The sequence below is a fragment of the Microbacterium sp. genome (assembly GCF_031179285.1).
Classification (GTDB): domain Bacteria; phylum Actinomycetota; class Actinomycetes; order Actinomycetales; family Microbacteriaceae; genus Microbacterium.
Genome location: NZ_JAPSHY010000001.1, coordinates 167,956 through 224,429 on the forward strand (window position 1 = coordinate 167,956; position 56,474 = coordinate 224,429).

Sequence of the window (56,474 nt, forward strand, 5' to 3'; positions counted from 1 at the left end):
CTTCGACCTCGCCGAGCGGCGAAGGAGACGGCTCACGCTCGTCCACAAGACCAACGTTCTCGTCAACGCCGGTGCCATCTGGCAGCGCATCGTCGACGAGGTGTCCCGTGAGCACCCCGAAGTCGAGGTCGACTACCTGCATGTGGACGCGGCGACCATCTTCCTCGTGACCGATCCCTCTCGATTCGACGTGATCGTCACCGACAACCTGTTCGGTGACATCCTCACCGATCTCGCCGGTGCGGTCACGGGAGGCATCGGCCTGGCGGCATCCGGCAACATCAACCCCGACGGCGCGTTCCCGTCGATGTTCGAACCGGTCCACGGATCCGCTCCCGACATCGCAGGCATGCAGAAGGCCGACCCCACCGCGGCGATCCTCTCGGTCGCACTGCTGCTCGATCACCTGGGACTCTCCGCCGAAGCCGTCCGGGTCACCGCGGCCGTGGAGGCCGACATCGCGGAGCGGAACGGTGTATCGCGCACCACGGGCGAGGTCGGCGCGGCGATCACCGCACGGCTCTGAGCCGCTGAAGCCGCGCGATGACAGGCGTAGGCTGGAACAGCGCGACGGAGCGCAGAACCACGAGGAACGGATGACGACATGACGACCATCGATGCGACTGCGGTCGTTGCCCCGCTCGACTTCGCTGTGACGAAGAATTTGCAGGCGGCGACTCCGGCACGCCTGGCCGAGGTGCTGGAGGATCCCGGCTTCGGCGTGACCTTCACCGATCACATGGTCGACATCTGCTGGTCGGTCAAGGGCGGTTGGCACCGGCCGCGCGTGCAGCCGTACGGACCCATCGCGCTCGACCCGGCGGCGTCCGTCCTGCACTACGCGCAGGAGATCTTCGAGGGCATCAAGGCGTACCGCCACGCCGACGGCTCCATTCACACGTTCCGCCCTGACCGCAACGCCGCGCGGCTGCAGGCGAGCGCACGGCGCCTGGCACTGCCCGAGCTGCCGGAGGAGTACTTCATCCAGTCTCTGCGCGAGCTCATCGCCGTCGACGGTCGCTGGGTGCCCTCCGGTGCCGATCAGAGCCTGTACCTGCGGCCCTTCATGTTCGCCAAGGAGGCGTTCCTGGGCGTCCGTGCCGCTCAGAAGGTGGCCTACTACGTCATCGCGAGCCCTGCGGGCGCGTACTTCGCCGGGGGTGTCAAACCCGTGCGGATCTGGCTCTCCGACGACTACGCCCGCGCCGGGCGGGGCGGTACCGGCAAAGCGAAGACCGGTGGCAACTACGCATCGAGTCTTCTTCCGCAGGCCGAGGCGAGTGCCAAGGGCTGCGACCAGGTCGTGTTCCTCGACGAGCACCGCAACGTCGAGGAGCTCGGCGGCATGAACATCGTCTTCGTCTTCAAAGACGGCCGGGTCGTCACCCCTCAGTCCGACAGCATCCTCGAGGGGATCACCCGTGACTCGCTGCTCCAGCTCGCCGAGGATCGGGGATACACCGTCGAGCGCCGGGCGATCTCGATCGACGAATGGCGTGACGGTGTGGCATCGGGCGACATCGTCGAGGTGTTCGCGTGCGGTACCGCCGCCGTGGTGACCCCGATCGGTGCTCTGGTCGGTGATGCTTTCGACGAAGCCCAGCCGCTCGGCGAGCTGGCCCTGTCGCTGCGCGAAGAGCTCACCGACATCCAGTACGGGCGTCGCGAAGACCGCCACGGCTGGCTGCTGCGCCTGGACGCATGATCCGGCGGCCCGCGGGTCACACCGATAGATAGGCTGGTCGGGTGAAGATCGCCCGATTCAGCCACAACGACGCCATCACCTACGGAATCGTCGACGAGCAGGACCTCGTCGTCCTCGCCGGGGACCCGCTGTTCGCCGGCTACGAGCCCACCGGAGCCCGGGTGCCGCTCGCGGACGCCGCGCTGCTCGCGCCGGTGATACCTCGGTCGAAGGTCGTCTGCGTCGGCAAGAACTATCACGATCATGCGGCCGAGATGGGCGGGGTGGCTCCGGAGGAACCGCTCCTGTTCCTCAAGCCCAACACCTCCGTGATCGGTCCTGGTGACACGATCGTGCGCCCCACCCTGTCGGCGCAGACGGAGTACGAGGGCGAACTCGCCGTCGTGATCGGCCGGATTGCGAAGAACGTCAAGGCCGAGGATGCGCTGGACTATGTGCTGGGCTACACGATCGCCAACGACGTCACCGCGCGCGACCTGCAGCGCAAGGACGGGCAGTGGTCGAGAGCGAAGGGGTTCGACACGTTCTGTCCCCTCGGGCCGGTGATCGAGACCGACTTCGACCCGGCATCCGCGACCATCGAGACCCGGGTGAACGGCGAGGTGCGCCAGCAGGCGCCGCTCACCGACATGATCCACTCCGTCCCGGCGATCATCGAGTACGCCTCGGCGGTGTTCACGCTGCTTCCCGGGGACGTCATCCTCACCGGCACACCGGCGGGCGTCGGCACGTTCGTCGCCGGTGACACGGTCGAGGTCGAGATCTCAGGTCTGGGGATCCTGCGCAACAGCGTGCGCGACGCACTTCCGGTGTCATGACGGTGGTGGCGCTCACAGCGCAGCAACAGGCGGTGGTGCAGCGGCGCACCGTCCTCGTGCTGTCGCTGGGGCAGGTGCTGGGCGGCATCGCCTTCGGCGCCACCGTCTCGCTCGGAGCTCTCCTCGCCGCCGACATCTCGGGCAACGATGCGCTGTCGGGGCTCGCGACGGCCTCGGTCACTCTCGGCGCCGCACTCTGCGCGATCCCGCTCGCGCGTCTCGCGGCTCGGGTCGGGCGCCGCCGCGCTCTCTCGCTCGGCAACCTCTTCGCCCTGATCGGCATCGCCGTCGTCATCGTCGCCGCGGGCCTGCGCACCTTCCCGCTGCTGCTGGTCGGCATCTTGTTGATCGGGGCGGGAAACGCCGGCAACCTGCAGTCGCGCTTCGCAGCGACAGATCTCGCGGCTCCCGCGCATCGAGGAAGGGATCTGTCGATCGTCGTGTGGGCGACGACCATCGGCGGTGTCGCCGGCCCGTTGCTGCTGGGTCCCGGCGAAGTGGTGGGACAGGCGATCGGGATGCCGCCGCAGACGGGCTCCTACGTCTTCTCCTTCGTCGCCCAGTGCGCCGCTCTCGTCCTCTACCTCGTCGCCCTGCGTCCGGATCCCCTCCTTGCGGCGCAGCGGATCGCGAAGGCCTCGGCGGCGACCGTCGGAGGGGCGGTCGCCGATCGTCCTCTCGTGGCGCGCTACGCCATCTTCGCGATCGCCGGCTCCCATGTCGTGATGGCGTCCGTCATGGCGATGACCCCGGTGCACCTGTCGCACATGGCGCACGGCGCACATGGGATGGACCCGACACCGGCCGACATCTCGGCGCTCGTCGGGGTCACCATCGCGCTGCACGTCGCGGGCATGTACGCGCTGTCGCCGATCTTCGGCATCCTCGCAGACCGCTGGGGGAGGCTCCAGGTCGTCCTTCTCGGGCAGGCGCTGTTGGGCGGCTCGCTCGCGTTCGCCATCTTCACCAATGATCAGGCGTGGGGCGTCATGATCGCGCTGGTCCTGCTCGGTCTCGGCTGGAGCGCGGCGACCGTCGCCGGTGCGGCGCTGCTGACGGAGGCCTCGGCGCCGGAGTTGCGCACGCGTCGGCAGGGGCGAAGCGACTCGTTGATGAGCCTGTCAGCGGCCGCCGGCGCGGTCCTCGCCGGTGTGGTGCTGTCGAGCTTCCAGTACTCCGGACTCGGCGTCGCTGCAGCCGTTCTCGTCGTCGTGATCGTCGCGCTTTCGCCGCTGGGCCGCACCGGCAGCCGCTGAGAGCGACCCAGTTGAAGGCGTGGAGCGGGGTCGGCGAGGCGTACGAGTCGTCGTACGCGTCGCTCTGCGAGGGCACGGCCGATGCGCTCGTGGGCGCCATCGGGCGCGGCCAGGGGCGTTCACTCCTGGACGTCGGAGCGGGGACCGGCCGTCTCGCCGCCCGGTTCGCAGCCGCCGGCTGGTCGGTGACGGCGGGCGAGCCGGAGGCGACGATGCGTCTGGTCGCCGAGCGGTTGTATCCCGGCCTCGAAGTCGTGGACATGGAATTGCCCGAACTGCCTGTCGCGGATCGTGCCTACGACTGCGTGGTCGCGAACTTCGTCCTCAACCACGTCGCCGACCCGCGAGCCGCGGCGACGGAGCTCTTGAGGGTGTCGGCGCAGGTGTCGGCGGCGACGATCTGGTCGTCATCGCCGTCGTGGTTCTGGGTCGATGTCTGCCAGCGCGCGGGTCTTCCATCCGTTGCGGGGGAGCGTCTCGCGCCGCACCTGGATTTCGATCGCACGCGGGACGGATTCGCGCAGATGCTGACCGAGGCGGGCTGGCCGAGCGTGACCACGATCCCGCTGGAGTGGACGTGGCGCGCCGACCCCGCGGCGCTCTGGACCTCCGCTGAAGGTGGCGTCGCGGCTGCCGGGCTGTTCTATCGGCAACAGGGACCGGTTGACAGGGAGCGCTTCCGACGCGCTTTCGACGATCTCTGTGCTGCGACCGCGGTCGACGCTCTCGTGGCCCTGCCGCACACCGCCGTCCTCGCCGTCAGTCGCCGGAGATGATCAGCGGTCGCGCACGGGCGAGCGCTGCCCGCGCCGTAGGATTGGAGGGCTATGGCTACTCCTCACCCCCAGACCACGACCGCCAGCGGCGCCGACGTCCGCGTCCGGTTCTGCCCTTCGCCGACCGGGCTTCCACACGTCGGCATGGTGCGCACCGCCCTGTACAACTGGGCCTACGCCCGGCACACCGGTGGCAAGCTCGTGTTCCGCATCGAGGACACCGACGCCGCGCGCGACAGCGAGGAGAGCTTTCGCCAGCTGGTCGATGCGCTGACCTGGCTCAAGATCGACTGGGATGAGGGCGTCGAGGTCGGCGGTCCGCACGCGCCGTACCGACAGTCGCAGCGCCACGACATCTACCGCGACGTGATCGACAAGCTCATCGCCTCGGGTGCGCTGTACGAGAGCTATTCGACGGCCGAGGAGATCGATGCCCGCAACGAAGCGAACGGGCGCGCCAAGCAGCTCGGCTACGACAACTTCGACCGCGCTCTGACCGACGAGCAGAGGTCAGCATTCCGTGAGGAAGGTCGCCAGCCCGCGCTGCGGCTTCGCGTCCCCGACGAGGACCTGACTTATGTCGACCTCATCCGCGGCGAGGTGACCTTCCCCGCCGGGTCCTTCCCCGACTTCGTCGTCGTGCGCCCGAACGGCATTCCGCTCTACACGTTCGTCAATCCGGTCGACGATGCCCTCATGGGCATCACCCACGTACTGCGCGGCGAGGATCTCATGCCGTCGACCGCGCGCCAGCTGGCGCTCTACGCCGCCCTCATCGACGCGGGCGTCACGACCTTCGTGCCGCGTTTCGCGCACATGCCGTTGGTGCTGGGGGAGACGGGGAACAAGAAGCTGTCCAAGCGCGACCCGCAGGCCGACCTGTTCCTGCACCGCGATCGCGGTTTCATCCACGAAGGGCTGCTGAACTATCTCGCTCTGCTGGGCTGGTCGATCGGTCCCGACCGGGATGTCTTCTCGCTCGAGGAGTTCACCGCCGCGTTCGACATCGTGAACGTGAATCCGAACCCGGCGCGTTTCGACCAGAAGAAGGCCGAGTCCATCAACGGCGACCACATCCGGATGCTGGATGTGAAGGACTTCGCCGAGCGAACCATCCCTTACCTCGCGGCGGCCGGGCTCTTCGAGGAGCCGACCCACGAGCAGCTCGTGCTCGCCTTCCGTGCGGCACCTCTCGTGCAGGAGCGCGTTCAGTTGCTCGGGGATGTGCCGGACATGATCGGCTTCCTCTTCACCGATGAGCTGATGTACGAAGCAGATGCCCTCAAGGGTCTGCCCGCGAACGCCGCCGAGGTGCTTGATGCGAGCGTGGCCGCGCTCGAACCCATCACCGATTTCAGTCCGTCGGCGATCCAGGACGCCCTGTCGTCTGCGCTCGTCGACGAGTTGCAACTGAAGCCCCGTGTTGCGTACGGACCTCCGCGCGTCGCGATCAGCGGTCGGCGGGTGTCACCACCGCTGTTCGAGTCCATGGAACTGCTCGGCAAAGAGAAGAGTCTGCGCCGCCTGCGGGCGCTCGCGGAGACGCTCCGACGCTGAGCCATTCGACGCGCCCGGGCGCGGTTCGGCTGCGCTCATTTTGGTGTTCGGGACACCGCTCGGGTAGGCTTGACTCTTGGCGCGAGACCCGGTTTCGCCCTTGGGGTATGGTGTAATTGGCAACACGGCTGATTCTGGTTCAGTTGTTCTTGGTTCGAGTCCAGGTACCCCAGCAAGATCGAAACCCCCGCCTGAGCGGGGGTTTTCTTGGTTTCATCCGTGCTCGTCCGGTGCCCGCGGCGGCGCCGGCATGGTCGTGCTCGTCGCTCAGCTAGCAGCGCGGAGCTCCTTTCGCGAGCCCCTCGGCAGCGGCGCGTCGGTGTACCACCATCGGTGTGCACGAGAGCCTTCCGCCCGGGAGCCGTCGAACCGAGAGGAGCAGGACATGACGATCGAACTGAACGAAGAGGCGCTCACCCACGCGCGCGGGCTGCTCCGCCGCGGCGAGTTCGTCGACGACTCACGCGACGACTGGAGCGAACACGCTCCCAGCACGGACGAGGAGAACGCGTTCATCGATGAGCACGGCATGAAGGAGTTCGCACTCTGGCATCTGGGGGAGGACACCGATGCGGCCGAGGGGACCAAGGGCCGCTACCGCTTCCCCTACGGTGACTTCACGAAGCTCCATCGGTGCGCCGTCATCTCAGGGGAGAGTCGAGCGGGGCAGTACGACCACGTCGACATCGAGAAAACGCTGAAGGAGCTCCTGACTGCGATGGACAAGAAGTCCGGCCGCAGCGACTGAGCGGTCCGATCCCTCGCGCGTCGCGTGGTCGGTGTCGGACCCATCGGCGAAGATGATCCGATGACCGGCATGAGGACGTTCTGGAGTGCGCTGCCCACAGAGGGGCGCTGGTTGCTGTCGACGGTCGCCATCCAGACACTGGGCCGGGGGATGACGCTGCCGTTCACGATCATCTACCTTCATGAGGTCCGCGGATTCGACCTCGGCCTCTCTGGCGGGCTGATGAGCCTGATCGCGATCACCGGTCTGGTGGTGACCGGACCAGGAGGGACCCTCATCGACCGGTTCGGGGCCCGCGTGGTGCTGATCGCCGGACTCCTCGCCATGATCGCCGGGTGCACGCTCCTGGCCTTCGCAACCCACCCGGCGACAGCCGCAGCGGCAGTGATGCTCATCGGAATCAACTTCGGCGTGTCGTGGCCCGGATTCAACGCGCTCATCGCCGCCGTGGTCGACGGCGAGGTTCGCCAGCAGTACTTCGGCGTCAACTTCGCCCTCGTGAACCTCGGCATCGGCGTCGGCGGGATCATCGGCGGCTTCTTCGTCGACGTGAGCGATCCCGCCACGTTCACGACGATCTTCCTCGTCGACGCGGCCAGCAGCCTGATCCCTCTCGCCCTGCTGCTCGGACCGCTGCGCCGCGTGCGTTCGCAGGCCGACGCTGAGGAGGGGGTGTCCGACGCGGGTGGCTACCTGCAGATCCTCCGACGCCCGGCCGTCCTGTGGCTCACGGTGCTCACCTTCATCGCCGTGTTCATCGGATACGGCCAGATGGAGGCCGGCTTCCCGGCATACGCACGCGAAGTCGCCGACGTCTCGACGCGGATCGTCGGACTCGCGTTCGCCGTCAACACCGCGGTCATCGTGCTCCTGCAGTTCGCGGTCCTGCGACTGATCACCGGCAAGCGGCGCACGCGGGTGATGGTGGTCATGGCGGTCGTCTGGGCAGGCTCGTGGTTGCTGCTCGGAGCGACCGGACTCCTTCCCGACTCGTTGGCCGCGGCGATCGGGGTGCTTGCCTTCATGGGTGTGTTCGCCTTCGGTGAGACCATGCTTCAACCCACCGTCCCGGCGATCTACAACGACCTGGCGTCCGATCGGACTCGCGGGCGCTACAACGCGATCAATTCCGCCGCGTTCCAGGGCGGCGCGGTAACCGGTCCGCTCGTCGCGGGGCTGCTGCTCGGCGCGGACCTGGACGGCTGGTTCATCGCGGTGATGGTCGCCGGGGCCGGGATCGTCGGCCTGCTCGCCGTCGTCCTCGAACGGGTGGTGCCGGCAGTGGCGAACGGCGCGCCGGGCCACGCGGCCCCTGCTCCCGCGCAGCCGGAGATCTGAGCCTCGGCGAGGTGTTATGAGGGCGGGGGGAGGCGCAGCAGCTGCATGTCGGTCGTTCCCGGCTCCAGGCCCTCGTCGATGAAACCGGAACGTTCAGCGACATGCCGCGCGACCGCGTTGGCCGGACGTGTTCGCACGACGAGGTCGACGCCCGGGGCGACCCGAGGAGCCAGCGTCAGCACACGCTCCATGAGCAACCGCGTCAGTCCGCGTCCCTGAGTCGGCACGGCGAAGCGGAAGTACACGTTCAGAGTCGCCTTCCCGGCTGTCATCCGGTGCTGGATCCCTCCCAGTCCGGCGATGACGCGATGACCGTCGCCGGCTTCCGTGCCCGCCACGCCATCCGGCCATACCTGTGCCGGCACGAGTACCGACCAATAGCCGAATCCGTGGCGTTGCCAGTGTTCGAATATGGGCTCGAGGAACCGTGCGGTGTGGGCACCGTCCGGGTGGACCTCCTGCGGATCGTGCTGGTACACCGCCGGGTCTCGATGCACGGTGAACACGCCAGGAACGTCGCCCGCCGCCGGCCGGCGAAGGAGAGCTCCTCCATCGATCTCGATCCGAGACCACGAGCGCCGATCAGAATCGGCTGTCGCCACGTTCCCCCCCTTCCGTCGCAGGCTTCGTCCACCGCAACAGATACCGATAGTAGAGACCGCGGCGGACCTCGACCCCGGGGAGCAGCCGCTCGGCCGTCTCGCGGATTTCTCTCAGGCCCAGCGACGGACGGGCGACAGGGACACCGACATCACGGGTCTCGCGATGCACAAGCGAGGCGAATCGCACCACAGGCAGAGTCAGCGCGGAGACGGCCCAGTCGACAGGAGAGCGATTCGCCGCGAGACCGACGATGAACAGATCGCCTCCGGGCCGGAGGAGATCGCGCGCCTTGGCGAGAGCCGCTTCGAGATCCATGTGGTGGATGGTGGCGACGAAGGTGATGAGGTCGAACGGTCGAAGAGCGGGATCGAACGAAAGAAAATCCATCGCTTCCAGCGTGACATTCGTCGCATTCGCCAGTCGAGATCGAGCGCGGGCCAGTGTGGCCGGGTGAGGCTCGATCCCTGTCGCCGTGCCCACCAGCGGTGACAACCGCTGCAGCAGAAGGCCATCGCCGGCGCCGACATCGAGCACCTGCCTCCGCCCGTGAGCCAGATCGAGGATTCGCGGGTGATACGCCGTGTTGTGATTCCAATAGCCGTCCACGCACCCATTGTCCCTGGTGCGATCAGCGGCGGTGGCGCATCAAGGGCTGTCGGTGGTGTCGCCCGAAGAGTACGGTCGAGGGCATGTGGACCTTCATCATCATCCTTCTCGTCGCGTGGGCCGTGCTGTCCGTCGTGGGATTCGTCTTCGAGGGACTGTTCTGGCTCGCGGTGATCGGAATCATCCTTTTCCTGGGCACGCTGGTCATCGGCATGATCCGGCAGCGGGGCAACAAGGGACCGTGACCTGGTCGCCTGCACTGGATGCCGGCATCACATGCGCAGCGGCGAGCTCCACTGGATCAGCACGCAGATCACCATGCCGATGAGAGCGATCGCCGCCATCCCGAGAAAGCAGTAAGCCATCGAGCGAAGGCGGCGAGGTCCGGGAGAAGCCGAGAGACGGATGGCGACCATCGCGGCGTACAGTGCCACGACGAGCACGATCGTCACACTCGCGACGACCGCGGCCGAGCGCCCCGTCGCGATGATCCCGATGAGCGGGATCAGGCAGATCACGGCGAACGTCCCGCCGACGAGCAGCCAGATCGTGCCGGGCGACGTGCGCAGAGCAGGCTGATTGCGCACACGGGTCGGGTCCGCGGAAGACTGACCGCGTGAATGCTGCATCCGCTCTCGCACCATCCTGGATCTCCTCCGAACTGTGTCGAGCATCCCGGAGTCGGCGCTTTCGAAGAATGCCCTGGACATCAGGTGCATTCGGGTATAGCAACGCCGTATCACCGGCCCGGGGCGGGGCGCCAGCCCCTTCCGCGGTGCGTCCAGCACGGCGATGGTGGGTTCGGTGATCCGCCCGTCGTGACGCGGGCTGAAGGGAGGGTGCGACATGGCAGCACTGATTCGCGTGGTCCCCGGCGAACCGTCGGGCTTTCGGCGGGTCAGGTCGGGAACCGGATTCCGATACCTCGACGCTGCAGGCCGCACCGTGAGCGAGGGAGACCGTCAGCGCATCCGCGATCTCGCGATCCCGCCGGCGTGGGAGCAGGTGTGGATCGCCGCGGAACCGCTCGCGCACATCCAGGCCGTCGGTACCGATGAAGCGGGGCGACGCCAGTATCTCTACCATCCGCTCTGGCGTGCGCGCCGCGATAAGCGCAAGTTCACCAGGGCTCTTGCGCTCGCCAAGGCTCTCCCGAGCGCGCGGGCGAGAGTGACGCGCGCGCTTCGAGACGGGTCGGATCCGCGCGAGCAGGTGCTGGCCACGGCATTCCGTCTGCTCGACGACGCGGCTCTGCGTATCGGGTCCGAACGCTACCTGGTCAGGCACGGCAGCCGCGGACTCACGACCCTGCGGCGGCATGACGTGAAAGTGGACGGTTCGAACGTCGCGCTGTCATTCCCGGGGAAGAGTGGACAGCGAGCAGCCATCGAGATCACGGACCCCGACCTGGCCGTCGTGCTGGCCGAGTTGGCTTCAGGACCGGGGCGCACTTTCCTGCTGGCATACCGGCGGGGTCGCCGGCGCGTGCGCATCACGCCCGCCGAGGTCAACGCGTACCTGCGCGACGTCACCGGCGGCGCGTTCACCGCCAAGGATTTCCGCACCCTGCACGGCACGATCCTCGCCGCGGACGCCCTCGCCCGAATCGGGCCGTTCGACACTCCCCGCGAACGGCGCCAGGCTGAGCGGCTGGCGGTCCAGGCGACAGCCTCGGCGCTCGGCAACACCATCGCGGTGGCCCGAAGCAGCTATATCGACCCGCGAGTCTTCCGCCAATATGCTCGCGGACGCACGCTCGATCTCACGGTGGCACCGGAGAGCGCGATCCGCCGCCTCCTCGGTGCCGGCTGAATGGACCCGCGCGGTCGCCGCGCGGGTCGCGAAGCCGGGCCGGGCGGCACGGCCTTGCCGCGGGCGCATGACACGATGGAGACATGAACTCCGCCAACCTCTCCAGGGAGGAGACCGCGGCGCGATCCGCGGCGGTCACCCTTTCCCGCGTCCGCGTCGATCTCGACCTCACCGGAGCGCCGGAGCGTGCCCGAACCGGCTTCGCGACCACGACGACCCTCGAGTTCGAGTCCACGACGTCCGAGACGTGGCTCGACTTCATCGGTGAGTCCGTCCACCGTGTCACGGTGAACGGCGCGGAGCATGACGTGAGCTACGACGGGGCGCGCATCGCGCTCACGGGTCTGACACAGCACAACGTCGTGCGCGTCGAGGCGACCGGCCTGTACAGCCGCTCCGGCGAGGGCCTGCATCGATTCCACGACCCCGCAGACGAGCAGACCTATCTCTACACCCAGTACGAGCCCGCCGACGCCCGGCGCGTGATGGCGTGCTTCGAGCAGCCCGACATGAAGGCGTCATACACGTTCGTCGTCGCCGCGCCCGCGGGGTGGGAGGTGCTCTCCAATCAGGCGCCCGCACACGTCGACGCAGGCCTCGGCGTGCAGACCGTGGAGTTCGCGCCCACGCTGCCCATCTCCAGCTACATCACGGCCGTGGCCGCCGGTCCCTACGCGCGCATCGACGGCGAATGGCGCCGCGGCGATCAGACGATCGAGCTCGGTGTCTTCGCGCGTCGCTCGCTTGCGCAGTATCTGGAATCCGACGAGATCCTCGAGGTCACGCGGCAAGGGCTCGACTTCTTCACCGACGCGTTCGCCTACCCGTATCCCTGGGGCAAATACGATCAGCTCTTCGTGCCGGAGTACAACCTCGGCGCGATGGAGAACCCGGGCCTGGTGACCTTCACCGAGGGGTACCTCTCACGCGGCGCGGCGACCGAGGCCCAGCGTGCCGCCCGCACGAACACGATCCTGCATGAGATGGCGCATATGTGGTTCGGTGACCTCGTCACGATGCGATGGTGGGACGACCTGTGGCTGAAGGAGTCCTTCGCCGACTACATGGGCTCGCACGCCTCGGCGGCGGCCACCCGGTTCGCCGATGCGTGGGTGAAGTTCGCCGCGAGCCGCAAATCCTGGGCGTACCAGCAGGATCAGCTCCCGACGACGCATCCCATCGTCGCCGACATCACCGATCTCGAGGCGGCGAAGCTGAACTTCGACGGCATCACCTACGCCAAGGGCGCCGCCGTGCTCAAACAACTGGTGGCCTTCGTCGGCGAGGAAGCGTTCTTCGAGGGCGCGCGTCGGTACTTCGCCGCGCACGCGTTCGGCAACACCACCCTCAGTGACCTCCTCGCGCAGTTGACGGCGGTCTCGGGGCGCGATATGAGCGACTGGTCGCGTGCGTGGCTCGAGACGACCGGGATGTCGACGCTCGCTCTCGAGATCGCCCGCGGCGACAGCGGCGACGGCTCCCTCGTGCAGACCGATCCGCGGCCGCACCGCCTGCGAATCGGGATCTATCGCCGGGTGGACGGCCGCGTCGTCAGGCACGAGCAGATCCCGCTCGACATCAGCGACGAGCGCACTCCGGTCCGAATCCCGGACGCCGATCTCATCCTGCTCAATGACGACGATCTCACCTATGCCAAGGCGAGACTCGACGAGCGCTCGCTCGCCACCGTCGAGGAGTCGCTCTCCGACATCGACGATCCGCTTGCGAGGGCACTGGTGTGGTCTTCGTTGTGGAACGCGACGCGCGACGGCGAGATGGACCCCGTGCGGTATCTCGCCATCGTGCGCCGGCACGCGCGCCGCGAGCCCAACATCGGGCTGCTGACGGGGGTTCTCGCCAACGCCGGATTCGCGACGCGGCATTTCCTCGCCGGCGAGCGCCGCTCCGTGGAGCACCGTTCATGGACTGAAGCCGCGGGGGAGGCTCTGCGATCCGCCGACGCCGGCAGCGACGCGCAGCTCTCCTGGGCGCGCACCCTCGCGACGGCATCCGCCTATGACGATGTGCTGAGCGCTGAGGTGACGGCACTCCTTGCTGGTGTGATTCCCGAGGGACTCGTGATCGACCCTGACCTGAGGTGGCAGCTGCTGACCGCGCTCGTGACCACGGGGCATGCGAGCGCCGATGACGTCGCGGCCGAGCTGGAGCGCGACGACACCGGCACCGGGCGTACGGCGGCACGACGAGCGCTCGCGTCCCGGCCCGACGCGGCGGTTCGCGAGGCAGCGTGGCGAACGGCATGGACCGACACGTCCTTGAGCAACGGCCATCTCGACGCGGAAATCGCGGGATTTCGCGCGGGCGGACGCCGGGACCTCATCGCGCGATTCGACGAGGAGTACTTCTCCCGCATCGATGAGGCGTGGAGAACGCGCAGCATCGAGTTGGCGAGCCGCCTCGTCACCGGGCTGTTCCCGGCGACGGAGTCGCTGACGCTCGTCGACCGGTGGCTCGCGGACAACGAGACGTCACCGGCGGCACTGCGACGACTGATCATCGAGCAGCGGGACCACCTGGCCCGCGACCTCCGAGTCCAGGCGATGCATTCGGAGTGATCAGACGTCCACGCTCTGGCCCGGCTCGAGGTCGTGGAACTCGCCGCCTCCCTGCTCCGTCGCCCACCGCAGCCGGTCGCGATGCATGTTCCTGCCGATGACGGAGAGGGTCATGTCGTGCGTGCCGAAGGCTCGGCGCGGCTTCACGGCGAGCACGAAATCCATCGCGTCACCGATCCGCAGCCAGGGTGCGCCCAGGGGAGCGGCGAGGGTGTCCACCTCCACCCCCTCGGGCACGGCGTACGAGTCGCCGGGGTAGTAGAACCGGTCGTTCACCAGCACGCCGACGTTCTCGATGACCGGCAGCGATGAGTGGATGATCTCGTGCGTTCCTCCGAAGAAGCGCAGCGCGAACCCGCCCGCCTCGGCGGTGTCACCCGGGGCTACGACCGTGATCCCATAACCGTCGGCGGCCCGGGCCATCCCGGAAGGCGCGAAGATCAGGGCATCGGGAACGACCCGAAGGATCCGGTCGAGGTGATCACGAGTCCAGTGGTCGGGATGCTCATGGGTGATGACGATGCCGACGACACCGGCCAGGTCGTCGATGGGCGTGGTGAACGACCCCGGATCGATCAACACGGTCTCGGAGTTCTGGTCGATTCGGAGGCCGGCATGTTCGTACTTGGTCACGCGCATGAGACGAGTCAACCGTCTCATGCGGCACCTCGGCAAACCCCTTGCGGAGCGCCACGCCCGAGTGCACGAGCGCTGCCGCCACGATTTGGCGCACCGAGAATCGTCATGGCATACTTGAACGGTTGTCGCGCGGCGGAAACGCTTCGCAGGACGGCCCCATCGTATAGCGGCCTAGTACGCCGCCCTCTCACGGCGGTAACGCGGGTTCGAATCCCGCTGGGGTCACACAACACACGAAAGCCCTCGGTTCGCCGAGGGCTTTCGTCGTTCCTGCGGACGAGATCGCGGCTCATCACGCCTGCTGTCGCAGCGACAGCGTTCGGAAGGTGCGGTTCCGCAGCGGCAGGATCATGATCGCCGCCATCGCCGCACCGTACAGAGCGAACGGCACCCAGAGGGCGATAGCCGACGCGAGTGCACCGAAGGCCGCCATCGCGAGCGGCATGAGGCAGTCGTCGCCGAGACGGGTGATCGAACTCATCCGCCCGAGGTACGCCGTGTCGACGGTCGCCGCGAAGGTGGAGCTGAGGAGCACCGACGCGAAACCCGCCGTCGCGCCGATGACGAAAGCGGCGGCCGCGACGCCCCAGAACGGGCTGAAGCCGAGGGCGGCGATGCCGGCCCCCTGCACGACGAGCGCCCAGAATCCTGCATACGCCTCACGGTGAGGGCGCCATCTGGCAACCGAGACCGCCCCGAGAGCGGCGCCGAGTCCCAGCAGCGCCTCGAACAGGCCCACCGCGGGAGCTCCCCAATCTTCGTCGCTGGCGCGCAGCGCGAGGCCGATTCCCACGGCGGGACCGACCGCGAGATTCAATCCGGAGAGCGCGATGACGAGGGTTCGCGTGGTCGGTGCGTGACGAAGGTGGGCGAACCCCCGCGAGATGCCGCGCAGCGTCGGCTCCCGATCGGCTCGGGCGAGAGCGAAACGCGGACGCAGCCAGATCGCGATGAAGGCGACCACGAGGGCGAAGGTGAGAGCATTCACCGATGCGCTTCCGGTGAGGCCGAGATGAGCGACGAGCACTCCTCCGGCCGCCGCACCTCCCATCGTGCCGAGCCGCGTCGCCGTCTGTGACACGGCGCTGTACGAGGGCAGATCCGACGGCCGCACCATCTGCCGGCCGATCGTGCTGGCGGACGGTTCGTAGAACGCATCGCACACCCCGAAGGCGATCGCGGCGAACAACAGCACGGCCACCGAGGGTGGTGTGGCGAGGACCCAGAGTGCCACGGCGATGAGCACGACGACGCGCAGTGCGTTGAACAGGATCATGACTCGCCTGGCATTCGCCCGATCGGCGATCACGCCACCGAAGAGCAGGATCATCGCACGCGGCACTGTGCCGGCGGCGATGATGAGACCGGCGACCGCGGGGGAGGCGATCTGCACGGCGGTCCAGGCGAGGGCGATCATCCAGATGGCGTCTCCGGCGTCCGAGAGTGCTTTCACGGCGATCCAGGCGTGAACCGCCGTGTCGCGGCGGAACACCGGGGGCGCGTGAAGCTGACGGGGCTCGATGACCGACATCACGGTTCCGTCGGAAAAGCGTGCGAGAAGAAGAAGACAGGCACCCGGCGCCGGCCGTCGGAATCATCGATCGACGAGCGCCACTCGCTGAGCGTGTCGCGCAGCCGCCGCGACAGCTCCTGAAGCTCCTCCGGGGTTGCCCAGCCGAGGTACTCGGTGTTGAATCCGTCGTACTCGGGCAGCTCGCCTGCGCGATGCCGATGACGCCAGCGCTGCAGCCGGTCGATCTGGGCGCGGATGCCGTTGCGCTCGGCCTCTCGGGCGAGCAGTGCATCCGCTGGTGCCTGGGCGTAGTCGTCTGCGGACCAGCTGAAGCCCTTCCGCGACAGGGTCCACCAGCTGGTGCGCCGATCGCCGTCGGGATCTTCGGCGCGCTCGACCACGCCGGCACGCTCCAGCATCCGCAGGTGGTGGCTGATGCTTCCCACCTGACTGCCGAGCGCCCGCGAGATCCCGGTCACCTGCGACGTCCCGTACAGCAGCAGGTAGTCGAAGATCCGCCGGCGCAGCGGATGATGAACGGCGGTGATCACGGAGATGTCTTCCACGACTGCCACGTTAGGTTCGGCTCGCCGTTTACACAAGCCTTCTTGTATACCCCGGAATTACAAGGTTCTCAGTCGTCGGGACCCATGTGAGGGTTCTCCGAATCGGCGCTCGCCTCGCGGCGGCGACGACGCCGGCTGCGGCGCAGCGCCACGACCACGAGCGCGACGATCGCGGCCACGGCCAGCCACGGGAGGATGAACCCGATTGCGATCACGAGGGCATTCAGAGAGACGACCAGCCCGTTCCATCCGGCGAGCAGCCCGTCGCCGAAGCCGGCGGGGTCGGCCTCGGTCGGCGCTGCGGTCTCGGTGAGCTGCACCTGCAGGCTCGACATCGCGACCTGATCTTCGAGCGCCGCGAGCTGCTGCTCATACGACTCCAGCTGCGCCTGCCTGTCGGTGAGGGCGACTTCGGCCTCGATGAGCTCTGACACGCTGCCGGACTGCGTCATCAGCTCGGTGAGTCGCTGCACCGACGCCCGCGTGGCATCGACGCGAGCTCGAAGATCGATCGCGGTCGACGTCACATCCTGCTTCGAGATCGATGACGAGACCACCTCGCCGGTCTCGTCGAGCGCGTCGATCACCGCGGCGAGGTCCGTCGACGGCACGCGGATGCTGATCCACCCGTAGCCGCCGTCGGTCGGCATCGGTTCGGTCGTTCCATCGACGGCGGCGGACCTGCCGATATTCGTGCTCTCCACGAATCCCCCGTGTTCGTCCGCGAGAGTCGCGATCACGTCCGCAGCCGCACCGATGTCGTCCACCTGCACGGTCGCCTGGGCACTGGCGATGATCTCGCGCGTCGCGCCCTCATCGGTGGCGGTCCGGCCGTCGTCGACTGTGCTGGATGACAGGTCCTGTGCGGACTCCGGTGCCATTTCCTGGCTTCCGCCGCCCTGCGTCGCGATGCTGTATCCATCAGCGATGGTCGACGGCGCGCCCGCGCCGACGACGCCCAGGATCGGCGGGGTGATGAGCACACCGACGACGAAGGCGGCGGCGATCCCCGCTCCCGTGAGCCAGCGACGACGGCGCGTGGTGCCGCGCTCGGCACCGCTGCGTGAGGGTCGACGCTCCGCGGCGATGCGTGCGAACACCGCGCTCTCGATGCGCTCGATCGCCGCATCCGTCATCGGTGGCAACGATGCGTCCGGCTCGATGTTGTCGTTCATGCGTCTCTCGCTTCCTTCACGGCGCCGCGCAACTGCGTGCGCACTCGGGAGAGACGGTTCCGAACGACGGCGTGACTCACGCCCAGCTCTTCCGCGGCGGCCTGGTAGGCGTATCCTTCCGCCGCACACAGCCGGAAGATCTCGCGGTCGAGCGTGCTCAGGGTGCCGATCTCGGCGGTGATCCGGGCAGCGAGGTCGGCGGTGATGACCTGCTCCTCGACGTTCACCGTGCCGGGCACGGTCTCGTCGGCAGCATCGGCGGTGTGCGCCTGATCCTTGCGTCGGCGGCGAAGGCGGTTCGCCGCCTGGAAGCGGCAGATCGTCGCCAGCCACGGCAGGATCGACTCCCCGTGCAGCTGGAGAGCGGGCAGCTTCCGCCACGCGACGACGAACGTCTCCTGGGTGACGTCTTCGGCATCGGCGGACGAGCCGAGGATGCCGTGGGCGATCCAGTAGACCGGACGCACGTGAGCCCGGTACAGCTCACGGAAGGCGCTCTCGTCGCCGTCCGCGGCCTGCGCCGCCCATCTCTGATCACTCGTCTGCACGGGCATCCTGTTCCGTTCGGTGTCTCTCACCCTGGAAGTGTCGACGGATGCCCCATCGTCTCAGATCAGTGCGCAGCGGCGGCGTGCGTCTTCGCCAGCGTCTGCTGGGACATGCGATCGATCCAGGCGAGCGCGACGGCCGACACGATGAAGACCATGTGGATGACGACCTGCCAGAACACGCCGTCCCAGGTGTAGGTCTCGCCGGTGACGCTGTCGCTGTCGCTCACCGGCGCACCGAGATCGCCCACCTCGATGAACGTCTTCAGCAGGTGGATCGAGGAGATGCCGATGATCGCCATGGCGAGTTTCACCTTCAGCACGTTGGCGTTCACGTGCGACAGCCACTCCGGCTGATCCGGATGCCCGTCGGTGTTGATCCGAGAGACGAAGGTCTCGTAGCCGCCGATGATCACCATGATCAGCAGGTTCGCGATCATGACGACGTCGATGAGGCCGAGCACGGCCAGCATGATGGTCGCTTCGTCGATGTGGGTGATGTCGCCGAACACGTCCTCCGCGATGAGGTGCCAGAGCTCCACCATGAACACCACGACGTAGACGACCTGCGCCACGATCAGCCCGAGGTACAACGGCGCCTGCAGCCAGCGGCTGACGAAGATGAGCGAGGCGATCGACCGGGACCAGGAGTTCCCGGGAGCCGCGTCGCGCGGGTCGATGTCGGAGGGGGTGGTCACGGGCTGTCTGTTCGCAGTCACGCCGACCATTTCACCATGCCGCACCGGCTCCGGTAGCATTGCGATGCGAGAGGGAGTATCCCGGATCCGCGCGTTACGTCATCACGAGCATCGACAGAGCTGCTCCGGACGCGCGACGCACCCGACGGTGCGGGGGAGAGACTTTCGGCTCATTTCCGACCCCTCTCGAAAGGTGCAGTGCGCCCTTGGAAATCCCGCTCTGGTTCGAGATCACCTCGATGATCGTGCTCACGATCATCCTGATCGCCGACCTTCTGCTCGTTCGACTCCGCCCGCACATCCCCTCCACCAAGGAATCCACCCTGTGGGTGGTGTTCTACGTGGCCCTCGCTCTGCTCTTCGCCGTGATCCTGGGCAACGTCGGCGGATGGAAGAACTCGGGCGACTTCATCACGGGGTGGGCGCTGGAGTACAGCCTGTCGATCGACAACCTCTTCGTCTTCGTGCTGATCATGGCCCAGTTCGCCGTCCCGAGGCGGCTCCAGCAGCAGGTGCTGATGGTCGGCATCATCATCGCTCTCGTGCTGCGAGGCGCGTTCATCCTCATCGGCGTCGCCATCATCGAGAACTTCTCGCCGATCTTCTACGTCTTCGGTGCCCTGCTCATCTGGACCGCCATCCGCCAGGCGATGCCGGACGGCGACCACGAGGGCGAGGTCAAGCGAGAGAACTTCGTGGTGCGGATGCTGCGCCGCCGCATCGACATCAGCGAGGGCTACGACGGCTCGAAGCTGCGGACCACTGTCGGCGGGAAGCGCATGTGGACGCCGATGGTCATCGTGTTCATCACGATCGGTGTGACCGACCTCATCTTCGCGATCGACTCGATTCCCGCGATCTTCGAGATCACCACCGACGGGTTCCTTGTCTTCGCGGCGAACATCTTCGCGCTGATGGGGCTGCGACAGCTCTACTTCCTCCTCGGCGACCTGCTGGATCGCCTTCGCTACCTGCACTACGGGATCGCCGTCATCCTCGGGTTCATCGGGGTCAAGCTCATCCTCCACGCCCTGCACGTGAACGAACTGCCCTTCATCAACGGTGGCCAGCACGTCGAATGGGTGCCGGACATCGACAACATGGTCTCACTCGGCGTCATCCTGGCGTCGATGACGGTGGCCACCGTCGCCAGCCTCATCGCTTCGTCTCACGAGAAGCGCACCGAGCGCAGGGCATCGATCACCGAGTAGTCAGGGTTGCCCCCGTCGCGAACGGCCGAGCGCCGCTCGCGACGGTGGTAATCTGGCGGCATGCGGTTCGTGATCCTCCTTCTTAGCGGCCGCGACGAGACCTCGTTCTGAGCCCCTCCTCGTCGCGGAGTCCGTCGTGGGCCGTCCCGCCATCCCCAGGAGAAGCGCCATGAACACCACCGCAGACACGTCCGCCCGCCTCCGGACCCTCGCCGAGAAGGTCTGGGATGACCATCTGGTCGTCAAGGGCGAGAACGGCGAGCCGGACCTCATCTACATCGACCTGCACCTGGTGCACGAGGTGACCAGCCCGCAGGCGTTCGACGGCCTGCGCGCCGAAGGGCGCCCGCTCCGCCGGCTCGATCTCACCATCGCCACCGAGGACCACAACACCCCGACGTGGGAGATCGACAAGCCGATCGCCGACCTGACCAGCCGCACGCAGATCGAGACGCTCCGGCGCAATGCCGCGGAGTTCGGCGTCCGGCTGCACTCGCTGGGCGATGCCGAGCAGGGCATCGTGCACGTCGTGGGGCCGCAGCTGGGGCTGACGATGCCGGGCATCACCGTGGTCTGCGGAGATTCGCACACGTCGACCCACGGAGCGTTCGGCGCGATGGCGTTCGGCATCGGCACCAGCGAGGTCGAGCATGTCATGGCCACGCAGACACTGCCGCTGAAGCCCTTCAAGACGATGGCGATCAATGTCGAGGGGACGCTCCGTCCCGGTGTGACGGCGAAGGACATCATCCTGGCGGTCATCGCCAAGATCGGCACCGGCGGGGGGCAGGGCTACGTCCTGGAGTACCGCGGCAGTGCGATCCGCGCACTGTCGATGGAAGGTCGCATGACCATCTGCAACATGTCGATCGAGGCCGGAGCCCGCGCGGGTATGGTCGCCCCGGACGAGACGACTTTCGCGTACCTGGAGGGGCGGCCTCACGCGCCCGAGGGGCAGGACTGGGAGGATGCCGTCGCCTACTGGCGCACCCTTCCCACCGACGAGGGCGCGGTCTTCGACGCCGAGGTGTTCATCGATGCCGATGAGCTGGAGCCGTTCGTGACATGGGGCACCAACCCCGGCCAGGGTAGTTCGCTGTCCGCCGCGGTGCCCGATCCGGCGGACATCGCCGACCCGAACGAGCGCGCTGCCGCCGAGCGGGCGCTGGAGTACATGGCACTGACGCCGGGTACCCCGCTGAAGGACGTCCCCGTCGACGCCGTGTTCATGGGCTCCTGCACGAACAGCCGCATCGAAGACCTTCGGGCCTTCGCGTCGATCATCAAGGGTAAGAAGAAGGCCGACGGCGTGCGGGTGATGGTCGTCCCCGGGTCGGCACGTGTCCGCCTCGAGGCCGAGGCAGAAGGCCTCGACAAGGTGATCACCGATTTCGGTGCGGAATGGCGTTTCGCCGGCTGCTCGATGTGCCTGGGGATGAACCCCGATCAGCTCGCACCGGGGGAGAGGTGCGCCTCGACATCCAACCGCAACTTCGAGGGCAGGCAGGGCAAGGGAGGCCGCACCCACCTCGTCTCACCCCTCGTGGCCGCGGCCACCGCCATCCGCGGGACCCTGTCGAGTCCGAGCGATCTGGAGGCGACTCCGGTGTTCGACCGTCTCGAAGAGCGACTCGACGAATCAGAGCGGGTGGGAGCCTGACATGGAGAAGTTCAGCACGCACACCGGCATCGCGGCACCGCTGAAGCGATCCAACGTCGATACCGATCAGATCATCCCCGCCGTCTTCCTCAAGCGCGTCACGAAGACCGGCTTCGAGGACGCGCTCTTCCACGCCTGGCGGCAGGACCCCGAGTTCGTCCTCAATCAGGAGCCCTTCGAGGGGGCATCGGTTCTCGTGGCGGGTTCCGACTTCGGCACGGGTTCCAGTCGCGAGCACGCCGTCTGGGCGTTGCGCGATTTCGGCTTCAAGGTGGTGCTCAGCCCTCGTTTCGCCGACATCTTCCGGGGCAACTCCGGCAAGCAGGGCCTTCTCGCCGCGACGATCTCTGAGGAGGATCTGGAGCGCATCTGGGCCGAGATCGACGCGAACCCCGGGGTGTCGATCACCGTCGACCTCGAGGCCCGCACCGCGTCGATCGGCAGCATCCAGGCCGCCATCGGGATCGACGATTACACTAGGTGGAGGCTCCTCGAAGGGCTCGATGACATCGGGCTCACACTGCGCAACGAAGACAAGATCGCGCAGTTCGAGGCCCGCCGCGAGTCGTGGCGGCCGCGTACTCTCCCCGTGCAGTGACACGAGGAAGTCGTGAGTCAGGGGCAGCACGCCCCCGCGGCGACCGCCGCAATCCGTGGAATGAAGTGAGGCTCCGAATGACGACACCCGTGCGCGACGCTCTTCCGGACGGAGTCCCCGCTCTCACGGGAGACGTCCTCGCCATCCGAGGAGGACGACCATTGCGCGGCCGGGTCGATGTGAAGGGCGCGAAGAACCTGGCCACCAAGGCCATGGTCGCGTCTCTCCTCGGCGAGACCGTGAGCGTTCTCCGCGATGTGCCGGCCATCAGCGATGTCGCCGTCGTGCGATCGCTGCTCGAGGTGCACGGTGTCAGGGTGAGCGAGGGCGACGAGCCCGGGTCGCTGAGGTTCGACCCGAGTGATGTCGAGTCCGCGCACATGGAGGAGATCGACGCTCACGCCGGCGCCTCCCGTATCCCGATCCTGTTCTGCGGGCCGCTGCTGCACCGCCTCGGCCAGGCGTTCATCCCGGATCTCGGCGGATGCCGCATCGGCGACCGCCCGATCGACTTCCACCTCGACGCGCTGCGCAAGTTCGGCGCCATCGTCGAGAAGCTCCCGAGCGGCATCCGCCTCTCCACCGGCGGTACGCGCCTGCACGGGGCCAACATCCACCTTCCGTATCCGAGCGTCGGCGCCACCGAGCAGGTATTGCTCACCGCCGTCCGCGCCGAGGGCGTCACGGAGCTGCGAAACGCAGCGATCGAGCCCGAGATCATGGACCTCATCGCGGTGCTGCAGAAGATGGGCGCCATCATCTCCTACGAGCCCAACCGGGTCATCGTGATCGAGGGCGTCGAGAAGCTCCGCGGGTATGATCACCGCTCGATCTTCGATCGCAACGAGGCCGCCTCCTGGGCGTCCGCGGCCCTCGCCACGGACGGCGAGATCTTCGTCGGCGGCGCCAAGCAGCAGGAGATGCTGACCTTCCTCAACGTCTTCCGCAAGGCGGGCGGCTGGTTCGACATCCAGGAGGACGGCATCCTGTTCCGCCGCGACGGCGAGCCGAAGCCGGTCGTCGTCGAGACCGATGTGCACCCCGGATTCATGACCGACTGGCAGCAGCCGTTGGTCGTCGCCCTGACGCAGGCACGCGGCCGCTCCGTCGTTCACGAGACGGTCTACGAGAACCGCATGGGCTTCACGGAGGCGCTCGTGAAGATGGGCGCCGACATCGTCGTGCACCCGCAGGGCTTCCAGCACGGACCCCGTCGCGTACCGCGTCGCGATCTCGAGCAGGCGGCAGTGATCACGGGTCCGACGCCGCTGCACGGCGCCGACATCGTCGTGCCGGATCTTCGCGGTGGATACAGTCATGTGATCGCGGCACTGACCGCCCAGGGCGAGTCGAAGGTGTCGGGTGTCGACATCCTCAGCCGCGGATATGAGAAGTTCCTCGCCAAGCTCGACGCGCTCGGCGCCGACTTCGACGTCATCCGGTGACACCGATGGCTTCCCGGTCACCCGAGAAGCGGCGGCCCAGCCTGTTCTGGCCCCTCGCGGCGATCGTCGTCCCTGTGGTGTCGTACCTCGCCAAGGTCCGCGTCATCGGACGTGAGAAGCTCCCGCGCGAGGGCGCGTTCGTGCTCGCCCCCAATCACTACACGGAGTTCGACCCGCTGATCGTCGCTCTGGCCGTCTGGCGGCTCGGACGCGCGCCGCGATTCATGGCCAAGGACAGCCTCTTCCGGATTCCGGTGCTGGGATGGATCCTGCGTTCGACAGGGATGGTGCCGGTCGCGCGTGCGTCTTCCGCATCCGCGGCGAAGCAGACCATGCAGCAATCCCGGCAGCTCGTGGAACACGGCAGGGGAGTGATCGTCTACCCCGAGGGCACGCTCACACGTGATCCCGACCTCTGGCCGATGCGCGGAAAATCCGGAGCGGTGCGTCTGGCTCTCGCCGGCGACATCCCGCTGATCCCGATGGCGCAGTGGGGAACCCAGCACATCATGGGGCGCTACCAGAAGCGCATCAGCTTCTGGCCACCGCGCAAACCGGTGCAGGTGATCATCGGCGACCCGGTCGATCTTTCCGACCTGAAGGGCAGAGCGGGCGACCAGAACGTGCTCAACGAGGCCACGACCCGTCTGATGGACGCCATCACCGCGCTGCTCGAACAGGCCCGTGGTGAGAAGGCGCCCGCGGAGCGCTGGAACCCGGCGACGCACGGCCAGAAGGAGACCGGACGCCTTGACTCCTAAGAGAAACGCGCCCACCGGCCCGAAGGTCGCGGTCGTGGGTTCGGGAAGCTGGGGCACGACATTCGGCAAGATCCTCGCCGACGGCGGTGCCGACGTCACGATGTGGGCCCGCCGCGCCGAACTCGCGCACGAGATCGATGAGGCCAAACGCAACTCGCGCTACCTGCCCGGGATCAACCTGCCCCGGACGATGGCGGCGACGCACGAACTCTCCCTGGCGCTGGCCGGTGCCGAGCAGATCTATCTCTCGGTGCCCAGCCAGTCCCTGCGGGAGAATCTGAAGGCTCTGCGGCCACTTCTGGCGGACTCGAACGCCATCGTGATCAGCCTGATGAAAGGCGTCGAGCGCGGCACCGGCCTGCGAATGAGTCAGGTGATCGAGCAGGAACTGCGGTGCGACCCCGATCGGATCGCGGTCGCTTCAGGGCCGAACCTCGCTCTCGAGATCGCCAAAGAGCAGCCGACCGCCGCGGTGATCTCGTCACGCAGTCAGGAGACGGCGGAGACGATCGCGCGGGCGGCGCGCAACAGCTACTTCCGCACCTTCGTCAACACCGACGTGATCGGCACGGAATTCGGTGGCGTGCTCAAGAACCTCATCGCCGTCGCCATCGGCATCGTCGACGGCGTCGGCTACGGCGAGAACACAAAGGCGTCGATCATCACCCGAGGTCTCGTGGAGATGACAGACTTCGCCGTCGCGAACGGCGCACATCCGGCGACTCTGCAGGGACTGGCGGGACTCGGCGACCTCATCGCCACGTGCCAGTCGCCACTGAGCCGCAACAACACGGCCGGGCGTCTGCTCGGCCAGGGCTACAGCTTCCAGGACGTCGTGAAGCAGATGCAGCAGACGGCCGAGGGGCTCGCCTCCGTCGCGCCGGTGCTGCAGCTCGCGCGCGATTCCGAAGTGCACATGCCCATCGTCGAGCAGGTGAAGATGGTGCTGGACGGGAAGATGGATCCTCGTGACATCGCTCCCCATCTGACGACGGACGATGACACCCCGCAGGGCGAGAGGACCGACCATGGACAAGCAGACGGTGGTGGTGCTCTTCGGCGGGCGCTCCAGCGAGCACTCGATCAGCTCCGCAACGGCGGGCGGGGTTCTCGGCGCGATTGATCGCGAGCGCTACCGGGTCATCCCGGTGGGGATCACGCGCGAGGGGGCTTTCGTGCTCGAAGAGGACCGCCCCGAGAAGTTCCCGCTGGACGCCGAGCATCTACCCGAGGTCGTCGACAACGGCACGCGCGTGCTGTGGCCCGAACCGAGCGGCAACCGCACCCTGCGTGTCGTCGGGACGGACGGCGCCACCGAGTCTCTCGGGGAGATCGACGTCGTGCTGCCGCTTCTGCACGGTATGCATGGAGAAGACGGTGCGATCCAGGGGTACTTCGAGGTGCTGGACATCCCGTACGCCGGGTGCGGTATCACGGACTCGGCGATCTGCCTGGACAAGCACTTCACCAAGCTCGCTCTGACTGCAGCGGGGATAGCCGTCGCACCAGGCATCACCATCCGTCGCTCCCAGTGGTCGGCGGAGCCGGACCGCTGGCGCGAGGACATCGCCCGCCTCGGCCCCGTCGTGTTCGTCAAGCCGACGAGCGCCGGATCCAGCGTCGGGGTCTCGCGTGTCGTCGACGGCGAGGGGCTGGACGATGCACTGGAGGTCGCGTTCGCCGAGTATGACCGGGTGCTGGTCGAGACGCAGGTCGAAGGGAGAGAGATCGAGGTCGGCGTCCTCGCAGGCCGCGGCGGGGCCGCCCCGCGTGCATCGCTCCCGGGCGAGGTCGTGCTCACGACACGCAGCTTCTACGACTTCGAAGGGAAGTATCTGGGTGGCGACGGCGTCGAGATCGTGTGCCCGGCCGACGTCGACGACGTGCTCGTCGACAGGCTGCGGAAGACGGCGGTCAGCGCTTTCGAGGCCGTGGACGGCCGCGGTCTGGCTCGTGTCGACTTCTTCGTCACGCCGGCGGGCGACCTCGTCGTGAACGAGCTCAACACGATGCCGGGCTTCACCCCGATCTCCATGTTCCCGAAGTGCTGGATCGCCTCTGGGCTGAGTTACGGCGAGCTGATCACCGAACTGGTCGAAGCCGGGCTGCAGCGCTGACCGGCGACACTCTCGGAATCAGACCTGAGCGGGCGGGTATCCGGTCCAGCGCTCCTGCGGGTGCTCGAGCGGAGGGATCGGAGCCACAGGGGGCTGCTGCGGAGATGAATCGCCGACGGGGGAGTAGGCAGTCGCGTGGTCGCCGACGGACGGGGAGAAGCCGTGCTCGGCCGTGCCTCCTCGCGAGGTCCGATGGATGAGTGAGACGACGAGAGCTGTCGCCCATCCCCAGCCGAGAGCCCAGGTCGCACCGATGGTGGCGAACTGGTACAGCTGCGGCGCGAAGGAGTCGAGGCGATCCGTGGGGAGCTGCAGGACCCCGATCATGAGCGGCACCCGTACGATGCCCGAGACCCATCCGGCGATGATGATCGCTCCCCATGTGCCGAAGAAGACGGCCGCGGCTCGCCCCGGCAGAGCCGAACGCAGGACGAGTCGGACGAAGAGCCAGGTCAAGCCGACGAGCAGCAGCAGCGCGACCACCATCGAGATCACCGCCAGCGGCCGGATCTGAGGCGTCAGCGCCCAGCCGACCGGATCCTGGAGGAAGAATGTGCGTGGCATGGTCGGCACGCTCGACAGCATCATGAGGAAGTTGATCAGGCCGCTGAGAAGCGCCCCTGCTCCCACCATGATCGCTGCGATGAGGGAAGCCCTGCCTGCGGTGTCACGATTCATGGCCCCGAGTATAGGCCGCGCCCCGTTCACCCCGAGGGCGGCGCCGTGAGCTCGGTGCAGTGCGCTGTGGCGGGGGCGAGGCCCGACTGGATGTTCTTCGCAAGCTCGTCGACCACCGTCGCGAAGTCGAACTCCTCGCCGCGTTTGATGCTGATCTCGACCGCCGGGACCCGACCGTATGTGACCAGTCGCTGTCGTTCCGCCTCCTGATCGAGGACGAGCCAGTCGACGCCGCCGATGGTCGTGCACACCAGCGCAGAAGGGGCAGGGGGTGCCACGCCGCATCGCAGAACGACGCTGGGATCGCCCCACGCGCCCGTCGCCTGAGCGTCGGTCCACACGCGGTCGAGATCGGCGACGCTGTCCGGCAACAGCACCGAGACGTCCGCGCACGCGGGGTCATTCGCGTCGTCGGCGGGCTCGAGGTGCACCGTCGTCGAGCAGCCGGCGACGGTCAGGGACGCGAGGAGCGCGCCCGTCGCGAACGCGAGGCGACGAGATCGGAACATGGTTCCAGGCTACCTTTGACACCATGCCCGCCCGACCTGACGACGACGATCCGCGCCTGGGAGACATCTCCGAAGGGAGGATCCTGCACGCGATCCTCTCGCGCACGGCATCGGCGACGCACGCTCTGCTCGGACCGGGCGACGACGCCGCCGTGATCGCCGCGCCGTCCGGCTCCGTCGTCGCCACGACCGACACGCTCGTGCACGGGCCCGACTTCCGGCTCGCATGGTCCAGCGGCTACGACCTGGGATGGAAGGCCGCGGCGGTGAACCTGGCCGACATCGCGGCGATGGGCGCCAGGCCGACGGCGCTCCTGGTCGCACTCGCTGTTCCCCGCGACCTGCGCCTGTCGTTCGTCGAGCGCCTCGCCGACGGCTTCCGCGAGGCATGCGCGGCGCTCGCACCCGGGTGCGCGGTGGTCGGCGGCGATCTGACCGTCTCGGACGTCCTCACCGTCGCCGTGACCGCGCTCGGAGATCTGGAGGGGCGCGCGGCCGTCACCCGATCGGGTGCGCGACCGGGCGATGTCGTCGCCGTCGCCGGCGAGCTCGGACACGCCGCTCGCGGCCTCGCCATCCTGTTCGGCCGATTCCGAGAGGGCGAGACCCCGGTCGCGGTCGACAGCGCACTGCTCGGCGAGGGGGAGAGGGCGGCGCTTGCTGCGCAGCTGCGGCCATCCCCGCCGATCGGGCTCGGTCCTGTCGCGGCGACCTCCGGCGCGACGGCGATGATGGACATCTCCGACGGACTGGCGCTCGATGCCCGCCGTCTCGCGGAGGCGTCCGATGTGACGATCGCGCTCGACGGCGACCTGCTCGGCGACGACCGTGAGCGCGCTCTCGCGGGCGGCGAGGATCACGCGCTGCTCGCCTCGTTCCCGGAGGGTGTGCTGCCTCCGGGATTTCGCATCGTCGGTACGGTGCTGGCGGCAGGCGAGGAGCGGCTCATCTGCGACGGAGCGCCGGTGGATGTCGAAGGCTGGGACCCTTACCGCGATTGGGACTCGGCGTCCGGCTGATCGTCGCCGCGTTCGCCATCGGGCACGTCGCTGATAGGCGGCGCCGCCCACCAGATCGTGGTGTCGCCGTAGGTGCGCTCTCGGAGCAGCTCGAGGTTCGCAGAGCGGAGGTCCGGAGGCGTGGAGCGTCGGGCGCGCTCCACGATGACCAGCGCATCCGGCGCGAGCAACGGCGTGAGCGCCATCAGGTCGCCATTCATCGCGGCGTCGTCGAGGTCGTACGGCGGATCCGTGAAGACCAGATCGAATGGCCCGGACTCGCGTTGAAGGAAGGTGCGCACCGACGCCTCGTGCACCCGGGCCGTCGGCACGCCGCCGGCCTTCGCCACGATCGCGGCGTTGCGACGCACGGCGGCTGCGGCCGCGCGCGAGCGCTCGACGAGGTCGGCGCTGCGCGCACCCCGGCTCAGCGCCTCCAGCCCCAGCGCGCCGGAGCCGGCGTACAGATCGAGCACGCGCGCACCCGCGATGGCATCCGCGGATTCGAGGGCTCCGAAGAGGGATTCGCGTACCCGGTCACTCGTGGGCCGGGTGCCCGCGTTCGGCACCTCGAGCCGGGAGCCTCGAGCCGCCCCGGCGATGATCCTCGTCACCCGTTCACGATACGACAATCCAGTGGGTCGGTGTCGGCGCCGTTGCCTAGACTCGGAGCATGTCGCTCATGCTCGATTCGTCGCTCGACGACGCGCTCGGCGCCGGGCCCGCAAAGGTTCTCGATCGAGCGTTCGGAATGCGTAGCGTCGGCGATCTGCTCGCGCATTATCCGCGCCGCTATGCGGATCCGGGTGAACTCACGCCCATTCGTGACCTCCCCATCGGCGAGACCGTCACGATCGTCGCCGAGGTGCTGTCCTCGAGCTACCGGCGGATGCGCAACCGCCCCGGCGCGATGGTAGACGTCGTCATCGGAGACGGAATCGGGCGCATGTCGCTGACATTCTTCGCCAAGAATCTCGGCGCCGCGCAATGGCGCGCGAACGAGCTCGCCGTCGGGCGCCGGGGAGTCTTCTCCGGCAGGGTCGGCATGTTCAACAACGTCACCCAGTTCGCGCACCCCGAGTACGAGCTCTTCGAAGACGAGGATGCTGCGCGGCGCAGAGCCGATGCCAGGGCGGCGATCCTGATTCCCATCTACCCGGCGACGGCGAGTTTGCAGACGTGGCAGATCGCCAAACTCGTCGGCCGGGTGCTGGACGGACTGGGCGATGTGCCCGACCCGCTCCCGCCGGCGATCCGAGCCCAGGAGGATCTGCTGTCAGCGCGCGCGGCGCTCGAGCAGATCCACCGGCCCCGCACCCGCAATGACATCGATCCCGCTGTGCGCACACTGCGGATGCACGAGGCGCTCATCCTTCAGACGGCTCTTCTTCAGCAGCGGGATGCCGTGCGCGCCCTCTCCGCGACGGCGCGCCCGTCGAAGCCGGGCGGACTGCTCGAGCGCTTCGACGCCGCACTGCCCTTCACGTTGACGCCCGACCAGCAGTCGGTCGGCGTGCAGATCGCCGCGGACCTCGTGGGATCGTGGCCGATGAACAGGCTTGTGCAGGGGGAGGTCGGCTCGGGAAAGACGCTGGTGGCGCTGCGCGCCATGCTGCAGGTCGCCGAGTCGGGCGGACAGGCGGCCCTCATCGCCCCCACCGAGGTACTCGCCGGCCAGCATCTGCGCTCGATCACGCGGATGCTGGGTCCAGAGCTCTCGCCCCTCGTCATGCCGACGCTCCTCACCGGTCAGCTCGGCGCCAAGGAGCGGCGCAGAGCCGCGCTCCGCGTGGCATCGGGACAGTCGCTCATCGTCGTCGGCACCCACGCGCTGCTGGGCGAGAAGACCACCTTCGCCGATCTCGGGTTGGTCGTCGTCGACGAGCAGCACCGTTTCGGCGTCGAGCAGCGCGAGGCGCTGCGGGCGAAAGGCGCGAGCCCGCATGCCCTCGTGCTGACCGCGACCCCTATTCCGCGCACGGTCGCCATGACAGTCTTCGGCGATCTCGACACATCGGTGATCCGCTCGATGCCCGCCGGACGCGCCGGCATCCAGACGTTCACCGCGCCCCTCGCCGAGCACCCCGGGTGGTTCAACCGGGTCTGGGACCGCGCGGCCGAAGAGATCGCGCAGGGTCGCCAGGTCTTCGCGGTCTGCGCCGCGATCGACACCGCAGCGAAAACCGCCGAAGTCGACGCGGAGCAGGTGGCTCCACCCGCCGACGGGGCGAACGCCCCGCGCTGGGGCGTGGTTCAACTCGACGAGGCGCTGGCCACGCATCCGCGACTCGGTCAGGTGCGACGTGCCGTGCTGCACGGCCGTATGCCGGCGGACGAAAAGGATGCCGTGATGCAGGCATTCGCGAGAGGCGAGATCGATCTGCTCCTGGCCACCACCGTCATCGAGGTGGGGGTCGACGTGCCGAACGCCTCCACGATGATCGTGCTCGATGCCGACCGGTTCGGTGTGTCCCAGCTGCATCAACTGCGTGGTCGCGTCGGCCGTGGCGGCGTCCCCGGTCTGTGTCTGCTGGTCACCGAGGCCGAATCCGGCACGGTCGCCCGGGAACGCGTGGATGCGGTGGCGGCGACACTCGACGGGTTCGCCCTCGCCGAGGTCGACTTGGAGCTGCGGGGCGAGGGCGACGTGCTCGGCGCCGCACAGGCGGGCGTGCGCTCGTCGCTGAAGCTGCTTCGCGTCGTCAAGGACGCCGATCTCATCGTCCGGGCTCGCGAGCTCGGTGAGGCGATCCTCCGCGAGGATCCCGATCTCACCGAGAACCCCGGGCTGCAGACCGCCATCGCGCGGCGGGTGAGTGACGAGGACAGAGCGGCACTGGCGAAGAACTGAGCGGCCTGCGGACGTGCCCTAGGCTGTTTGCATGAGCAGCCGGATCGCCGTCGTCCCGGGTTCCTTCGATCCCCCCACTCTCGGTCACCTCGACGTGATCCGCCGGGCGGCGAAGCTGTACGACGAACTGCACGTGCTCGTCGTTCACAATCCCGGCAAAGAGGCGATGCTGCCGATCGCCCAGCGGCTGTCTCTTCTCGAGCAGTCCATCGCCGAAGACGGCATGGAGGGGGATATCGTCGTCGGATCCTGGAGCATGGGACTCCTCGTCGATTATGCGCGAGATGTGGGCGCCGGCGTTCTCGTCAAGGGCATCCGGTCGCAGATCGACGTCGCCTACGAGTCGCCGATGGCGATCGTGAACAGGCACCTCGCCGACATCGAAACCGTGTTCCTGCTGCCGGATCCATCTCATGCCATGGTGTCCAGCTCGCTGGTGAGGCAGGTCGCTTCGCTGGGCGGTGACATCACGCCGTTCGTTCCGCGATCCGTCGCCGCTTTCCTCGACACCGGCGCCCGCGGGATCTGATCCCTGGACCGCGTCAGGGGCCGCCTCACAGGCCCACTCCGAGGTGGAGCCGGTACGATTGCGGGGTGAGATCCCGACTGAACGGCCCGTTCGTGCTTCCCGTCCGCGACATCGTCCGCAAGCCCGGTGAGATGCGCGAACACAGTTTCACGGTGGCCCTCGCCGAGCAGTGGGGCGAAGGGATCGTCTCCTACGAGGCTGGATCGAAGCTCGACGTCGACGTGCGGCTGGAGTCGGTCCATGAGGGCATCCTCGTCTCGGGAACCGTCGACGCGGAGTACGCCGGTGTGTGCGGAAGATGCCTCACGGACATCGCCCGGCCGGTCGAAGTCGAGTTCCAGGAGCTTTTCGCGTATCCTGGTGAGGAAGAAACTGACTTCGAGGTTCAAGACGACCACGTGGATCTTGAAACTCTTGTCAGGGATGCGACGGTATTGTCGCTTCCATTTCAACCGGTGTGTCAGCCGGACTGCCCGGGTCTCGACCCGAATACGGGCGAGAGGCTGACCGTGAGCGCCGGAGCGGAGCAGGCTGCTCCCATCGATCCCCGATGGAGCGCGCTCCAACAGATCACAGACCAAGGGCGTGCGGCAGAGCGCGGCGCGACCGAGAACACAGAAGAGAGTTAGCCATGGCTGGTAACCCCCCGAAGCGCAAGGTTTCCCGTTCCAACACCCGCTCGCGTCGCGCGCAGTGGAAGGCGGCACCGATCGCCCTCGTCAAGACCGTCGAGAACGGCAAGGTCGTCTACAGCCGCCCGCACCAGGCGAAGGTCGTCACCGACTCGCAGGGCACGGAACTGTTCCTGGAGTACAAGGGCCGCAAGGTCGCCGACGTCTGATCCGCGACCTCAGGATCGTGACAGAGGTCCCCGGGGGGACGAGACCTCTCCCAGCCAAGCTCCGCGTCGATATCGACGCGGAGCTTCTGGAGTTGGCGCTGACCCATCGCTCGTACGCGTATGAGCACGGCGGGATCCCGCACAACGAGCGGCTCGAGTTCCTCGGCGACTCCGTACTCGGCCAGGCTGTCACCGTGATGCTCTTCACCAGGCACCCGGAACTCGACGAGGGCCAGCTCGCCAAACGGCGCGCGAGCGTCGTGTCGACCGTCGCTCTCGCCGAAGTCGCGAGGAGCATCGAGCTCGGAAGCCACCTGCGGCTCGGACGCGGCGAGGAACAGACCGGCGGCCGTGACAAGGACTCGATCCTCGCCGACACCATGGAAGCGGTCATCGGGGCCACGTATCTCTCTGCTGGACCCGACGCGGCAACCGAACTCGTGTTGCGGCTGACCGAGCCACTTCTGGAGGATCCGGAACGGTACGGCGCTGCGATGGACCCGAAGACCAGCCTGCAGGAGCTCGCGGCCAGGACCGGCGCGTCGCCGCCTCACTATTCCGTCGTGTCCAGCGGCCCCGACCACGATCGGCGGTTCACCGCGACGGTGGTCGTCGGCGAGGTGAGCATGACGGGGCAGGGCAGCAGCAAGAAGACGGCGGAGATGGCGGCCGCGCTCAGCGCGTGGCGCATGCTCAGCGAACATGCCTGAGCTGCCCGAAGTCGAGGTTGTCCGCGCCGGCCTCGCGCCCGCCGCCGTCGGTTCTCGGATCCGTGCGGTCGATGTCCTCGACGATCGCGCACTGACCCGGCACTCCGCGGGAGCGGCCGACTTCGTCGCCCGCCTCGAGGGACGTGTCTTCACGGCAGCCGCGCGACGAGGAAAGTTCCTCTGGCTCCCGCTCGACATCGCGGACACCGCCCTGATCGCGCACCTCGGCATGAGCGGGCAGCTGCTGCTGCGCACTCCGGACGCCCCGGCCGAGCGCCACGAGCGCGTCAGGATGCACCTCGAGCATCCCCAGCACGGCGACCTCGTGATCGTGTTCGCCGATCAGCGCACCTTCGGCTCCCTTGCCGTGGATTCCCTCGTCCCCGATGCCGGTTCGCTCATCCCGTCGCAGGTGACCCACATCGCTCGCGACCCGCTGGACCCGTCTTTCGATGATCGCGCTTTCATCGAGTCGGTCCGTCGCCGTTCGAGTGCGATCAAGCGCGTGCTGCTCGATCAGGCCATCGTCAGCGGCATCGGCAACATCTACGCCGACGAATCGCTCTGGGCCGCACGCATCCATCCGGAGACGTCGTCGCATCATCTGACGCGCGCCGCGGTGCGGCGACTGCTGGTCGAGGTGAGAGCGGTGCTCGAGAAGGCACTCGCCGAAGGCGGCACGAGCTTCGACGCACAGTATGTGAACGTCAACGGCCAGGCCGGCTACTTCGCGCATTCGCTGAACGCCTATGGGCGCGGTGGGAAGCCGTGTCCCCGATGCGGGACGCCGATCCGGCGTGTCGCCTTCACGAACCGGTCCAGTCATTTCTGCCCCCGATGCCAGAGGCTGCGCGCAGCTGCCTCACCGGCACCTCGCCCCGAGGGCGACGAGATGCCGGTGAGCGCGTCATAGCTGTGGGCCCGGTGATCAGGCGGCGCTGAACGACCGCGCGAGCAGGGGACGGGTGGCCATGGTGCTCGCCCAGACGACCCCGATGCCGGCAGCGACCACCAGGGCGATGGTCAGGAGCGAGTCGGGTGAGGTGATGAGCGCGATCCCGAGCAGCGGGAACACCATCGCTCCTGCGCACAGCGCCGAGCCGACGGCGGTGATCAGAAGCGGCGACATGATGGCGCGTCTGCGCGCCCGGTCCACGGTCGCCAGCGGCGTCCCCAGGTGGTGGAGGCTGCGGTGAAGCTCACGCTGATCGAGGATGTCGGAGGCCTGATTCACGCCGACGGATGCCGCCACCATGAGGAAGGTCGCGACGAGGGTGATCACGAGGCCGGTGCGCATGTCGACCGCCAGCATCACGTCGGCTGCCGCTGCGCCCTCTGCGCCCATCACGTTCATCAGCGCGACCCCGGTGCCGGCGAACACCGCCATGAAGCTCGCCATCGAGATTCCGCTCACCTGACGCCACGCCGCCTTCGGTGAGTCGAGCACGATCCGCGCGGCGAGCATCCGGTCGGGCAGCTCGGCGCGTCGCAGCCGACGGGCAGCGGTGACCTTCAGCACCCAGGGACCGATGAGGTTCAGCACCGCGAGGACAGCGCCGAACATTCCGGCGAGCACCACGATCGTCACGATGTAGCCGCCGAGCGATGGGAAGAATCGCATCATCGCGACCGCGATCAGCAGCACCGAGAGGGCGAGTACCCAGCGGATCCAGTGGGCACCTGTCGGGGTGGCGCGGGTGCGCACCCCCAGCGGCGAGATGATGACTTGGCGGAGACCGATGGCAGCGCTCACCGCAGCGAGCACGAGCACGCCGCCGAAGACCGCGAGGATCAGGTGCGGCGCGAGCATGACCGCCGTGACGCCGAGCTGCTCTCCCCGGAAAGGTATGAGGCCGACGAGAGGGCTGAGGGCGAGGTGCCCGAGCACGCCGGCGGTCGCGCCGACGCCGGCCACGAGAACCGACTCGATGACGGTTGCTGTGGCGACGCCCGCGGGGGAGACGCCGAGCAGCCTCAGGGTCGAGAGCCGCTCGTCCCTGCGGCGAGCCGACAGGCGGGCCGCTGCACCCCCCAGGCTCATCAGGGGAACGACGAGAAGCACGAGCGCGGTGGCGGCCAGCCCGTGGTAGATGGGCGCCTCGGGGTCGTTCCATCCCCAGAAGGATTGTGCGCCGCCGATGACCGTCAGCACCAGCGCCGTCACGACGCCGAAGGCGACGATCGGAAGCGCCAGCACGGTTCCCTGACCCGGCGCCGGCCGCAGCAGGAGTCCGAGGACGCGCGCGTTCATGCGGCCACCGCCGATGCGACGATTCGGCCGTCCCGGACGGCGATGGTGCGAGTGCACCGGACAGCCACCTCCTGGTCGTGGGTGACGACGATGAGCGTGCGTCCCTGGCCCGTGGTCGACCAGAGCAGCGCATCCATGACCTCGTTGGAGGTGAGTGAATCGAGCGCGCCGGTCGGCTCGTCCGCGAACACCAGCTCCGCACCGGTGGCCTGCGCGCGCGCGATCGCCACCCGTTGGGCCTGCCCACCGGACAGCTCTCCGATCCGACGATCCTCCATCCCGGCAAGGCCCAGGGCCGCGAGCCAGGAGGCTGCGTGCTGCACGGCATCCGAGCGCTTCACGCCGTTGATCATTGACGCCAGCGCGACGTTCTCCACAGCGGTGAGTTCCGGGATCAGCAGGCCCTGCTGGAAGACGAAGCCGAATCGCTCTCTGCGCAGCCGGGAGCGTGCGGTCTCGCCGAGGGCCGATACCTCGGTCTCTGCTCCGCCGGCCGGACGGAAGACGACGCTGCCGGAATCCGGCGAGATGATGCCCGCGAGCACGTGCAGAAGCGTCGTCTTGCCCGACCCGGACGCACCCATGATGGCGACGGACTCGCCGCGATGGACCGCGAGGTCGACTCCCGCGAGAGCGCGAGTCGACCCGAACGCCTTGGTGAGCGCGTGGGCCTGGATGACGGGCGGGTTCGTGGAGGGGGATTCGATCATGCCTCCAGCCTCGCCGGAGGCGGGCAGGGGATCGTCGGTCCCGCGGATGAAGGTGCGGACCGGACGTCATCCTGCAGGATGACATCCGGTCCGCCGCGGGAGGCCCGTCAGAGCGCCTTCTGCCAGGCGCCGGCGTAGGAGACGGCGACGAACCCGATCGCCTCGTTGATGTCGAGCATCGGACGGTTCTCTTCCGCGTTGAAGGTCGAGACGCGTGGGGAATCCGGAGTCAGTTCGCGCCACCGGAGCAGATTCGCGCACTTCACGATCGTGCCGAGACGGTGGCCGCGATGCTCGTTGAGCACCAGAGTGCCGAACTGGTGCGTCACGCCGGCACGGTCAGGGCCGATCAGCAGCTCGTTGTACGCCACGATACGACCGGACGGGACGTGCTCGACCGCGGCCACGGAGACCATCTGACCACCCCCGGTGAGCTGACGATCGCGGCGAACGACGCGCTCGGCATCCCACTTCTCCTCGTCGATCTCGAGGTCGCCGCTGGGCGCGTCCGTCGAAAGCCGCGAGAGCACCGCGGCGTATCCGTCGCGGAGCTCGGGCGGCGTGGGCAGCAACCAGGCGATGGTGCGATAGTCGTCGCCCGCCGCGCGCTGCGCATCGGCGAGGGCGCGCCGAAGCGGCTCGGGGTCGCGACGGAGGTCGAGTTCGCTGTTGCGCTCGACCTGCTCCAAGGACAGGCCACTGTCGAGATAGAACTCCGACAGCGGGTTGGCCGGGATGCGCCCCCAACCGGTGACCGGAATCAGCATCCGATCGGACTCGATCGCCCTGTGGAGCGTCCAGGTCTGCAGGATGCTCCGGCCCCGTGCACGTGCTTCGTTCTCGGCGTAAGACAGCAGAGCCTGCTCGACGCCTCGGCCCCAGTGCTCAGCCGCGACGAGGAGGTCGAACACAGCGGTGCGCGCGCCCTCCTCCTGGGGGAAGTCGATGGTGACCATGCCGACGGGTACTCCGTCGCGTCGTGCCACGAAGCCCGTGTGCAGGGTGTCCGCGGTCTCGAGCCATGCTGGCAGCATCTCGGCAGCACTCGGTGCGAGCTCGGGAATGCCGGCCTCTTCATCGCAGATCCGCCTGTTCAGCTCGGCGTAGGCCAGGAATTCGCCGGCATCGTCGGCGTCGAGTGCGGCCGGAACGTGCAGGGGGGTGATCGTCAGGGTCGCGGTGGTCATGTGAGTACTTTCTTCCAGGCGCCTTCGTAGGCGATCGGCGCGTAACCGATGGATTCGTTGATGGAGAGCATCGGCCGGTTCTCCTCGGCGTTGTAGGTGACGACACGGGCGCTGTCGGGGAATCGGCGGTGCCAGGACAGCAGGGCCTCGGTCTTGACCAGCATCCCGAGTCGATGACCGCGATGATCCGACAGCACGAGGGTGTCCTCCTGGTCGGTCGTCGCGGTCGGGTCCGACCCGATGGCGAGCTCGTTGAATGCGCACAGCTCGCCGGTTGCGATGTGTTCGGCGGCGGTGACCTGCACGGCGTGGCCCATCTGGCGGTAGCGATCGTCATGCCGGGCGACGCGCTCGGCGTCCCACTGCTCCTCGGCGAACTCCATCCCGGCGCTCGGGATGTCGGTGGACATGCGCGACTTCATCCAGGCGTATCCGGCGACGCGCTCCGGCGGTGTCGGCAGCATCCATCGCACGACCCGATATCCGTCGGCGTGCGACTGCGCCTCGTCTCGGAGATCGCGAAGCCGTGCCAGCGCCGCATCGTCGAAGACGAACTCACTCACACGCACGACCTGTTCGAGTCGGTGGCCCTGCGCGAGGAGGAAGCGCGCGATGTGATCATGGGGGACGCTGCCGAACCCGTTCGGCGCTGCGAGCGTGGCACCCGACGAGTGAGGCTGTTCCGCCCAGAGCTGCACGACGGATCGTCCGAGCGCGCGGACCTCTGTCTCCAGCACGGCGGCGATGGCCTGACCGAGACCGTGGCCCCAGTGTTCGCGCAGAAGCGCGATCGTCCAGTACACGGTGCGGGAACCGTCGTCCTGCGGCACGTTGAGTGCGACGCATCCGATGGTCTCGCCTGCGCGCCTGACCGACCACTGACGGCGGATCGCGTCCGCGTCGCTGCGCAGCATCGGCAGCAGCTCGCCGGGTGTGCGGGCGTCGTCGTCACGCCCGGTGGTCTCGATGATCGTCCGGTTTCGGACATCCGCATACTCGCGGAACGCTCCGGCGTCCGCTGCATCCGCCCGTGCCGGAAGCACGAGCGGATGCAGGGTCGCACCGTCGCGGAGAGCAATGCTCATCATGGATCCTTCGCGTCAGCGCAGCTGACGCTGCAGGTCGTAGGTGAGCAGTGCCTGAGTCTCGCCGGGTGTGAGGGCCCCGTGTCCGAAGAGCACCGGGGCTTGTCCGTCGAGAGAACTCACTCGCCGACGTGACCGGCCGTGACGCTGCTGCGCACGCAGCAGAAGCCACAGGCCGAGGCGGAGTGAGAGCCGATCCGCGAGCGCGAGTTCGCGCCGGTCGGATGGGACGGTGATCGAGAGGACCGTCTGGTCCTGCGTATCGGGCGGGTGGGCGGTGCTGCGGGGCAGCGTGAGCGTGTTCACGAGTGTCTCTTTCGGAGTCGTCGGTGTGCAGATGACGTGCGGAAGGCACGGATGCGCATGAAGCGCGAGCGGATCGCAGGATGCGGGTGGCGCTGAGGGCGCCGGGAACGGAGACGCGGGACGCGTCGGTGGAGCTCAGAGGAGCTGATCGGTGATCAGGAGACCTGCCGATGGCGGGAGCGATGCGGCGGAGACCGCCCGCGAAGGGCGGGAGTCCTCGCGCCGGACTGCTAAGCGACCGCGTCGAGACGGAAGCTGGAGCCGGTTACCGAGAAGACGGTGAGGCGCGCGTGGGCGCGATACGCGATGGGGCCTGTGGCCTGCGTACGAACTGTCATGGTAATCATCGGTAACCTCCTTTCACAGCGATCCGAGCAGTCACGCTAGCGAAGGTCTGGTGTGTTCGTCAAGCATCGATCGGCGAGTCCGGTACCGTGAAGTCGTGATCCGACCTCGAACCGCGGTGCCCCCATGCATCTGAAGAGCCTGACGCTCAAGGGATTCAAGTCGTTCGCACAACCGACCAGCTTCGTCTTCGAGCCCGGTGTCACGTGCATCGTCGGTCCGAACGGATCGGGCAAGTCCAATGTCGTCGATGCGCTCGCCTGGGTGATGGGGGAGCAGGGGGCGAAGACGTTGCGCGGCGGCAAGATGGAGGACGTCATCTTCGCCGGCACGTCGACACGCGGGCCACTCGGCCGGGCCGAGGTGCAGCTCACGATCGACAACAGCGACGGTGCGCTGCCGATCGAATACGCCGAGGTGACGATCAGCCGCACCCTCTTTCGCAACGGGTCCAGCGAGTACGCGATCAACGGTGAGAACTGCCGGCTGCTCGACGTGCAGGAACTCCTGAGCGATTCCGGACTCGGGCGCGAGATGCACGTCATCGTCGGCCAGGGGCGGCTCGACACCGTGCTGCAGGCGTCTCCCGAGGACCGTCGCGGATTCATCGAAGAAGCGGCGGGCATCCTCAAGCACCGGCGGCGCAAGGAGAAGACGCTCCGCAAGCTCGATGCGATGGAAGCGAATCTCACGCGGCTCAGCGACCTCGCCGGGGAGATCAGGCGTCAGCTCAAACCGCTGGGGCGCCAGGCGGAGATCGCACGGGAGGCGCAGACCATCGCCGCCGTGGTCAGGGACGCGAAAGCGCGGCTGTACGCCGACGATGTGGTGGCGTTGCGAACGGCCCTGGCAGATCACACCCGCACCGAGAACGAGCGACATACCGAGCGTCTCGTGCTGTCGGATCAGGCGGAGGTGGTGCGGGCGAGCATCGCCCGCCTCGAGCAGGACCAGAATTCCGTCGCCGTCGATCAGGCGCGAAGCGTCGCCTTCGGCCTCGAGCAGGTGCAGGAGCGGATGCGCGGACTGTTCACCCTCGCCAATCAGCGCCTCGCTCTGCTCGGTTCCGAGGAGGACGATGCGGCGGTCACGGCCGTCACCGTGACGCAGAGCACCATCGACGATGCCAAGGCTGAGATCATCGAGATCTCCGCCGGCCTCGGCGATGCGCAGGATGCGGCTGCCGCGGCGAGCCGGGAGGTGATGAACGCCAGAGCAGAACTCGACACTCTCGATGTGGACATCGCCGAGCAGAGCGCCCTCGTCTCGGAGTACGACATGCGTCTGAGTACGCTCCGGGGCACGGCGGATGCCGCAGCGTCAGCACTCGCTGCCGTGCGAGGCGCGGTGCTGCGGCAGCAGAACGCACTCGACGCCGCGGACAGCCGCCGACGGGAGGCCGCCGATGCACTCGAGAGCATCGAGGACGCGGAGGCCCCCGAGGGTACCGCCGCGGAGCATGCGGCGGCGTATGAGAGCGCCCAGCGGGCAGCGACGGCCGCCGAAGCGGAACGCGAGACGCTGCGGGAGCGCCTGCATGCCGCCGAACGTGAAGTCGATGCACTCACCGCGAAGGCCGCAGCTCTCGGGAGCGCCCTGGCGATCTCCGGTGGTGCGGCCGAGCTCGTCGAGGCCCGTCGACCCGGCGTGCGCGGGCTCGTCGGCGACGCCGTGCAGGTGCGGCCGGGGTTCGAGGCCGCGGTGGCGGCGGTGCTCGGACCGCTGGCTGAGGGGGTGCTCGTGGAGACGGCATCCGACGCATTCGACCTCGCCGTAGAGGCGAGGGGCGTGGTGGACTTCGTGGTCGCAGATGCCGCGCGTCCGGATATCTCGCTGCCGCGACCGGCAGGGGTCACCGCCGCCGTCGACACCGTCACCGCACCCGACGGCGTACTGGGAGTTCTGTCGCACGTGCTCATCGCCGACGATCTCGACACCGCGCGTGCGGCGCGCCTCGCCCTCGACGCCGCGCGCGACGACACCACGACCATCGTGACGGTGGCGGGCGACGTCATCACGGCGCAGACGCTGCGAACCGGATCCGGCGGTGAGCGCTCACGGCTGGAACTCGCGGCCGAGCGTGATGCGGCCACCGAGCGCCTCGCCGAGGTGCAGGTCGTCGTCGATTCGCTGCGCGAAGCTCGCGAGGACGCGAACGAGGCGGTCGAGACCACCAGGCGCAACGCCAAAGACGCCCTGCGCGCACTCCGCGAGCATGATGCGGCTCTTGCCAGCCACGCCGAGCAGGTCAACCGGATCACGGTGCGTCATGAGGCCGCCGTGGCCGAGTGCGAGCGGCTCGAGTCAGGACTGGCGCAGGCTCAGGCGGCCGTCGCGGACGCCGAACGCAAGGCGGAGCAGGCGAAAGCCGAGCTCGACGACGCGATTGCAGCCCCGAGGCCGGTGCTCGACGCGTCCGCGCGCGACGGGCTGCTCGAGGCGCTCGAGGTCGCCAGGGAGGGAGAGGTTCGCGCGAGGCTCGAGATCGAGACGCTCCGGGAACGGGTGCGCGCCGCCCAGGCGCGCGTCGTGACTCTCGAACGGCAGCGCGAGCAGGAACGAGAGGCCGCGGCAGAGGCCGCGCGACGCGCGGTGATCCGCCGTGCTCAGCGTGAAGCCGCGGCGGGTGTGACCCAGGAGCTGCCGAGGATCCTCGACTCGCTGGACCGCTCCGTGACGGAGGCTCGTGTGGCTCTCGCCGAGGCGGAGTCAGCGCGTTCGGCCCAGAACGAGGAACTCACCGCGTTGCGTTCGCAGGAGACATCGCTGAGGGAACGGCTGGCGGGCCTCACGGAGAGTGTCCATGGGCTGGAGCTGCAGATCCACGAGAAGAAACTGCACTTGACGAGCCTGCTCGATCGGGTGGCATCCGAGCTCGCCCTCGACGAGGACATTCTCGTGGCGGAATACGGACCCGATCAGTTGGTGCCTCGCGACCCCCACACGGCTGCTGCCGACGGCGAGAGAGGCGCGGAAGACACCGCGATCCCGTTCGACCGGCGCATCCAGGAGCGGCGGCTCGCAGAGGCGGAGCGCAAGCTCGCGCAGCTCGGGCGCGTGAACCCGCTCGCGCTGGAGGAGTTCGCGGCTCTCGAGCAGCGGCATGCGTTCCTCACCGAACAGCTCGCCGATCTCACCCAGACCCGGCAGGATCTGCTCACGATCATTGCCGACCTCGACGAGCGGATGCAGACGATCTTCGCCGACGCGTTCGAGGACACCAGACGAGCCTTCGGCGAGGTCTTCCCGCTGCTCTTCCCCGGCGGTGCCGGCAGCATCTCTCTCACCGACCCCGACAACATGCTGACCACAGGGATCGACGTCGCCGTCCGGCCGGTGGGCAAGAAGATCGAACGGCTCTCGCTGCTCTCGGGTGGCGAACGATCCCTCGCCGCCGTGGCTCTCCTGGTCGCCATCTTCAAGGCCCGGCCGAGCCCGTTCTACATTCTCGACGAGGTCGAAGCCGCCCTCGACGATGCGAACCTCGGTCGATTGCTGACGGTGTTTGAGCAGCTGAGAGAGAGTTCGCAGCTGCTCATCATCACCCACCAGAAGCGCACCATGGAGATCGCCGACGCTCTGTACGGCGTCTCGATGCGGCAGGACGGCGTCTCGGCGGTGGTCGGCCAACGCGTCGGTGATCGCGCCGCGGCCAGCTGAACCGCGCGCGCACGTCGGGTGGCGCGACGAGCCTGCATCGCGGGGCATCGGGCGGCACGTAGGCTGGTGCCATGGCGGAGAAGTCCTGGTCCCTCGGCCGCGCGCTGCGCGGCATGTTCGTCAAGCCCACCATCGACGAGACGACGTGGGAGGACCTCGAGACGGCGCTGATCACCGCTGACTTCGGACCCGACATCAGCGAGCGCGTCGTGGAGGAGCTGCGGGCGAAGGTCGACCGGTATCGCACGACCGATCCCAAAGACCTCCAGCGGATGCTGCGCGAGACGCTCGAGGAGCATTTCGCGAAGTTCGACACGACGCTGAAGCTCACCGAGCGCCCGGCGGTCGTTCTCGTCGTCGGGGTGAACGGCGTGGGCAAGACGACGACGATCGGGAAGTTCACGAAGTTCCTGCGCGGTTATCAGCGCAGCGTCGTCGTCGGTGCGGCGGACACCTTCCGCGCGGCCGCCGTCGACCAGCTCGCCACCTGGGCGCAGCGGGGCGGGGCGGCCATCGTCCGCCCCCAGCAGGAGGGGCAGGATCCGGCATCCGTCGCCTATCAGACCATCGAATACGCGCAGCGCGAGGGCATCGAGATCGCGATCATCGACACGGCGGGACGCCTTCACACCAAGGGTGGACTGATGGACGAGCTGTCCAAGATCCGCCGTGTCATCGAGAAGCAGGCGCCCATCAGCGAGGTGCTGCTGGTTCTGGACGCGACGACGGGTCAGAACGGCGTGATGCAGGCGCAGGCCTTCCTCGAGCACGCCGGGGTGACAGGACTCGTGCTCACCAAGCTCGACGGGTCCGCAAAAGGCGGCTTCGTGCTGGCCGTGCAGGAGCGCACCGGCATCCCCGTGAAGCTGCTCGGGCAGGGTGAGGGGATCGACGATCTCACCGGTTTCACCCCGCACGTTTTCGTGTCCAACCTCGTCGGATGACGACAGGGCTATCGCGCCCCTCGAAAGGCTGGTTTCATAGCGTTATGGCGATCGAACACGACTACTTCGGGCTCCTGTCGTCGGGCCCCGACGGCTCGATCTTCTGGTCGGAGACCGTGGAGCTCGGTGACCAGTCGGTCACGGTCGACCTCACCGCCCCGGATCAGGATGACGTCTCTCCTGACGCGCTCGATATCGCCGCATCACTCATCGCCGGCTTGGAGAGCGTGGATGCCACCGCGCGTCGCGGCATGCTCTCCGAAGTCGACGATCGCACCAGCGAGGTGACCGAGTACATCCTGCAGCAGCAGGAGGTCTACGGTGATGACCTGCCCGAGGTCCTCGTCGACGTCTCGGGCGACCCGGCCGTCGACATCATCCGGTCGCTGCGGCTCATGAGCATGACGATCCTCGCCGACGAGCACGGCGGCTCGGAGCCGTTCGCCGTCCTCGAGTACGCGCTCGACGCCGACTCCACCGACGACGTCCTGCTGGTGAACCTGGGATCCGACGGCAGCGTGCAGTCGGTGATGAGCGCCGACTGACCCGGGTCAGACCGCCTGCGCGAAACCGAGGTCAGCGCCCTCAGCGATATGAGCGAGGTGAGCAGGGATCGGACGCCCCTTCGACGCCATCGACTGCGCCCACAGGCGTCCCGCCCGGTACGACGAACGAACCAGCGGGCCGGCGAGGACGCCGAGGAATCCGATCCGCTCGGCCTCTTCCTTGAACTCGACGAACTCGGCGGGCTTGACCCAGCGCGCGACGGGAAGGTGCCGCGGCGTCGGGCGAAGGTACTGCGTGATGGTGATGATGTCGCAGCCGGCCTCGTGCAGGTCGTTGAGCGCCTGGATGACCTCTTCCGGCTCCTCGCCCATGCCGAGGATGAGGTTCGACTTGGTGATGAGCCCCGCCTGATGCCCCTGCGTGATCACGCTCAGTGAACGCTCGTAGGTGAACGCCGGGCGGATCCGCTTGAAGATGCGCGGAACGGTCTCGACGTTGTGCGCGAACACCTCGGGTCGCGCGTCGAAGATCTGACCGAGGAACGCAGGGTCGGCGTTGTGCTCGTTGGCGAGCAGCTCGACGCCGGTGTTGGGGTTGAGTTCGTGGATCTTGCGCACCGTCTCAGCGTTGAGCCAGGCGCCCGTGTCAGGCAGGTCGTCGCGCGCGACGCTCGTGACCGTGGCGTAGCGCAGATTCATACGGGCCACGCTCTCGGCGACGCGGCGCGGTTCGTCGATGTCGTACGCGTCCGGCTTGCCGGTGTCGATCTGGCAGAAGTCGCAGCGTCTCGTGCACTGCGATCCACCGATGAGGAATGTCGCCTCGCGGTCCTCCCAGCACTCGAAGATGTTGGGACACCCCGCCTCCTGGCACACCGTGTGCAGATCCTCGCTCTTGACGAGTGAGTGAAGCGCCGTGTACTCCGGTCCCATCTTGGCCTTCGTCTTGATCCACTCGGGTTTGCGCTCGATGGGGGTCTCGGCGTTGCGAACCTCGAGGCGCAGGAGCCTGCGTCCTTCGGGAGCAGCGGTCATGCGGGAACTCCTCTGTATTCGGCGGACGCGTACTCATCGGTGAAAGCGTCGATGACGCCGGCCAGGATGTCGGTGGGGCCGATGTCAGCGCCGATGATCTCGCTGACGGTCGTGACTCCGGCATCCGTGATCCCGCACGGGATGATGCCGCGGAATCCGGCGAGAGAGTTGTTGCAGTTGATCGCGAAGCCGTGCATGGTCACGCCCTGCTGCACGCGCACGCCGATCGCGGCGACCTTGTCTTCGGAGAGCGGGCGCCGCACCCACACGCCGCTGCGCCCCTCGACCTGATAGCCGTCGACGCCCAATGGCTGAAGCACCTCGATGAGCACTCGTTCGAGTCGGCGCACATGGGCGACGACGTCCATCGGCTCGGGGAGACGCACGATGGGATATCCCACCAGCTGACCGGGCCCGTGCCAGGTGATCTTGCCGCCGCGGTCGACATCGATCACCGGCGTGCCGTCGTGCGGGCGCTCCTGAGGCTCGGTGCGCTTGCCTGCCGTGTAGACGGCCTCGTGCTCGAGAAGGATCAGCGTGTCGGCGCGTGTGCCCGCGACCACGTCGGCGTGTACGCGTCGCTGAAGGCCCCAGCCGTCGCCGTACGGGACGAACTGCGGCGCGAGGCCGGCGTTGAGGATGTCGAGCATGCTCGGGAGCCCGCTTTCATCGATTAGTTGGATGCAGTCTAACAATACATCTCGCAGTCCGAGGTCGTGCGGAGCGCGCCGCGCGGTAGCGTGAAGGGATGGTCGGAGAATCGCGCGCGGGACGCCCCAAAGTGTCATCGAGGGAGACGTTGGCGGAGGCCGCCTGCGAACTGTTCCTCGAGCGGGGCTACGATGCGACCTCAGTCGCGGACATCACGCAACGCGCCGGGGTGAGCCGCTCGAGCTTCTTCAACTACTTCTCCTCGAAGAGCGATGTGCTCTGGTCCGGACTGGACGAGCGCATCGGCCGGGCGATCGACGCTCTGGCCGCACTCGGGACGGAGGCGGCAGGCGACGACGTCCGCGGCATCCTGCTCCTGATCGTCCGTGACTTCACCCCGGATGCTCTCGCCCTGGCGCTGCGCAACGCGGCTGCGATGGGGCTCGAGGGGGAGTTGGTGCGAGACACGGGGCTGCGCCACGCCCGCCTGTCCTCGGCTGTCGCAGAGGCCGCGCGCGCGTCCGGTATCGATGTGATCCGCGCCGACATCCTCGGGGCGGCGCACGCGGCCGCCGTGCTGTCGTCGCTGCGGGTCTGGGCGGAGCAGGGGGCGGGGCAGGTTTCCGTGGAATCCGTGCTGCGCGACGCCCTCGGCACGATCCACGATCTTCCCTGGGCGATCTGAGCTCGGTCGCCACCAGCGCGCGGGAGCAGCTGCGAGCAGCGCTGAGCGTGGAGGCTCCGCTCGCGTAAGATTGTGGGCACCATGGCTACCTTTGGCACGCTCTCCGATCGGCTCACCGAGACCTTCCGCAATCTGCGCACGAAGGGAAAGCTCACCGCCGCCGACGTCGACGGCACGGTGCGCGAGATCCGCCGGGCCCTGCTCGACGCCGACGTCGCCCTCGTCGTGGTGAAGGAGTTCACCGCGAAGGTGCGCGAGCGCGCCCTCGGTGACGAGGTGAACAAGGCGCTCAATCCCGCGCAGCAGGTCGTGCAGATCGTCAACGAGGAGCTCGTCAAGATCCTCGGCGGCGAGCAGCGCCGACTGCGGTTCGCCAAGACAGCCCCGACGGTCATCATGCTCGCCGGTCTTCAGGGATCGGGAAAGACGACGTTCGCCGGCAAGCTCGCCAAGCAGCTCGAGGGGGAGGGGCACACCCCTCTTCTCGTCGCCGCCGACCTGCAGCGACCCAACGCCGTCAACCAGCTTCAGGTGGTCGCAGAGCAGGCGGGTGCCACCGTCTTCGCCCCGGAGCCCGGCAACGGCGTCGGCGACCCGGTCAAGGTCTCGCGAGACGGCGTCGAGCACGCGCGTCGCCAGCAGCACGACGTAGTGATCATCGACACCGCGGGGCGCCTCGGCGTCGACGCCGAACTGATGAAGCAGGCGGCCGACATCCGCAAGGCCGTCGATCCGGACGAGGTCCTGTTCGTCATCGACGCGATGATCGGTCAGGATGCCGTCAACACGGCCAAGGCGTTCCAGGAGGGCGTCGACTTCACCGGTGTCGTCCTCTCCAAGCTCGACGGCGACGCACGTGGTGGCGCGGCACTGTCGGTGGCCTCCGTCACCGGCCGACCGATCATCTTCGCGTCGACCGGCGAGCGTCTCGAGGACCTCGAGCCCTTCCACCCCGACCGCATGGCGAGCCGCATCCTCGACCTCGGCGACATCCTCACCCTCATCGAGCAGGCGCAGCAGGCGTTCGATGAGGAAGAGGCCACGAAGATGGCCGAGAAGCTCGCGACCGAGGCCTTCACACTCGAGGACTTCCTCGACCAGCTTCAGCAGATGAAGAAGATGGGGTCGATGAAGAAGATGCTCGGGATGCTTCCCGGCATGGGGCAGATGAAGCAGCAGCTCGAGGACTTCGACGACCGCGAGATCGACCGCACCGAAGCGATCATCCGCTCGATGACGCCGTCGGAGCGGCGGAACCCGAAACTGCTCAACGGATCGCGTCGACTGCGCATCGCCCGCGGATCGGGCATGACGGTCACCGACGTCAACCAGCTGGTGCAGCGCTTCGAGCAGGCGGCGAAGATGATGAAGACGGTCGCCCGTGGCGGCACGCCGAACATCCCCGGCATGGGACCCGTCCCTGGCATGGGACGCCCCGGTGCGTCGACGAAGCGCAGCAAGGGCAAGAAGGGCAAGTCCTCCGGCGCCTCCCGTTCCGGCAACCCCGCGAAGAGGGCCGCCGAGAACGCCGGCCTCGCCACGTCGGGCCAGCCCACGGGCTCGGGATTCGGTCTGGGCGGACAGAAGGCACCGACGGAGGCCGACCTCGCCGAGCTCCAGAAGCTCTTCGGCAAGGGCTGATCTCCCGAGCCCAGCGCGGAACACAGGCTCCGTCGCGGTGCTTGCCAATGATGTTTTCTGACGCGACGACGGTGTCGCGCACGGCGGCCGATCGATCTGCCGGAGTTGCGGTACCGTGGGGCGGCTGCGAGTTCGGGCCCGAGAATTCCTCCTGCCGACGATCGCTGAGAGAGAGCATGGCGTGGGATTCCTGAAATTCGGAAAGAAGAAGTCGGCGCAAGAATTCGACCCCGACCTCGACGACCTGACGATCGAGGAAGCGGATCTCGTCCGTCGGTTGTTCGCAGAACTGTGGCCGGCGTCCGAGGGCGTCATCACGCTGCATGGGGAGTACGCGCTGAGCTCTTCCGGAACTCAATTCGGGCTGTACAACTTGTCACGTGCGGTGAAGCTCGAACCACAGCAGAACTGGTCACAGGTCGTCGAGCGGCACATCTCGGGGCTTCTGAGCCGCAGCTCCGCAACCAAGGACGAAGACCTGTCCGACGAAGAGGTCCTGGCGCTCGTGAAAGCACGCCTCATTCCGAGCACGTACCTGCCCCAGGGTCACCGCGGCGCGTTCACGTATCGGCGGACGATCGCCAACGGTCTCGAGGCCATTCTCATGCTCGACTATCCGGAGACCACCACCGCCATTCCTGATGCGATCGTGAGCCGGTTCGATGCAGGCCACCTCTGGGAGACGGCGATCGCCGCCGTATCGGCCGAGCCGCTCGGAGAGATCCAGACGGTGGATGTCGGATCCGGTCCTTTCGCCATCGCGATCACCGATTCGTTGTTCATGGCGAGCCGAGTTCTCGATCTCCCCGCACTCTTGACCCGAGCAGGGATGCCGTCGGCGACGCATGGAGTGCTCTTCGCGGTGCCCTCGCGTCATCACCTGGCCTTCCACGTCGTGGAGAGTCCGGGCGCGATCCACATCGCCCGTGACATGTCCCTGTTCGCTCAGAGTGCCTTCGGTCAGGGTGTCGGCGAAATCTCGCCGGACGTCTTCTACTGGAGTGATGCCGGCTACGAACAGGTCACGTCGCTGGACATCGACGGCAGACTCAACGTCGACGGCACCGGCGCCTTCTTCTCTGCCGTCAATGCCTTCTGAAAATCCTCGCGAGGAATGAGAACGGGCCCGGGGGAATCCCCCGGGCCCGCATTCACCTCGTCAGATCACTTCACGTCCTCGTCGACCCAGTCCATCGACTTGGTGACGGCCTTGCGCCACAACCGCAGCTGGCGGTCGCGCTCGGCGTCGTCCATCGACGGCTCCCAACGGCGATCCTCCTGCCAGTTGGCGGACAGGTCGTCGAGGCCGCCCCAGAAGCCGACCGCGAGACCCGCAGCGTACGCGGCACCCAGCGCGGTCGTCTCCGCGACGACCGGTCGGACCACGGGAACCCCGAGGACATCGGCCTGGAACTGCATGAGCGCGTCGTTGGCGACCATACCGCCGTCGACCTTGAGCTCCGTGAGATCCACGCCTGCATCCGCGTTCACCGCGTCGAGCACGTCGCGTGTCTGGAAGGCGACGGCCTCGAGGGCCGCGCGCGCGAGGTGGTTCTTGTTCGCGTAGCGGGTGAGGCCGACGATCGCGCCACGGGCGTCTGGGCGCCAGTAGGGTGCGAACAGACCCGAGAACGCCGGGACGATGTAGACCCCACCGTTGTCCTCGACCTGCTCGGCCAGCTTCTCGACCTCGGGGGCCGAGCCGATGATGCCGAGCTGGTCGCGGAGCCATTGGATGAGCGACCCGGTGACGGCGATGGAACCCTCGAGGGCGTAGTGCGTCGGACCGTCGCCGAGCTTGTAGCCCACGGTCGTGAGCAGCCCGTTCTTCGAGCGGACGATCTCCTCGCCCGTGTTGAAGATCAGGAAGCAGCCGGTTCCGTAGGTGTTCTTGCTTTCACCCGTGTTGAACGCCGCCTGACCGAACGTCGCCGCCTGCTGGTCGCCGAGGATGCCGGCGATCGGCGTCTCGCGCAGCAGAGAGGAGCTCTCCGCCTTGCCGTAGACCTCGGAGGACGAGCGGATCTCCGGCATCATCGAGCGCGGCACGCCGAACGCCTCGAGGATGTCGTCGCGCCACTCCAGCGTCTCGAGGTCCATGAACATCGTGCGAGACGCGTTGGTCACGTCGGTGGCGTGGATGCCGCCGTCGACGCCGCCGGTGAGGTTCCACAGCACCCAGCAGTCGGTGGTGCCGAACAGCAGATCGCCGGCCTCGGCCTTCTCGCGCGCGCCGTCGACGTTCTCGAGGATCCACGTGATCTTCGTTCCCGAGAAGTACGTCGCCAGCGGCAGGCCGACGACGTCCTTGAAGCGGTCGCCTCCGCCGTCCGCAGAGAGACGGTCGACGATCTCCTGCGTGCGGGTGTCCTGCCAGACGATCGCGTTGTACACCGGCTTTCCGGTGGTCTTGTCCCAGACCACCGCGGTCTCGCGCTGGTTGGTGATCCCGACGGCGGCGATGTCGTGGCGGGTGAGATCGGCACGGCTCAGCGCCAGTCCGATCACCTCCTGCACGTTGCGCCAGATCTCGGCGGGATCGTGCTCGACCCAGCCGGCTCTCGGCAGGATCTGCTCGTGCTCCTTCTGCCCGGACTCGACGATGCTGCCCTTCTTGTCGAAGATGATCGCGCGACTGGACGTCGTTCCCTGATCGATGGCGATGATGTAGTCAGCCATGGTGGTTCTCCTTTGAATCGGGTCAGGCGAGGTGCAGCAGGACGGATGCCGCGAGGGCAGCGAGTGCGCCACCGATGAGGGGGCCGACGACCGGCACCCAGGAGTACGACCAGTCGCTCGAACCCTTGCCCTGGATCGGGAGGATCGCGTGGGCGATGCGGGGTCCGAGGTCACGTGCCGGGTTGATCGCGTAGCCGGTGGGACCACCGAGCGAGGCGCCGATACCGACGACGAGCAGAGCGACCGGAAGGGCGGTGAGCGGTCCGAGGCCTCCGGGGACTCCGACTTCGATGTCACCGTAGTCGGCGAAGGCGAGGATCACGAAGACCAGCACGAAGGTGCCGATGACCTCGGTGGCGAGATTCCATCCGTAGGAGCGGATCGCGGGACCCGTGGAGAACACGCCGAGCTTGTTGGCGGGATCAGGCTCCTCGTCGAAGTGCTGCTTGTAGGCGACCCAGACGACGACCGCACCGATGATCGCACCGAGCAGCTCTGCGCCGGTGGCTACCAGGAACATCGGGAAGTCGATCGTCCCTGCGACCAGCAGACCGATGCCGACCGCGGGGTTCAGGATCGCGCCCGAGTACGCCGAGACGAGGACACCGGCGAACACCGCGAGTCCCCACCCCCAGTTGACCATCAGGAAGCCGCCGCCGAAGCCCTTGTTCTTCGCCAGAGCGACGTTGGCGACGACGCCGCAACCGAGCAGGATGAGCATCGCCGTGCCCACCAGTTCCGACAGGAAGTAGAGACCGAGATTGACATCAGCCATGTCTTCATTGACCTTTCTTACGTGTCACGGCCCCTCTGCCGTGCCACCGGGTTGGAAAAACGTCGCGAGGAGGGCGACGGTCGTATCCCTCGTCAGCCGCGGGTGCGGGACGAGAGAACGAGTCCATGTCGTTCGTTGAGCAGCCGCCGCGTCTGGTCGAGTTCGGCGTCGAGGCGAGCACGGTCCCAGCCTAGGAGCGGAGCCATCGCTTCGGCCACATCGTCGAGCACTTCGCTTGTCGCGTTGCCGAGGAAGGCGATGCTGGTGCGGCGCATGACGACATCCTCGAGGCGGGCCACCATCTCGTTCTCGACCATCCATGCCAGTTCCCTGGTCGACAGATCACCGTCGGCCAGCGGGGCGTCCTCGCCCTGAGAGATGAAGGCCCACACGTCGGCCGCCCTGGTGCCGTACCGGGCGAGGAGCCTGCCGGCGCGTTCGCCGGCGCCCGTGAGGTTCTCCTCGATCCAGATCCGGCGTGCCTTGGTCGTTCGCGGGAAGTCGCGGCCACCGCCGATCGGAGCGCCGGCGGTCGACACTCTCCGCGTGCGGTCGAGCAGTCCGAGCACGACGTTCGCGAGGGATTCGCCGAGGGCGCGGAACGTTGTCCACTTGCCGCCGACGAGGCTCACCAGCGGCACGTCACCCTTCTCGTCGACTTCGATGCGGTAATCGCGGGAGACGAATCCGGGAGCGGTGTCCTCATGGCGGGGGAGCGGGCGGATGCCGGAGAAGCGGAAGACGATCTGCTCGCGTGACACGTCGATCTGCGGGAACACATGGTGGATGAGATCGAAGAAGTAGTCGACCTCCTCCTCCGTGCACACCGCGATCTCGCCCGGGTCGGCGTCGATGTCGGTGGTGCCGACCAGGACCCTGCCCTTGAGGGGATAGATGAGCACGATCCGCCCGTCGGAGTGCTCGAAGAAGATCTCCCTGCCGCGCGTCGCGTCGAGGAGTTCGGGGTGGTCGAGCACGATGTGCGATCCCTTGGTGCCGCCCATGTAGCGGGTGTCGACGCCGAGCGCACCATTGGTGAGGTCGGTCCACGGGCCCGAGGCATTGACGACGACGTCGGCGGCGACAGTGAACTCCGTGCCGCTCTCGCGATCGCGCAGGACGACCTTGTCGCCGTCGCGGGCGATCGCCTCGACGTAGTTGAGAGCGTGGGCACCGGCGTGTGCGGCCCGGCCATCCTGGAGCACGTCCAGGGCGAGCCGCTCAGGATCGTGCATCGACGCGTCGTAGTACGTGGCCGTGTATTTGATGTTCGGATCGAGATCAGGAAGCTCTGCGAGGGAGCGCTTCTTGCCGAGGAACCGGTGGCGGGGCACGGTGCCGCCGTCGCGGGAGAACGTGTCATAGATCATCAGGCCGACCTTGATCAGGAAGGCACCGCGTTCCTGGGGCTTGCCGCTCTTGTGCGTGAGGAAGCGCAGCGGCGCCGCGAGGATGCCGGAGAAGGTCGAATAGATCGGGATGGTGGTCTCGAGAGGCTTGACGTAGTGGGGCGCGATCCGCAGGAGACCGTTGCGTTCCTGCACGGATTCGCGGACGAGCCGGAACTCGCCGTTCTCGAGATAGCGGATGCCGCCATGGATCATGTGGCTGGAGGCCGCAGACGTGCCGGATGCGAAGTCGCCGCGTTCGACCAGGACGACGTCGATTCCCTGCAGTGCCAGATCGCGGAACGTCGAGATCCCGTTGATTCCTCCGCCGATGACCAGGACCGACGTGCGCCCCGATTCGCGAACCTCGCGCACCTCGGTGCGCTCCTTCGATGAGTGTGTCGACTCGATCACCCTCGACCTCTCTTCCATACTTGCGAACCAGCATCGACCCGCGCGACTATTGCGCGCAAGCTCACTGCACATATGTGCAAAGATCGGCGTGAAGGAGGTCGTCATGGTCGACTCGGACGCGAGACCACGTGAGGCCAAGCTGATCGCGGCGCTCACCGCGGCACAGCTCTACTACATGCAGGACAAGACGATGGAGGTGATCGCGCAGGAATTGGGAACGTCGCGGTCGTCGGTCTCACGCCTCTTGAGCTTCGCGCGGGAGAGCGGACTGGTCGACATCCGCATCAACTCGCCGCTCGAACGGCTCGGCATGCTCGAGCAGCGGATCAGGGATCGGTTCCGTGTCTCGGCGCACGTGGTGCCCATGCCGGAGATCGTCAGTGAGATGGAGCGACTCGAGCGCGTCGCCCTCACCGCCGGTCGGCTCCTGTCGCAGTTCGTCGACTCGAACATGATCATCGGCGTTGCCTGGGGGTCCACGATCAGCGCCGTCAGCCGCGGGCTGACGCAGAAGGAGACGCACAACACCACGTTCGTGCAGCTCAACGGGGCCGGGAACACGCAGACGAGCGGTGTGGAGTACTCCAGCGACATCCTGCAGCGCTTCGGCAGTGCCTTCGGCGCTCAGGTGCAGCAGTTCCCCGTGCCGGCGTTCTTCGATGATCCGTCGACGCGCGAGGCCATGTGGCGCGAGCGCAGTACGCTGCGGGTGCTCGATCTGCAATCGAAGATGGACATCGCGGTGTTCAGCCTCGGGTCCCCGGCCGCCGAGGTGCCCAGTCGCGTGTACGTCGGCGGCTATCTCGGACGCGAGGACTACCGGAGCCTCCGTGAGGACCGAGCGATCGGGGACGTCGCTACGGTGTTCTTCCGCGCCGACGGCACCTGGAAGGACATCCGTGTCAACGCGCGGGCAACAGGGCCGGGGCTCGATCGGCTGCGTAGAGTGCCGCGCCGGGTGTGCGTCGTCTCCGGCATTCCGAAGCTCGTCAGCCTCCGAGCGGCGATCGCCGCCGAGCTGATCACCGATGTCGTGCTGGACGAGGGTCTGGCTCGTCAGCTTCTCGAGGAGGGCTGAGCGCGCCTCAGGCCCCCGAGCGTGCGTCGTCGACGGACGACTCCGGGCCGGACCGGAACTCCCGGATCAGGTGCTGCACGACCATGCCGAGATCCCCGTGGGACGCGTCTGCGACAGCCAGCTGCCTGGCGTAGCTCGCGCCGGAATCGAGCGTCGTGGCGATGCTCCCGAACTCTCGTGCGCAGCCGAGGGCCGCCGCGACCGGCGCAAGTTCGGAGAGGATCTCGTTCAGGTGCTCCCGCACCGGAAGCTGGGCGCCCTCGGCATTCACGATGATCCGGGCGTCGAGCCCGTACCGGGCCGCACGCCATTTGTTCTCGCGGTGGTACCAGGAGGGGAGCTGCGGGAGCGGGATCCCCTCGTCGAGGTTGCGGGAGAAGTGTTCGACGAGCACCTGAACGAGCGCGGCGACGGCTGCCAGTTCCGGCAGCGTCGACATCCCGTCGCAGGCACGAACCTCGATGGTTCCCCACCGAGGCGCCGGGCGGATGTCCCACCGCACCTCGGTCGCGTCTGCGATCACGCCGGTGCGCACCATGTCGTCGAGGTACGTCTCGAACTGCGACCAGTCCTGCAGCGGCCAGGGAAGCCCTGCCGTCGGCAGCTGCTGGAAGACGAGCGCACGATTGGACGCGTATCCGGTGCGCTCACCGGCCCAGAACGGGCTCGAGGCGGCCAGAGACTGGAGGTGCGGAAGGAATCCGGTGAGGGCATTGATGATCGGGAACACCTTGCGATGATCCTCCACGCCGACATGCACATGGATGCCCCAGATCATCATGTTGCGCCCCCACCACTGGGTGCGCTCGATCAGCGTGTGATACCGGGTCTTGTCGCTGACCTGCTGGTCGTACCACTGCGCGAAGGGGTGGCTCCCCGCGGAGAGCAGCTCGATGCCGGCGGGATCGGTGGCCGCCCTGACGGCGGTGATCGCCTGGGCGATGTCGTCGATGGCGTGGGCCACGGTCTCGCCGACCCCGCTGGTGACCTCGATCGTGTTCGTGAGCAGCTCGCCGGTGACGGTGTGGCGCTCACTCTCGCTCTCCTGCTCGAGCGCGGCGAGCAGCTCCGGCGCACGACCGACGAGGTCACCGGTCGCCGGATCGGCGAGCATGATCTCCCATTCCACGCCGACGGTGGACCGGGCGGAGGGAGCGAACTCGAGTTTCACTCGCACAGTCTGGCACGCACGCGCCGCGATGCCGCAAGGCCGTTGTCGCCGCGTTTCGTCCTGGCGCGTGCATCTGGCAGAATAGAGGGTCGGACGACGTGCTCGACCCTCTAATCCAGCT

The 56,474-nt window shown here is 67.6% G+C and carries 55 protein-coding genes and 2 tRNA genes (1 of these 57 running past the window's edge); 34 read left to right on the plus strand and 23 right to left on the minus strand.

The features are described 5' to 3' along the window. The 9 genes from RIN18_RS00860 to RIN18_RS00900 form a co-directional block, all read left to right on the plus strand. Nucleotides 1-526: the 3' portion of a 3-isopropylmalate dehydrogenase gene (locus RIN18_RS00860; RefSeq protein WP_309102041.1), read on the plus strand. It extends 521 nt beyond the left edge of the window; 526 of the gene's 1,047 nt are visible here — the last part of the coding sequence; the start codon falls outside the window, past its left edge; its stop codon occupies nt 524-526. Between the two features lie 78 nt (nt 527-604). Continuing rightward, a complete protein-coding gene (locus tag RIN18_RS00865) occupies nt 605-1,705 on the plus strand; it encodes a branched-chain amino acid aminotransferase (protein WP_309102042.1) in 1,101 nt (366 codons plus the stop codon). A gap of 41 nt (nt 1,706-1,746) precedes the next feature. Continuing rightward, nucleotides 1,747-2,523 (plus strand): fumarylacetoacetate hydrolase family protein, encoded by a 777-nt coding sequence (locus tag RIN18_RS00870; RefSeq protein ID WP_309102043.1) that lies wholly within the window; start codon nt 1,747-1,749, stop codon nt 2,521-2,523. After that, nucleotides 2,520-3,779 (plus strand): MFS transporter, encoded by a 1,260-nt coding sequence (locus RIN18_RS00875; protein ID WP_309102044.1) that lies wholly within the window; start codon nt 2,520-2,522, stop codon nt 3,777-3,779. The genes RIN18_RS00870 and RIN18_RS00875 overlap by 4 nt, the downstream gene beginning before the upstream one ends. An 11-nt stretch (nt 3,780-3,790) precedes the next feature. Continuing rightward, entirely contained in the window at nt 3,791-4,555 is a 765-nt protein-coding gene (locus tag RIN18_RS00880; RefSeq protein WP_309102045.1) for a class I SAM-dependent methyltransferase, read from the plus strand. Nucleotides 4,556-4,606: 51 nt separating this feature from the next. Then, entirely contained in the window at nt 4,607-6,112 is a 1,506-nt protein-coding gene (gene gltX, locus RIN18_RS00885; protein ID WP_309102046.1) for a glutamate--tRNA ligase, read from the plus strand. Between the two features lie 101 nt (nt 6,113-6,213). Then, a tRNA-Gln gene (locus tag RIN18_RS00890) sits at nt 6,214-6,285 on the plus strand. Between the two features lie 212 nt (nt 6,286-6,497). Beyond that, nucleotides 6,498-6,860: a hypothetical protein gene (locus RIN18_RS00895; RefSeq protein ID WP_309102047.1), complete on the plus strand. Its 363-nt coding sequence runs from the start codon at nt 6,498-6,500 to the stop codon at nt 6,858-6,860. Nucleotides 6,861-6,920: 60 nt separating this feature from the next. Then, entirely contained in the window at nt 6,921-8,198 is a 1,278-nt protein-coding gene (locus RIN18_RS00900) for an MFS transporter (RefSeq protein ID WP_309102048.1), read from the plus strand. Nucleotides 8,199-8,212: 14 nt separating this feature from the next. On the opposite strand, the gene RIN18_RS00905 is transcribed toward RIN18_RS00900, so the two are convergent. Both RIN18_RS00905 and RIN18_RS00910 read right to left on the minus strand, forming a co-directional pair. Beyond that, the gene (locus tag RIN18_RS00905; RefSeq protein WP_309102049.1) at nt 8,213-8,800 is read right to left on the minus strand and encodes a GNAT family N-acetyltransferase; all 588 of its coding nucleotides are present in this window, start codon (nt 8,798-8,800) and stop codon (nt 8,213-8,215) included. Then, entirely contained in the window at nt 8,781-9,407 is a 627-nt protein-coding gene (locus RIN18_RS00910) for a class I SAM-dependent methyltransferase (RefSeq protein WP_309102050.1), read from the minus strand. Before RIN18_RS00910 ends, RIN18_RS00905 begins: the two co-directional genes overlap by 20 nt. An 83-nt stretch (nt 9,408-9,490) precedes the next feature. Here RIN18_RS00910 and RIN18_RS00915 point away from each other — a divergent pair, with 83 nt between their 5' ends. Further along, a complete protein-coding gene (locus RIN18_RS00915) occupies nt 9,491-9,652 on the plus strand; it encodes a hypothetical protein (protein ID WP_309102051.1) in 162 nt (53 codons plus the stop codon). A gap of 27 nt (nt 9,653-9,679) precedes the next feature. Here the strand turns inward: RIN18_RS00915 and RIN18_RS00920 are convergent, their stop codons facing one another. Further along, on the minus strand, nt 9,680-10,051 hold the full coding sequence (locus RIN18_RS00920; protein ID WP_309102052.1) for a hypothetical protein: 372 nt from the start codon (nt 10,049-10,051) through the stop codon (nt 9,680-9,682). Between the two features lie 202 nt (nt 10,052-10,253). On the opposite strand from RIN18_RS00920, the gene RIN18_RS00925 reads away from it, so the two are divergent. Further along, nucleotides 10,254-11,219, plus strand: a complete 966-nt coding sequence (locus tag RIN18_RS00925; RefSeq protein WP_309102053.1) for a DNA topoisomerase IB — start codon at nt 10,254-10,256, stop codon at nt 11,217-11,219. 83 nt (nt 11,220-11,302) lie between these two features. Beyond that, nucleotides 11,303-13,795, plus strand: a complete 2,493-nt coding sequence (gene pepN / locus RIN18_RS00930) for an aminopeptidase N (protein ID WP_309102054.1) — start codon at nt 11,303-11,305, stop codon at nt 13,793-13,795. Here pepN and RIN18_RS00935 read toward each other — a convergent pair whose 3' ends face one another. After that, nucleotides 13,796-14,434: an MBL fold metallo-hydrolase gene (locus RIN18_RS00935; protein ID WP_309102055.1), complete on the minus strand. Its 639-nt coding sequence runs from the start codon at nt 14,432-14,434 to the stop codon at nt 13,796-13,798. A gap of 152 nt (nt 14,435-14,586) precedes the next feature. On the opposite strand from RIN18_RS00935, the gene RIN18_RS00940 reads away from it, so the two are divergent. Continuing rightward, nucleotides 14,587-14,659, plus strand: a tRNA-Glu gene (locus RIN18_RS00940). Between the two features lie 67 nt (nt 14,660-14,726). Here RIN18_RS00940 and RIN18_RS00945 read toward each other — a convergent pair. The 5 genes from RIN18_RS00945 to RIN18_RS00965 all read right to left on the minus strand — a co-directional run bounded on the left by RIN18_RS00945 (nt 14,727) and on the right by RIN18_RS00965 (nt 18,934). Continuing rightward, the gene (locus tag RIN18_RS00945) at nt 14,727-15,965 is read right to left on the minus strand and encodes an MFS transporter (RefSeq protein WP_309102056.1); all 1,239 of its coding nucleotides are present in this window, start codon (nt 15,963-15,965) and stop codon (nt 14,727-14,729) included. Continuing rightward, nucleotides 15,965-16,513, minus strand: coding sequence for a winged helix-turn-helix domain-containing protein (locus RIN18_RS00950; protein ID WP_309102057.1), 549 nt, complete (start codon nt 16,511-16,513; stop codon nt 15,965-15,967). The genes RIN18_RS00945 and RIN18_RS00950 overlap by 1 nt, the downstream gene beginning before the upstream one ends. Before the next feature lie 68 nt (nt 16,514-16,581). Further along, nucleotides 16,582-17,688 carry a DUF4349 domain-containing protein gene (locus RIN18_RS00955; protein ID WP_309102058.1) on the minus strand — a complete coding sequence of 369 codons (1,107 nt, stop codon included), beginning with the start codon at nt 17,686-17,688 and terminating at the stop codon, nt 16,582-16,584. Further along, nucleotides 17,685-18,242 carry a sigma-70 family RNA polymerase sigma factor gene (locus tag RIN18_RS00960; protein WP_309102059.1) on the minus strand — a complete coding sequence of 186 codons (558 nt, stop codon included), beginning with the start codon at nt 18,240-18,242 and terminating at the stop codon, nt 17,685-17,687. Before RIN18_RS00960 ends, RIN18_RS00955 begins: the two co-directional genes overlap by 4 nt. 59 nt (nt 18,243-18,301) lie before the next feature. After that, nucleotides 18,302-18,934, minus strand: coding sequence for a TIGR00645 family protein (locus RIN18_RS00965; RefSeq protein ID WP_309102060.1), 633 nt, complete (start codon nt 18,932-18,934; stop codon nt 18,302-18,304). 206 nt (nt 18,935-19,140) lie between these two features. Between RIN18_RS00965 and RIN18_RS00970 the strand changes: the two genes are divergently transcribed. The 7 genes from RIN18_RS00970 (at nt 19,141) to RIN18_RS01000 (ending at nt 26,726) form a co-directional block, all read left to right on the plus strand. Then, nucleotides 19,141-20,145: a TerC/Alx family metal homeostasis membrane protein gene (locus RIN18_RS00970; RefSeq protein ID WP_309102061.1), complete on the plus strand. Its 1,005-nt coding sequence runs from the start codon at nt 19,141-19,143 to the stop codon at nt 20,143-20,145. 169 nt (nt 20,146-20,314) lie between these two features. After that, on the plus strand, nt 20,315-21,805 hold the full coding sequence (leuC, locus tag RIN18_RS00975) for a 3-isopropylmalate dehydratase large subunit (RefSeq protein WP_309102062.1): 1,491 nt from the start codon (nt 20,315-20,317) through the stop codon (nt 21,803-21,805). A gap of 1 nt (nt 21,806) precedes the next feature. Further along, entirely contained in the window at nt 21,807-22,403 is a 597-nt protein-coding gene (leuD, locus tag RIN18_RS00980) for a 3-isopropylmalate dehydratase small subunit (protein ID WP_309102063.1), read from the plus strand. A gap of 77 nt (nt 22,404-22,480) precedes the next feature. Continuing rightward, on the plus strand, nt 22,481-23,848 hold the full coding sequence (gene murA / locus RIN18_RS00985; protein ID WP_309102064.1) for a UDP-N-acetylglucosamine 1-carboxyvinyltransferase: 1,368 nt from the start codon (nt 22,481-22,483) through the stop codon (nt 23,846-23,848). Between the two features lie 5 nt (nt 23,849-23,853). Further along, a complete protein-coding gene (locus tag RIN18_RS00990) occupies nt 23,854-24,609 on the plus strand; it encodes a lysophospholipid acyltransferase family protein (protein WP_309102065.1) in 756 nt (251 codons plus the stop codon). Continuing rightward, nucleotides 24,599-25,732, plus strand: a complete 1,134-nt coding sequence (locus tag RIN18_RS00995; protein WP_309102066.1) for an NAD(P)H-dependent glycerol-3-phosphate dehydrogenase — start codon at nt 24,599-24,601, stop codon at nt 25,730-25,732. Before RIN18_RS00990 ends, RIN18_RS00995 begins: the two co-directional genes overlap by 11 nt. Next, complete coding sequence (locus RIN18_RS01000) at nt 25,638-26,726, plus strand: D-alanine--D-alanine ligase family protein (protein WP_309102067.1); 1,089 nt, start codon at nt 25,638-25,640, stop codon at nt 26,724-26,726. Before RIN18_RS00995 ends, RIN18_RS01000 begins: the two co-directional genes overlap by 95 nt. An 18-nt stretch (nt 26,727-26,744) precedes the next feature. Here RIN18_RS01000 and RIN18_RS01005 read toward each other — a convergent pair whose 3' ends face one another. Further along, a complete protein-coding gene (locus RIN18_RS01005) occupies nt 26,745-27,404 on the minus strand; it encodes a hypothetical protein (protein WP_309102068.1) in 660 nt (219 codons plus the stop codon). A gap of 26 nt (nt 27,405-27,430) precedes the next feature. After that, on the minus strand, nt 27,431-27,913 hold the full coding sequence (locus tag RIN18_RS01010; protein WP_309102069.1) for a DUF3515 family protein: 483 nt from the start codon (nt 27,911-27,913) through the stop codon (nt 27,431-27,433). Between the two features lie 23 nt (nt 27,914-27,936). Between RIN18_RS01010 and thiL the strand changes: the two genes are divergently transcribed. Then, nucleotides 27,937-28,932 (plus strand): thiamine-phosphate kinase, encoded by a 996-nt coding sequence (thiL, locus tag RIN18_RS01015; protein ID WP_309102070.1) that lies wholly within the window; start codon nt 27,937-27,939, stop codon nt 28,930-28,932. Here thiL and rsmD read toward each other — a convergent pair. Continuing rightward, entirely contained in the window at nt 28,902-29,525 is a 624-nt protein-coding gene (gene rsmD / locus RIN18_RS01020) for a 16S rRNA (guanine(966)-N(2))-methyltransferase RsmD (protein ID WP_309102071.1), read from the minus strand. The genes thiL and rsmD overlap by 31 nt on opposite strands. Before the next feature lie 59 nt (nt 29,526-29,584). Between rsmD and RIN18_RS01025 the strand changes: the two genes are divergently transcribed. From RIN18_RS01025 to mutM, 6 genes are all read left to right on the plus strand, one after another. Further along, nucleotides 29,585-31,762, plus strand: coding sequence for an ATP-dependent DNA helicase RecG (locus tag RIN18_RS01025; RefSeq protein WP_309102072.1), 2,178 nt, complete (start codon nt 29,585-29,587; stop codon nt 31,760-31,762). Nucleotides 31,763-31,793: 31 nt separating this feature from the next. Beyond that, nucleotides 31,794-32,291 (plus strand): pantetheine-phosphate adenylyltransferase, encoded by a 498-nt coding sequence (gene coaD, locus RIN18_RS01030; RefSeq protein ID WP_309102073.1) that lies wholly within the window; start codon nt 31,794-31,796, stop codon nt 32,289-32,291. Between the two features lie 77 nt (nt 32,292-32,368). Next, on the plus strand, nt 32,369-32,920 hold the full coding sequence (locus tag RIN18_RS01035) for a YceD family protein (protein WP_309102119.1): 552 nt from the start codon (nt 32,369-32,371) through the stop codon (nt 32,918-32,920). 2 nt (nt 32,921-32,922) lie between these two features. Continuing rightward, nucleotides 32,923-33,132, plus strand: coding sequence for a 50S ribosomal protein L32 (gene rpmF, locus RIN18_RS01040; RefSeq protein WP_309102074.1), 210 nt, complete (start codon nt 32,923-32,925; stop codon nt 33,130-33,132). 17 nt (nt 33,133-33,149) lie between these two features. After that, nucleotides 33,150-33,842, plus strand: coding sequence for a ribonuclease III (rnc, locus tag RIN18_RS01045; protein ID WP_309102075.1), 693 nt, complete (start codon nt 33,150-33,152; stop codon nt 33,840-33,842). After that, nucleotides 33,835-34,755, plus strand: coding sequence for a bifunctional DNA-formamidopyrimidine glycosylase/DNA-(apurinic or apyrimidinic site) lyase (gene mutM / locus RIN18_RS01050; RefSeq protein ID WP_309102076.1), 921 nt, complete (start codon nt 33,835-33,837; stop codon nt 34,753-34,755). Before rnc ends, mutM begins: the two co-directional genes overlap by 8 nt. Before the next feature lie 15 nt (nt 34,756-34,770). Here the strand turns inward: mutM and RIN18_RS01055 are convergent, their stop codons facing one another. From RIN18_RS01055 to RIN18_RS01075, 5 genes are all read right to left on the minus strand, one after another. Continuing rightward, the gene (locus RIN18_RS01055; RefSeq protein ID WP_309102077.1) at nt 34,771-36,093 is read right to left on the minus strand and encodes an FtsX-like permease family protein; all 1,323 of its coding nucleotides are present in this window, start codon (nt 36,091-36,093) and stop codon (nt 34,771-34,773) included. After that, nucleotides 36,090-36,803 (minus strand): ABC transporter ATP-binding protein, encoded by a 714-nt coding sequence (locus RIN18_RS01060; protein ID WP_309102078.1) that lies wholly within the window; start codon nt 36,801-36,803, stop codon nt 36,090-36,092. The genes RIN18_RS01055 and RIN18_RS01060 overlap by 4 nt, the downstream gene beginning before the upstream one ends. A 107-nt stretch (nt 36,804-36,910) precedes the next feature. Then, on the minus strand, nt 36,911-37,990 hold the full coding sequence (locus tag RIN18_RS01065; protein WP_309102079.1) for a GNAT family N-acetyltransferase: 1,080 nt from the start codon (nt 37,988-37,990) through the stop codon (nt 36,911-36,913). After that, nucleotides 37,987-39,075: a GNAT family N-acetyltransferase gene (locus RIN18_RS01070; protein ID WP_309102080.1), complete on the minus strand. Its 1,089-nt coding sequence runs from the start codon at nt 39,073-39,075 to the stop codon at nt 37,987-37,989. The genes RIN18_RS01065 and RIN18_RS01070 overlap by 4 nt, the downstream gene beginning before the upstream one ends. A 15-nt stretch (nt 39,076-39,090) precedes the next feature. Then, nucleotides 39,091-39,381 carry a hypothetical protein gene (locus RIN18_RS01075; RefSeq protein WP_309102081.1) on the minus strand — a complete coding sequence of 97 codons (291 nt, stop codon included), beginning with the start codon at nt 39,379-39,381 and terminating at the stop codon, nt 39,091-39,093. A gap of 471 nt (nt 39,382-39,852) precedes the next feature. Between RIN18_RS01075 and smc the strand changes: the two genes are divergently transcribed. From smc to RIN18_RS01090, 3 genes are all read left to right on the plus strand, one after another. Continuing rightward, nucleotides 39,853-43,386, plus strand: coding sequence for a chromosome segregation protein SMC (gene smc, locus RIN18_RS01080; protein WP_309102082.1), 3,534 nt, complete (start codon nt 39,853-39,855; stop codon nt 43,384-43,386). 71 nt (nt 43,387-43,457) lie between these two features. After that, on the plus strand, nt 43,458-44,330 hold the full coding sequence (gene ftsY, locus RIN18_RS01085; RefSeq protein WP_309102083.1) for a signal recognition particle-docking protein FtsY: 873 nt from the start codon (nt 43,458-43,460) through the stop codon (nt 44,328-44,330). Between the two features lie 44 nt (nt 44,331-44,374). After that, a complete protein-coding gene (locus RIN18_RS01090) occupies nt 44,375-44,875 on the plus strand; it encodes a DUF2004 domain-containing protein (protein WP_309102084.1) in 501 nt (166 codons plus the stop codon). A 6-nt stretch (nt 44,876-44,881) separates the two neighbouring features. Here the strand turns inward: RIN18_RS01090 and lipA are convergent, their stop codons facing one another. Further along, nucleotides 44,882-45,871 carry a lipoyl synthase gene (gene lipA, locus RIN18_RS01095; RefSeq protein WP_309102085.1) on the minus strand — a complete coding sequence of 330 codons (990 nt, stop codon included), beginning with the start codon at nt 45,869-45,871 and terminating at the stop codon, nt 44,882-44,884. Further along, nucleotides 45,868-46,521: a lipoyl(octanoyl) transferase LipB gene (gene lipB / locus RIN18_RS01100; RefSeq protein WP_309102086.1), complete on the minus strand. Its 654-nt coding sequence runs from the start codon at nt 46,519-46,521 to the stop codon at nt 45,868-45,870. The genes lipA and lipB overlap by 4 nt, the downstream gene beginning before the upstream one ends. Before the next feature lie 98 nt (nt 46,522-46,619). On the opposite strand from lipB, the gene RIN18_RS01105 reads away from it, so the two are divergent. The 3 genes from RIN18_RS01105 (at nt 46,620) to RIN18_RS01115 (ending at nt 49,947) form a co-directional block, all read left to right on the plus strand. Beyond that, on the plus strand, nt 46,620-47,207 hold the full coding sequence (locus RIN18_RS01105) for a TetR/AcrR family transcriptional regulator (RefSeq protein WP_309102087.1): 588 nt from the start codon (nt 46,620-46,622) through the stop codon (nt 47,205-47,207). 81 nt (nt 47,208-47,288) lie between these two features. After that, a complete protein-coding gene (gene ffh / locus RIN18_RS01110) occupies nt 47,289-48,848 on the plus strand; it encodes a signal recognition particle protein (protein WP_309102088.1) in 1,560 nt (519 codons plus the stop codon). 181 nt (nt 48,849-49,029) lie between these two features. Then, nucleotides 49,030-49,947 (plus strand): hypothetical protein, encoded by a 918-nt coding sequence (locus RIN18_RS01115; protein ID WP_309102089.1) that lies wholly within the window; start codon nt 49,030-49,032, stop codon nt 49,945-49,947. Between the two features lie 65 nt (nt 49,948-50,012). Here RIN18_RS01115 and glpK read toward each other — a convergent pair whose 3' ends face one another. From glpK to RIN18_RS01130, 3 genes are all read right to left on the minus strand, one after another. Further along, nucleotides 50,013-51,527, minus strand: coding sequence for a glycerol kinase GlpK (gene glpK, locus RIN18_RS01120; protein WP_309102090.1), 1,515 nt, complete (start codon nt 51,525-51,527; stop codon nt 50,013-50,015). A 22-nt stretch (nt 51,528-51,549) separates the two neighbouring features. Next, nucleotides 51,550-52,302, minus strand: coding sequence for an MIP/aquaporin family protein (locus RIN18_RS01125; RefSeq protein WP_309102091.1), 753 nt, complete (start codon nt 52,300-52,302; stop codon nt 51,550-51,552). A gap of 92 nt (nt 52,303-52,394) precedes the next feature. Beyond that, nucleotides 52,395-54,122: a glycerol-3-phosphate dehydrogenase/oxidase gene (locus RIN18_RS01130; protein WP_375163475.1), complete on the minus strand. Its 1,728-nt coding sequence runs from the start codon at nt 54,120-54,122 to the stop codon at nt 52,395-52,397. Between the two features lie 85 nt (nt 54,123-54,207). Between RIN18_RS01130 and RIN18_RS01135 the strand changes: the two genes are divergently transcribed. Then, complete coding sequence (locus tag RIN18_RS01135; RefSeq protein WP_309102093.1) at nt 54,208-55,182, plus strand: sugar-binding domain-containing protein; 975 nt, start codon at nt 54,208-54,210, stop codon at nt 55,180-55,182. A 7-nt stretch (nt 55,183-55,189) separates the two neighbouring features. On the opposite strand, the gene RIN18_RS01140 is transcribed toward RIN18_RS01135, so the two are convergent. Next, nucleotides 55,190-56,353: a glutamate--cysteine ligase gene (locus RIN18_RS01140; protein ID WP_309102094.1), complete on the minus strand. Its 1,164-nt coding sequence runs from the start codon at nt 56,351-56,353 to the stop codon at nt 55,190-55,192. Nucleotides 56,354-56,474: the final 121 nt, after the last annotated feature.

Bases quoted from the DNA above. Each gene is read 5' to 3' on its own strand.
- leuD (WP_309102063.1), top strand. From the start codon at position 21,807: ATGGAGAAGTTCAGCACGCACACCGGCATCGCGGCACCGCTGAAGCGA.
- RIN18_RS00895 (WP_309102047.1), top strand. From the start codon at position 6,498: ATGACGATCGAACTGAACGAAGAGGCGCTCACCCACGCGCGCGGGCTG.
- ffh (WP_309102088.1), top strand. From the start codon at position 47,289: ATGGCTACCTTTGGCACGCTCTCCGATCGGCTCACCGAGACCTTCCGC.
- RIN18_RS01125 (WP_309102091.1), bottom strand. From the start codon at position 52,302: ATGGCTGATGTCAATCTCGGTCTCTACTTCCTGTCGGAACTGGTGGGC.
- pepN (WP_309102054.1), top strand. From the start codon at position 11,303: ATGAACTCCGCCAACCTCTCCAGGGAGGAGACCGCGGCGCGATCCGCG.
- ftsY (WP_309102083.1), top strand. From the start codon at position 43,458: ATGGCGGAGAAGTCCTGGTCCCTCGGCCGCGCGCTGCGCGGCATGTTC.
- RIN18_RS00875 (WP_309102044.1), top strand. From the start codon at position 2,520: ATGACGGTGGTGGCGCTCACAGCGCAGCAACAGGCGGTGGTGCAGCGG.
- gltX (WP_309102046.1), top strand. From the start codon at position 4,607: ATGGCTACTCCTCACCCCCAGACCACGACCGCCAGCGGCGCCGACGTC.
- mutM (WP_309102076.1), top strand. From the start codon at position 33,835: ATGCCTGAGCTGCCCGAAGTCGAGGTTGTCCGCGCCGGCCTCGCGCCC.
- RIN18_RS00960 (WP_309102059.1), bottom strand. From the start codon at position 18,242: ATGCCCGTGCAGACGAGTGATCAGAGATGGGCGGCGCAGGCCGCGGAC.
- RIN18_RS00945 (WP_309102056.1), bottom strand. From the start codon at position 15,965: ATGTCGGTCATCGAGCCCCGTCAGCTTCACGCGCCCCCGGTGTTCCGC.
- RIN18_RS00935 (WP_309102055.1), bottom strand. From the start codon at position 14,434: ATGCGCGTGACCAAGTACGAACATGCCGGCCTCCGAATCGACCAGAAC.
- RIN18_RS01070 (WP_309102080.1), bottom strand. From the start codon at position 39,075: ATGAGCATTGCTCTCCGCGACGGTGCGACCCTGCATCCGCTCGTGCTT.
- RIN18_RS01025 (WP_309102072.1), top strand. From the start codon at position 29,585: ATGTCGCTCATGCTCGATTCGTCGCTCGACGACGCGCTCGGCGCCGGG.
- RIN18_RS00955 (WP_309102058.1), bottom strand. From the start codon at position 17,688: ATGAACGACAACATCGAGCCGGACGCATCGTTGCCACCGATGACGGAT.
- RIN18_RS01065 (WP_309102079.1), bottom strand. From the start codon at position 37,990: ATGACCACCGCGACCCTGACGATCACCCCCCTGCACGTTCCGGCCGCA.
- RIN18_RS01135 (WP_309102093.1), top strand. From the start codon at position 54,208: ATGGTCGACTCGGACGCGAGACCACGTGAGGCCAAGCTGATCGCGGCG.
- RIN18_RS01010 (WP_309102069.1), bottom strand. From the start codon at position 27,913: ATGTTCCGATCTCGTCGCCTCGCGTTCGCGACGGGCGCGCTCCTCGCG.
- RIN18_RS00925 (WP_309102053.1), top strand. From the start codon at position 10,254: ATGGCAGCACTGATTCGCGTGGTCCCCGGCGAACCGTCGGGCTTTCGG.
- RIN18_RS00990 (WP_309102065.1), top strand. From the start codon at position 23,854: ATGGCTTCCCGGTCACCCGAGAAGCGGCGGCCCAGCCTGTTCTGGCCC.
- RIN18_RS01000 (WP_309102067.1), top strand. From the start codon at position 25,638: ATGGACAAGCAGACGGTGGTGGTGCTCTTCGGCGGGCGCTCCAGCGAG.
- RIN18_RS00865 (WP_309102042.1), top strand. From the start codon at position 605: ATGACGACCATCGATGCGACTGCGGTCGTTGCCCCGCTCGACTTCGCT.
- glpK (WP_309102090.1), bottom strand. From the start codon at position 51,527: ATGGCTGACTACATCATCGCCATCGATCAGGGAACGACGTCCAGTCGC.
- smc (WP_309102082.1), top strand. From the start codon at position 39,853: ATGCATCTGAAGAGCCTGACGCTCAAGGGATTCAAGTCGTTCGCACAA.
- RIN18_RS00900 (WP_309102048.1), top strand. From the start codon at position 6,921: ATGACCGGCATGAGGACGTTCTGGAGTGCGCTGCCCACAGAGGGGCGC.
- RIN18_RS01060 (WP_309102078.1), bottom strand. From the start codon at position 36,803: ATGATCGAATCCCCCTCCACGAACCCGCCCGTCATCCAGGCCCACGCG.
- RIN18_RS01090 (WP_309102084.1), top strand. From the start codon at position 44,375: ATGGCGATCGAACACGACTACTTCGGGCTCCTGTCGTCGGGCCCCGAC.
- murA (WP_309102064.1), top strand. From the start codon at position 22,481: ATGACGACACCCGTGCGCGACGCTCTTCCGGACGGAGTCCCCGCTCTC.
- RIN18_RS01130 (WP_375163475.1), bottom strand. From the start codon at position 54,122: ATGGAAGAGAGGTCGAGGGTGATCGAGTCGACACACTCATCGAAGGAG.
- lipB (WP_309102086.1), bottom strand. From the start codon at position 46,521: ATGCTCGACATCCTCAACGCCGGCCTCGCGCCGCAGTTCGTCCCGTAC.
- leuC (WP_309102062.1), top strand. From the start codon at position 20,315: ATGAACACCACCGCAGACACGTCCGCCCGCCTCCGGACCCTCGCCGAG.
- lipA (WP_309102085.1), bottom strand. From the start codon at position 45,871: ATGACCGCTGCTCCCGAAGGACGCAGGCTCCTGCGCCTCGAGGTTCGC.
- coaD (WP_309102073.1), top strand. From the start codon at position 31,794: ATGAGCAGCCGGATCGCCGTCGTCCCGGGTTCCTTCGATCCCCCCACT.
- RIN18_RS01055 (WP_309102077.1), bottom strand. From the start codon at position 36,093: ATGAACGCGCGCGTCCTCGGACTCCTGCTGCGGCCGGCGCCGGGTCAG.
- RIN18_RS01105 (WP_309102087.1), top strand. From the start codon at position 46,620: ATGGTCGGAGAATCGCGCGCGGGACGCCCCAAAGTGTCATCGAGGGAG.
- RIN18_RS00915 (WP_309102051.1), top strand. From the start codon at position 9,491: ATGTGGACCTTCATCATCATCCTTCTCGTCGCGTGGGCCGTGCTGTCC.
- thiL (WP_309102070.1), top strand. From the start codon at position 27,937: ATGCCCGCCCGACCTGACGACGACGATCCGCGCCTGGGAGACATCTCC.
- rpmF (WP_309102074.1), top strand. From the start codon at position 32,923: ATGGCTGGTAACCCCCCGAAGCGCAAGGTTTCCCGTTCCAACACCCGC.
- RIN18_RS00920 (WP_309102052.1), bottom strand. From the start codon at position 10,051: ATGGTGCGAGAGCGGATGCAGCATTCACGCGGTCAGTCTTCCGCGGAC.
- RIN18_RS01005 (WP_309102068.1), bottom strand. From the start codon at position 27,404: ATGAATCGTGACACCGCAGGCAGGGCTTCCCTCATCGCAGCGATCATG.